The organism is Sphingomonas sp. (assembly GCF_050725575.1).
GTDB lineage: Bacteria > Pseudomonadota > Alphaproteobacteria > Sphingomonadales > Sphingomonadaceae > Sphingomonas.
On sequence record NZ_JBOHHW010000014.1, the window covers coordinates 1 to 56,188 of the forward strand.

Below are 56,188 nucleotides of genomic sequence, written 5' to 3' on the forward strand. Positions count from 1 at the left end.
TCAGGAGTGGAAACGGCCACCGCGTGAGTGGGCCGAGGCAAAGACCCAGTTCGCCGTGATCTTCGGCGAGCGGTTCGTCATCTGATGACGAGAACGGCCTCGCGCACAAAATATCGGACAGTCCCGGAAGTGGGTGGCGGACTTCACCTACATCTGGACGGCGGAAGGCTGGCTTTATGTCGCGGCCGTCATCGACCTGTTCTCCAGGCGCGTGGTCGGCTGGTCGATGAGCGACACGATGACCGCCCAGCTTGTGACCGATGCGCTGATGATGGCGATCTGGCGACGAGGAAAGCCGGATGCCCTGCTGCATCACTCGGATCAGGGCAGCCAGTATACCAGCGAGCAGTTCCAGCGGCTGATGGCCGATAACGGGGTCACACGCTCAATGAGCCGATCCGGCAACGTCTGGGATAACGCCGCGATGGAAAGCTTCTTCTCCTCGCTGAAGACCGAACGGATCGCTCGGAAAACCTATCGTACGCCTAACCAGGCAAGGGCAGAGGTGTTCGATTATATCGAGCGCTTCTACAACCCAACGCGCAGGCACTCGACCTTGGGGTATCTCAGCCCCATCGACTTCGAGAAGCAGGCTAATGTAGCCTAACCTCGTGTCCATGAGACCAGCAGCAGTTCAGTGCGGTTGAGTCAGGTTAAGCTCGAAGATCAACCCTTCGCCCCATCCGATCAATGCAAACCGGATGGCGAGTTCGCATAGAAGATGGGCAACGCGCGCGATGCCTGATCGACGTCCGATTGTCAGAATCGTCTCGGCCAGCACTGCTGCGTCTATCACGCAATCGCGCCAGAATGCGCGCGCGAGACGGGGATATATATCGGCGCGTTCCCGGATCGCGGCATGGGGAACACGCAGGATTGTCGCCGGGCTGAGCGCCGACAGCGCCGAGCTTGCCGTCGACGCGACGACCGAGTGGAGATCGACCATGTCTCCCGGAACATGAATCGCCGAGATCTGGCGCAGGCCTGTGGCGGACTGGCCGAACCGACCGACCAGGCCATCAACCACAAGGCACGCATGGTGTGTATGGTCGCCGAGCCGCACGAAATCTCGGTTTGCGCGAATGTCCTGGATATCGTGCGGCAGCGACAGGATCGCCGCACGGTCGGTATCGTCGAGCCGAGATCGAAGCTCGAGGCGGCGAATCCAGCGCGCCAAACCGTCAGTGTTCATGGCAGGCAACAACAGGCCGTGGACGTTCGAAAGGCATGATGATCACCGTGTTACGCGTGCATTCATTTCGACGCGTGCGACCAACTGGCCTTCACTATCCTGAATATGAATCTTGATTGACACGTCATCCCCCCTTTTTGCACGTCTTCGGAGAAGATATCGCCTACCGCACGCGCCGCTTCGAAGATCGCGCTGTCGGCGTCGACGAAATCCCGCCCGTCCTCGTCGGCGTCAAAACCCGCCCCATTATCGATGTGCAGAAAGAACACTGCCATTGCCGCCTCCATTACTGGGAATGGAAACGCCCTTCGTCTCTGCACGGTTGCGTTAATAACACTTGAAACAGATCGAGCATTAACCTGGTTTAACGCGATTATCCCCGATCAGTGGCGCGCGACGGCAAACGCGCACGTCAGGAAACCCGCGCTCGTGATGAGGAAGGTCCAGGTTAAGCGCTTAGTGATCGACGTCGGGCAGGTGCAAATATCCCGACGTGAAATCCGCGACACGCTGCAACCCGTGCCAGTCCGTCACCGTGACGGAGCGCTTGCTGCGCGCAATAAGCGCGGCAGCTTCCAGTGATTTGAGCGTGCGGTTGATATGGACGGCGGTCAATCCAAGGGCATCGCCCAGTTGTTCTTGCGTCATCGGCAAGTCAAATGCCTCTCGCGGTCCGATGCCCGCCGCTTCCTGGCGTATCGCCAGCTCGCACAGCATATGCGCCGTACGTGACCGTGCATCGCGCCGTCCCACATTCGCCACCCATTCGCGCATGATGGATGCTTCAAGCAGAGATTCGCGCCAGAGTGCCCGCGCAAGAGACGGATGTGCCAGAGAAACGGCCACCAGATCTTCGCGCGAAATGCACAGGACCTTTGTCATGGTCAGGGCCTGAATATTGTGATCGCTCTCGGTCAGAAGGATATTCTGCACATCGACAAAATCGCCTTCCAGGTGAATGGCGACGATCTGACGCCCGCCATTGCCAACAATCTTGTGACGATAGACAAAGCCCGAGCGCAGGAAGGAACAGTGTTTGGGGCGATCGCCTTCGCGCAGCAGATATTGGGAAGGCTCGTAGGTTCGCGTCACCAGCGACAAGGCGCGAAGCGCCATTTGCCCATCGTTCGACAAGGGCGCGCGACGGGCGATCTGGCGCTCCAGCCACTCTCGTTCCGCCGCATCGGCCATGGACTTCCTCCGGATGGCGGAAGAAGCGGGCTCACTCTGGCGGCGGGAGTGCGCTGTTCCGATGTCAATCCTTGTACCCTAACCTGCCGGGCTTCATCGGTCCCTGATTTGCGATGCCGCCTCGCTTCATAACATATGTTCGTTATGAAGAGGCTCTGCCTCTGATCAGGATCGCTTCATCAAATTGCACGATAAAGATCTGCGTTTTGGCTGGCCGACAAATTTGCAGCGCGCGCGTCAGATCGACAGTGCCGCTCTCCTTAATCTCCTCGGCGATTAATTCTCTGATGCTGCGAACGGCGTTATGCCGCGCAGACGCATCGTCTGCACACACAGCGCCGTCAGGATCGAGCACAAGCCCACTTCCCTCGAGAAGGTGATAAAAATACCGACGCATGCTCTCTCATCCATCAAGGCGGGAGCACAGATCCTCTCTCAGTCGGTGGAATGCCTGATCGACACCACCGATTTCAATTAACGAAACCTTCAATCTTATGTTCCGCCTAATAAAGCTAACTCAAGTTATTTTCACGTGTTTCGACGGTTATGGTAAAGAGCATCCGCTCATTTTCGTCGGTGACTTGCACTTCGAAGCGCTGACCATCCCAGACGAGACCCGGATTATGGCTCAAATAGCTTCCGGCGAAGACGACCGCCTGAACGCGCGCCGCTTCTATGCTGTCAAGCTCTGTACCCTCCTCGTCAGGCGAATATTCCTCATTGGCGAGGTTGAAATGAAACACTGGCATCGTCCATCTCCACTCATACCGGACCAATCGATTGACGGTAATTTCGCGCACCGGGTAATTCCTTGCTCCAGATTAAGCAGGCTCGATTATTTGGGCCGAGTTCGCAAGGTGGCCGCAGGATTGATAAAATCGCCCAGCACGATGGTTGCGGCGTGCCTCGACAAGGTACGCGCGGCATTGCGGACCTTCTCCCGCAGTGCGTCCCGATCGAACTCATCGTGGCTGGTCGGCAAGTTGCCAATAGCCGGTATTGCGATCGAGTCCGGCCTCGGCCCCCGCGCTTTCCTATGCATGAAGCGCATTGGCTCACGGCCGGATCGACAGGCCACGATTCCCCGCTTGCCGGCCTTACAGTAGATTTCGAACACCCCATCTCACAACGATCGGCTATCCCGTTTCCCCGACCGCGCGCCCGTTCAGGAACAGCTCACACCGTCGCCACGGGGTGATGGTCATTACTTGGATCGGGCGGTCTCAGACCCAGGAAAGCGAATGTGCATCGTCATCACCAGACGGATCACCTCAAGCGATGCGCTGAAATAGTGGAACGGACTGGCTGGTTTGAGTCGGCGCGGATGCCGGCACCTAACCCTCTCTTACAGCTGGTGTATTGCCTCTGACAGACCCATCTACTGCCTTCGATCGGAAGCAGACCTCAGCAGCGACAAGAGCTTCTGCTCATAGCGTCGTGCAAGATCGGTATGGATTCGATAGGAGGAGGGGCCCAAGGCTTTCTCAGCGAGTTCGCGTTCCTGGCGCGCGCGTCGCTCCCAATAGATTTGGTCGGTCTCATAAGACATGTTTCGTCCAGAACTCGGCACCTTGCCAGCCTCCAGCAACTCGCCAAATAGTTTATCGACCATGTTCATCGATCAAAACGCGAACACGCTTACGGCATGCAGGCGGAAACGATCGCCTGATGCAGCATTTGCAATGCGACGCGCAGCGTAGCGATGCGCACCGGCCCTCTGCCGATATCACCGAAGCGCTTTTCACAATGATATGTTCCAGCACCCCGCACGGCGCAAACGAAGTGGACCAGACCGGGTTCGTCTTTCGGCCCCGCCTCGCCAGCGAAGCCAGTAATCGCCAGCGCGATATCGCCTTCAGACTTTGCAAGCGCACCTTTAGCCATGGCTTCGGCAACCGGACGGCTGACGGCACCGGAACGGCGTATCTTCGCTACCGCCACGCCCAGCATCTCGCTTTTTGACCTGGCGCTATAAGTTACGAAACCACATTCGAAGGCATGACTTGCCCCCTCGACATCGGTGAGCAACGACGCGAGCAGCCCTCCGGTACAACTTTCCGCCGTTACCAGCGCAAGGTGCCGACGACACGCCATTCTCAGCACCTCGGCGGCAAGCGCATCGATATCCTCGGGAATGGCGGGCGACAGCGTCTCGGTCATTCAGGCATTACCGTTGCGTCGCCGTGTTTCCCATCCCTTCCTGGCGGCGGCGGATCGATCGCTACTCGATCTACCGGTGCCACTCATGCGCCCGCCCTTTCGCGAGGAGGCGTGGCTTTCTGCCTTGCCGCGCCCCGATCCCGATTTCTTGCCGCCACCGGACTCCTTGTTGACCGTTGCCCAAGCGCGCCGTTCGGCCTCAGGCTTAGAAACGCCGCGGTCTTCATATCCTTCCTCGATATGCTCCGCCTTGCGCTTCTGCTTGTCGGTATAGCTGCTCTTGTCACCTCTCGGCATGACCTCATCTCCTGCGGGTGTCGGCACGAACGAATGAGCAGTTCGGCGGTTCAACATGATAACCATTTCAGCTCTCGGATTTGATCCAGGTTAGCATGATTTCCGACAGCAGCCGGCAACCGGGCAGGAACCAAGTCGTTGGTAGCGCAGCCGATCGATCGATCCTCGAACGGTCCGCCACTGCGCCTTCATCTCATTTGGGAGACCCGACATGGGCTTGTTCAGCAAAGATATCGAAACCCTGAACGACTTGTTCGTCCATCAGCTTCAGGACGTCTATTATGCCGAAAAGCAGATCACCAAGGCACTGCCCAAGATGATCGAAAAAGCGACCGACCCGACGCTCAAGGCGGGTTTTCAGACGCATCTCGAAGAAACCGAAGGCCAGATCATGCGGCTTGAGCGAGTTTTCGAAATGCATGACGAGAGGCCAAAAGCGGTGGCTTGCCCGGCAATCGATGGAATCATCAAGGAGGCCAATGAAGTCGCCGGCGACATCGCCGACAAGGCAGTACTGGATGCTGCGTTGATCGCATCGGCACAGGCCGTCGAGCACTATGAGATCACGCGCTACGGTACCCTGATCGCTTGGGCGAAACAACTTGGTCGCAACGATTGCGCAGCGATCCTCAAGGAAACGCTCGACGAGGAAAAGGCGACTGACGAGAAGCTCACCAGCCTGGCAGAAACCACTTTGAACGCACGGGCAGAAAACGTGCCCGCCTGACTCGGTGGACGGGCGGCGGTGTCGCCGTCGCCCGCAATCCTCAATCGCGGGAGAAAGAAGATGTCTGCCACGCTGGTCGATCCGCAGGACAAATATCACAGTGACGGCTTCGTCGAACAGCCACAGGAATGGCCTGGACTGCAGCGAGAAATGAAGCCGGTACCTGACTGTGGCGAAGACAGCTATGTCGGAACCGGCCGGCTTGGCGGACGGCGTGCGTTGGTGACCGGCGGCGATTCCGGCATCGGTCGCGCGGCCGCGATCGCCTTCGCGCGTGAGGGCGCGAGAGTTGCGATCAACTACCATCCCCGTGAGCAAGCTGACGCCGACGATTTGAAAGAAGTGCTGGACCGCGAGGGACTCGAACTGTTGCAATTCCCCGGCGATCTTACCGATGAGGCATTTTGTCTGAAGGTCGTTGACGATGCCCGGGCGCAGCTGGGCGGCCTCGACCTGTTGGTGATCAACGCCGGTTATCAACAAGCGCAAAAATCGATCGAGGACATCAGCCACGAGCAATTCGACCGTACGATGAAAACCAATGTCTATGCGATGTTCTGGATGTCGAAGCGCGCAGCCGAGTCCATGCCGGCGGGCTCGGCAATCATCAACACCGCAAGCGTCAACAGCTTCAACCCGGTCGAGGAGCTGCTCGATTATGCCACAACCAAAGGCGCAATAGAGATTTTTACCAAGGGCCTCGCCAAGCAACTCGCGACCAAGGGCATCCGGGTCAATGCAGTCGCGCCAGGGCCGGTCTGGACGCCGTTGCAGATTTCGGGCGGCCAGCTCGAAGGCAAGATCGGTCAATTCGGTCAGGACACCCCAATCGGCCGGGCAGGACAGCCCGCCGAACTGGCCGGCCTCTATGTGACGCTTGCCGAACCGGGCAATAGCTTCACCACCGGCAGTGTGTTCGGTGCCAATGGGGGAACCGGGGTTGTCTGAGGGTTGCCTCGCCGCACATGTGGAATAGTTGAGATGGACATGTCGGAGGGCGGTATCGTCAGCAGAATCGCTCCGTGGCGATTCCTGACATTTCTCGCAGTGGCGATCGTGGCGGGCTCCTTCTGCTCTCCGCTGGGATGGCGCGATGCCATTATGCTCGGCTTTGACATCGGCGCTCTTGTTTTTATCGGATTATGTGTCCCGGTGTTCTCGCATGAAGCCGATGAAATGCGGCGAATGGCAAAGCAAAACGACGCCAACCGCGTGCTCCTGCTGGGGATGACCGCGATGGTGAGCGGCGTCATTCTGGTCACCATTACCAGCGTCCTGGTGCAACAAGGTGAACGCAATCCTCTGGAGGTCGCTCTCGTTCTGAGCACACTGTGCCTGTCCTGGCTGTTCAGCAACCTGACCTATGCTCTGCATTATGCCCATCTTTATTATCGTGCGGGTCAGCATGGACAGGACAGCGGCGGCATCGAAATGCCGCAAACCAATGAACCCGATTATTGGGATTTCCTGTATTTTTCCACGTGTCTGGGCATGACCTTCCAGACCTCAGATACGGACATCACATCCGCGCACATCCGCCGCACGGCACTCTTCCATTGCCTTGCAGCCTTCGTGTTCAATCTTGGCGTTATCGCATTCTCGATCAACGTGCTTGGCGGTGGCTCCTAGCTTTCGAAACGCTCTTCGAGCCAAGCCCTAAACCGTTCGGCGCCCGCTGATCAGGTTGAAAAGAACTACGACCACTGCAATGACCAGAAGAAGATGGATCAAACCGCCAGCGACATGAAAACCAAATCCAAGCGCCCAAAGAATCAGAAGAATGACCGCAAGAGTCCATAGCATCTTTTTCTCCCTATCGTTGCCTTCCAAAAGGCAGGATTTTCGCCGCTTTAGCAACGATTCGACAAAGCTACGGTTCCGTTTCAGGGGAAGTTTCAGTGGAAGCCGATCCTGTCCCATCTATTTTCGATTAATTGCGATTTCAAAGATCTGGTGCCTTAATCCGACGCTTTAAGCGTCAACGGTATATTGGCAGGGATCGAAGCCTCCCAGTTACCTTTCGATAAAGATACGAACGCAATCTCGGCTGAGCCGGAGATCGACAGCAGTGGCTTCTTTGGACGGTGCCTGTTTTTTGCGATGATGCGGAGCCGACAATTCATGCCTGCAACGCCGCTTGTTCGAAAATGCGCTTCTCCATCCTTCTCGTCGATTGCCGCGATGGGGTAATCGCAAAACAGGATGAAAGGACTGGCTTTGAGCTTGCGCCATGCGCCGCTGGCAAACGCGAAAGCGGCACCGGAACCGTATATTTCCTGACCCACCTGGCCAGCCGGATCCCCGGCGCCGTAAAGATCCTCCAGTGGCACGGCCAGCCGACGATCAATCTTTCCGTTGCGAGTCTCTTCCGACAGGATTTCCGGCGGCAGATGCGCTGGATAGAAACCCCAGGCGCGATCAAGGCCGTAGCGCCAATATTCTGCTGCGAGCAGTTGAACCGAATGCGGCAGGTCGTTTTGACCGGCGGTGAGATAGTGATGGAACGCCTCCCAGCTCTCGAAGCATTCGAAGATTGCCATATAGGGCCCGTCATGGAGACAGGTGGCCCCCATGAACGTGGTATAGTGCCGCGCCGCGCCGAGCTGGGACTCCCAGAATAAGGTATTGTGCAGGAAGCTCGCCAGGAACACAAAACTCTGCTCGAGGAAAAAGCGCCTTCCCGTCGCATGCCATAGGCGCAGACAGGCATTGGCACCGAACGCTGTAAGATTAGTCTGGTAGGTCAGATCGAAACGCAACTCCCGCGTCGCGTCAATCGCCTTTTCCGCCTCTCTCAGGAAGCGTTTGCGGCCGGTGAGTTCCCATGCGTCGAGCATCAGATGCGCGTAAATTCCGCCGACATCGGATTGTCCGGGATCGCCCTCCTTACGGTGTCTGACGTTGACCTTCAGCGTGCGCACATTGAACGTCACGGGCCAGCGATAGCGAAACCGGCGCGCAACCGTGATCGCGAAATCGATCCCCGCGAACAGCAGGCGTTCCGCTTCGGCATCACCGGCGCGCGCCAATTGTGCCAGATCGATGAGGGGATGGTACAGATACCAGCTGTCGACTTCGTCAGGATCCTTTTCATTATTGGCGTCGCGCGACTGGGCAACGACATTGGGCAAAAAGCGCCTGATTGCGCCGAGCTGCGGGTCGAAGAAGCGATCGACACCAGAAAGAAGCGTTTTCGCAAGCGGCCGGTAGCGCGGTTCGTCCTGGGCCAGGCGTGCCACCGGGCGCGCAACGGCAAGCTGCACCATCGAGTCAGGCACTTCGGCACCGACATAAGGTCTAAGATAGAGATGCCCATAATGCTCGACATGCGTGTTGCGCGATCGGCGCAAGCCGTGGGCGGTCTGGGCTGCGAGAGCGGGCCAATCGCGATAGGTCGTCGTCGGACGTGTGATATGGGGATAGATTCCGGCCAGCATATCAAGAAATGATATTGCCGACTGGCGAGGATCGTCGCCAAGCAGGCCACCAAAGGCAAGCAGCGCATCGGAGATCATCGTGTGCGTGCCGGCAGGCAATGGGTTGTCATCGGCCTGTTCGAACATCGGTCCGGTCGGAGGCTGATACCCCAATTGCGGCCAGCGTCCGCCGACCACGCTATCGGGACGTGTGCCGGTCGCCTCATAGTAGCCGTTCAACGCGGTAAGATTCTGGAAATAGAGCAACCCGCCCATTCCAGGTTCGTCTCGCGCAACCAGGACAATCGGCGCGTTCAGCCCGCGTTGCGCCGCTTCGACACGGCCGCGGGCCGAACAAGGATCATCATCCATGCCCAACGGGAAGAGGTCGCGCGGCCAGAAGCGCATCAGAATGTCCGCGCGAGGAACCAGAGACGTGGAGGCACGCAACAAAGGAGCATGCCGGTCGATGACCTCGATCCGCACCTCCTGCATTCCGATCGCACTCGCGCAGCTGAAGGTCAGCAAGTCCCGCCCGAGATGCTGCTCCTTGATCTGCAGCCCGCTGGCACAAAATGCCGTGCGCAGCGCATAGCCACCGATGCCTGGCCGACGTACGAACAGCCACAGCGAATCCCGTCCCAGCATCGCGTGCAACGTGGCTGTCGCAAGATCGACCTCAGCCAGCGAAACCATGTCCCTGCGCCCGATCTCAGCCTGGAGATCGAGCGCACCGACAGGAATTCCACAGCTCTTGCTTGCAGTCATCCCGGCATAGCCAGCGGGCCGAGAGCGGTTCGGGCTAGAACCCACAGCGCCGATAAATGGCAACCGGCGACTCCGGCGCGCTCCTTCATCACCTCGACCATTCTCGGCCCGCTTCGCTAGACCGTCGCTTCAACGAAGGTCGCGGTCTTGGGTCTCGGCAAACCATCCGCCTTATAGCGAGCGATCAGTTCATCCTTTCGTGCGCGAAGCTGCTCGCCGAGCGCATCCATATCGACACCGGCATGGCGCGCCTGGCTGAACATGCCCTCCATCCGCTTTTCTTCCTCCTCGACATGATGTTCGATTTGCTCGGACAACACTTTCACTTTCGCATCATAATATTCATCGCCAGGCCCGCCAGCTTCGATCTCGGCGATCAACACCTTGGCGCCATCATGCTCGACATACGCTTCCTTGATCAGGTCTTCCTCAACTCTGCCCTCGCAGGCTGGATAGAAAATCTCCTCCTCGATCTGGGCATGGACTGTCAGTTCCAGACAGATTTCCGAAGCGATCTTTTCTTTACGACTTTTTCCCGACGCGCTCTCGAACTGCGCGAACAGCTCTTCGACCTTGCGATGATCAGCCTTGAGAAGGGCGATCGCGTCCTGTTTTTCCGCTGCTTCCACAAAACCTCTCCCGATGATTGTTCTACCCGAACCGGAAGCATCGGGAATCGTTCCGCTAGAACCGGGCCGACATAATCTCGATCAATAAGAATTATTGCGGCCCAAAATCGGGCCGACGGGCCGTCGCTCACCACACGGCCCTCGGCTTATTGCTGAACCTCGCTGTACCGGGCAATAAGGTCCGAAAAGGTACCTATGCGGTCCGGCGCCGCATCGGGAACCGGAACTCGGCATCGACCGCGAGCGGATTGAACCGTCTCGAATGCGCCCCCAAAGGCTGCGCCGGCCGCTCGACCAGAACAAACGGCGCCGGCAGTCCATCGCACAGCAGGTCGGCCCAGACCTGCGCCAGCTCGCGCCGGCGCGGCATATAAGCCGCGCGGTTATAGGCACCCTCGACCTTCCCCTTGGGGACATGGGCGAGCATCAGGTCGATGATCGCGCGGTCGCCGTCCTTGCCGTTTCGCTCCACCCATTCGTTCATGATCGTCGAGAAGGCGGCACGGAACCCGTGGGGTACATGATGACCGTGATAGCCGGCGCGGTTGAGCAGATAGCCGAGCGCATTCTCGCTCATCGGCTGGTGGGGGTGGCGCGCGCTCGGGAACACCAAGGGCCCCTCCCCGGTCAGCGGCCACACCGCCTTGAGCACCGCGACGGCCTGCGGGGTCAGGGGAACCAGATGATCGCCGCCAATCTCTTCCTTGCGGTCGAGATCGCCTTTCATCCGCGCGGCCGGGATTCGCCAAAGCGGCTCGGCACCGTTCAAATCCTCGAACTCGTCCCACCGGGCGCCGCGCAGTTCGCTCGGGCGCACAGCGGTCAAGGCAAGAAAACGCAGCCCCAGCCGCGTGATGGCGCGCGCATTCTCTTCCTCGGCCGCCCTGATCATGTTCCGGAGCGGCCGAAGCTCGAGGATCGCCGGCTGGCGGCCGCGGCGCAGCGGCTTGAGCGCGGCATCGAGCCGTTCCGAAGGGTCGGTCGTCACGATGCCTTCGGCAATGGCGAAGCCGAACACCGCGGTAATGCGTTGCAGGACACGCTTCGCGGTCTCGATCGACCCTCGCGCTTCGATTTCGCGCAAGGCGGCGAGGATGAGCGGGGGCGTGAGATCGGCGATGGGAAGGCCACCGATCGCCGGAAACGCGTCGCGTTCGAGGCTGCGCATGACGTCGTTCGCGTGCCGCTTTGCCCATTGCGCACGAGCGTTCTCGTGCCATTTGCGCGCCACGACCTCGAAAGTCTGGCGGGCGGCTTCGATATTAGCCTCGATCTTCAGTTTCTTGGCGAGGCCAGGGTCGCGCCCCTCGCACAGCATGGTCCAGGCCTCGTCCCGCTTGGTCCGGGCGTCGCCGAGGGAGACGAGCGGCCAGGCGCCGAACGCCATGCTGCGCTGTTTGCCGTCATAGACGTAATTCCAGCGCCAGAGTTTCCCGCCCGCCGGCATGACGAGCAGGTACAGGCGGTTGCTGTCGGTGACCTTGTAGGGTTTGGTCCTGGGCTTGGCGTTGCGGGCCTTGGTATCGGTGAGCACGGTCGTCTCCTGAAATATACCACGTTTTTCGACCGCGCGTACCACGTTCAGATGCCCGGATTTCGCGAAACGGGCTTGGACGGGCACGAACGGCTGCGGCCGGACTGATCGGCTAAGTCTTGGTTTTCAGGAGAAAAAAGTCGATCCCGGTGGACGGGCAAGGCCCCCTGTGGAGGGGCCCGTGGCGGAGAGGGTGGGATTCGAACCCACGGTACCCGTGAGGGCACAACGGTTTTCGAGACCGTCCCAATCGACCACTCTGGCACCTCTCCGGGAGGGTATTTCATCCACATCCCCGCCCGTGAAAACGAGGATGCCGGCCGAATGAGCGCGCGCCTCTAACGCAATCATTCGGCGGGCACAAGCGCCTGCGGTCCCATTTGGAGCCGTATCTGCTTGTGCAGCGCAAAACAGTGACTAGATTGTAACCATGCCCCGTTCCCATATCCCCATGACGCCGGCCGACAGCAATGTCGCCATGCCGCCCGTCGCGCATGCCCGCTTCGCGATCGGCGATGTCGTGCGCCACCGCGTGTTCGATTTCCGCGGCGTCATCTTCGACGTCGACCCGATCTTCGCCAATAGCGAGGAATGGTATGAGGCGATCCCCGAAGACATCCGTCCGCGCAAGGACCAGCCCTTCTATCACCTGCTCGCCGAGAATATGGAGTCGAGCTATGTCGCCTATGTCAGCCAGCAGAACCTGATTCCCGACGAAAGCGACGAGCCGATCGACCATCCGGCGATCGCCGGGCTGTTCACCGACTATGCCGACGGGCGCTACACCTTGCGGCGCGAGCACCGGCACTGAGTTTCGCCGGTTTGCATCCTGCCCAGGCATAAAAAAGGGGAGCCTCGGCTCCCCTTTTTCTTTGATTTACATATGTGATCAGAACTTCACGCCGACCCGCGCATAGAGATACCGCCCGTTGAAGCCGAAGGGCGAGAAGCTCGAATAGGGAATGAAATAGTTGTTAATCTGCGCTGCGGTTCCGTTGGTCGGGTTCCGGGTGGGATAGATATCGAACAGATTGTTGGCGCCGATCGCGACTTCGAACTGACCCGGCGTAAGACGGATTTCGGCATCGGTGATCCACTTGGGTTGGAGAATGACGTCGTTCGCCACAACGGCGCCGGGCGAGAGCGTCTCGCCATAGCGGTTGGTGCGCACCGTCGCGCCGACAATACCCATCGACCAGTCCAGCCCCAGATTGATCTTGGTCCGGGGCTGCCCCTGTTCGAGGCGCAGCGTCTCCTGGCGGCCGAACAGCGTGAGGCCCGGGATGGGAGACAGGATTGAACGGCTGGTTATCTTCGTCGTGTTGTAGTTGTAACCCGCGGTCAGCGTAAATTTGCCCGCGCCAAAATCGGGTGCGCGATAGGTCGCCACCGCCTCAACGCCCTGAGTCCGGGTGTCGATGCCGTTGATGAAGAAACGCGCCGACGTGATGCTGGTAATGCCCGCGGCGGTCAGGACACTGACGACCGCCGCGCCCTGGAGGTTTTCGGTAAGCAGGATGCGGTCGTCGATCTTGATGTTGTAGTAATCAGCGGTGAGCGTGAAACCGTGACCGGGCGTGAATGTCACGCCGCCGCCGATATTAAGCGATTTTTCCGCTTTCAATGGTTGAGCGCCCAGCGCGCGGGCAACGGGATCGGCGACGGCAAAGGTGCCGATTTCGACCAGCGTGCCGTTGACGTTGTTGGTCGCGAACGACGAGAAGAATTGCTGTTGCAGCGATGGGGCGCGAAAGCCGGTCGAGATCGACCCGCGAATCGCGGCCCAGTCGACTGGCGCAAAGCGTGCCGCGAGCTTGCCGTTCGCCGTATCGCCAAAGTCGGAGAAATGTTCGTAGCGGCCGGCCGCCTGGACGCTGAACGCATCGCTCAAATCGGCATCCAGCTCGAGGTACCCCGCCACGCTGTGGCGCGACACATCGGCCGCATTGGCCGGCTTGAAGCCGGGAAAGCCCTGCGCGCCTGCGGGGGCCAGGAACGGCGGCGCCGAGAATGGCCCGGCCGCATAGCTCTGTAGCGAGCCGGGAATCACCCGATAATTCTCGTTTCGATATTCGCCGCCAAAGGCGAGGCTCAGCGATTTGATGCCGATATCGATGTCTCGCTGCAGATCCAGATTGACCGTCTGCTGCCCGAAGCGGGTGCCGCCCGCATAAATCGACCGCAAGCTGGCCGGCCCGAACGACGTGTTGTACGTGTCCTGGATCGTGAAATCGAACGCGTTATGACCATAGACATAGGAAAGGTCATAGTGGAATCCGCCAGTGTCGCCGCGCACGCCGACCGCCGCGGAATAATCTTCGACCTCGCTGGTGATCAAAGGGAGGAAACCGTCCGCATCGAACGGCACGCAAGCGCCGCTCGCCCAGTTACAGTTGCGGACGTCGGAAATCGTCGCCGGAAAAAACTGATCGGCGCCCGCCGCGCGGCGATAGAACGCACCACTCTCGCCATCACGAATGCCGTAGTTGCCGAAGATATAGAGTTCCGCATCCGGGGTCAGATCGACGCCGCCATTGACGAAGAAGTTCATGTCCTTGGTCGCCGCATCGCCATAGCGATGGTTGCGCCGATTAAAGGTCAGCTCTCGCGGATCGGGATCAAATGTACGATCTTGCGGATCGACGAAACCAACGATCGGGAAATTACGTCGCGGATCGAAGCCTGAGCGATTCGTCCCGTCACTATCGCGATATTCGCCAGTGAAATTCAGATAACCCGATTCGCCGACCGGCAAGCCGATATTGGCAGCGAAGGTGATGGTTTCGCCATCGCGGACTTTCAAATCCTTGCCGGTTTCGTTGAGCACCAATGTGCCATCGCTGGCCCGGATCACCGGTCGGCCGCCGGGGCCAGTCTGGACGCCTGTGACATCCGACACGCCACTCAAAGACGTGACATATTTTCCGTAGGTCATTTGCGCGCGCCCGCCAGGACGCTTCTTCAGCTGAATATTGATCACGCCGGCGATGGCGTCCGAGCCATATTGCGAAGCGGCGCCGTCGCGCAGCACGTCAATCCGATCGATCGCGAGTGCGGGAATCGTATTGAGATCGACCGCAGCCGAACCGCGGCCAACGGATCCGTTGAGATTCAGGAGCGCGGTGGTGTGGCGGCGCTTGCCGTTGACGAGGACCAGTGTCTGATCGGGCGACAAGCCACGCAGAGTGGCCGGGCGCACGACATCCGTGCCGTCGGTAATCGAAGGCTGAGGGAAGTTGAACGACGGGACGAGCTGATTGAGCAGCTTGTTGGTCTCGGTATAGCCCGACTGGACAAGCGCATCACCGGCGATCACGTCGATCGGCACCGCGCTCTGCGCGACGGTGCGGTCGCGAGCCCGAGTCCCAATGACGACGATCGGATCTTCATTATTATCCGGCACCACCTGGGCGGCGTCATCGACCGCGGCAGGCGCAGTCTGCGCATGGACGGGAAAGGCCAGCGCCAACGTGGAAGCCGACATCGACAGCAAGGCTATCATCGAACGACGCATCTGATTTCCCCCGATAAAACCGGACATAAGGTCCGGATCGGGAGTTTATGCGGTCATTTTCATGTCACAATGCGAAAACTGATCCAAAGACAATGAACTGGACGAGTGTTGCCGTGCGGCCACAGCCGAAAATGGGCGCTTCACGGTTGACAGGAGCGCCCTCCTCGCCTAGCTGGCCACTCTTTCCCGCGTCGGGCTTGCTCGACGTGGGTCATTATCGTTTTGAAAGTGATGTAGGCCATGTTCGCAGTCGTGCGCACGGGCGGCAAGCAGTATCGCGTCGCCGCCGGAGACAAAATCGTCGTCGAGAAGCTCGACGGTGAAGCAGGTTCGTCGATTTCGTTCAGCGACATTCTGCTCGCCGGCGAAGGCAGCGAGCTGAAGTCGGTCGAGGGGCTGACCGTCTCCGCCGAGATCATCGCGCAGGCGAAGGCCGACAAGGTCATCGTCTTCAAGAAGAAGCGCCGGCACAATTATCGCCGCAAGAACGGCCATCGCCAGCAGCACACGATCCTGAAGATCACCGCCATCGGCGCAGCCGAGAAGAAGGCGAAGGCAAAGAAGGCCGATGCGGCCCCCGAGACGGCTGGTGCGGAAGCGCCGGCAGCTCAGGCGTAAGGAGTAATTCGAGATGGCACATAAGAAAGCAGGCGGTTCATCGCGCAACGGTCGTGATTCGGCCGGCCGTCGTCTTGGCGTGAAGAAGTTCGGTGGCGAAGCAGTCGTCCCGGGCAATATTCTCGTGCGTCAGCGCGGCACCAAGTTTTACCCGGGCACCAATGTCGGCATGGGCAAGGACCATACCCTGTTCGCGCTGACCGGCGGCCGAGTGACCTTCAAGGAAGGCAAGCTCGGACGTAAATTCTGCTCGGTAGAGATTATGGCGGCCGCGGCCGAATAAACGGGCAACCGATCGGGTTGCCCAGCAGGGCGACCCGGGTTTCCGACAGGAAACCTTGAAAAGGGAGACGGGTCGCCCCGCCTCCCTTTTTTCATGCTCCCTCCCCAACCATTGTCGCTGGCACGTCATGCAGACGTGGCAGCGGCGGCGAGACGAGGAGAGTATCGATGTTCGCTCGGACCAAGAGATTGACGCTGCGGCCCGGCTGGCCGGAAGAAGCCCCCGAACTGGCTCAGGCCATTGCCCATGAAAGCGTGGCGATGAAGCTCGCCCGCGTGCCGTGGCCCTATCGCCAGGACGATGCCGCCGACTGGCTGGCACGGCCGCGCACCGCGACCGCCACGGATTTCGTGATCGTCAGTCATGAGCATGACCACCGCATCGTCGGCGCCATCGGCCTGCGCGAGGAAGAGAGCGGGCTGTCCAACCTTGGTTACTGGCTGACCCCGGACGCCTGGGGCCGCGGCTACGCGACCGAGGCCGGCCGTGCCGTGCTGCACATGGCGCGGCATGCGCTGGGGCTGAAGCGGCTGAGTTCTGGCCATTTCGTCGACAACCCGGCATCGGGCCGGGTGCTGCGCAAGCTCGGCTTCCGCGAGACCGGCCGGGAGCTGCTGTTCTGCCTCGCGCGCGGCCGCGAAGTGGCGAGCGTCAGGCTGGAGCGCGACCTGGACGAAGACGACCGAGGTGCGGACATGTGCCTGGCGGCCTGATCATCGATCAGGCCGTCACGGCCTCGCGCGGCAAGATGGCGGCGGCATAATCGCTTTCGGCGAGCGCGATCAGCTTGCGGTCGTCGTGATTCCATGGATGGAAGCCGGGCACGAAAAAGGACAGCCAGGCGCCGAGGATCTTGCGCGCCATGCCGGGGCGACCCAGCGCATACCAGATGGTGCCGCGATGCGCGCGCCAGCCGGTAATGCCGTCCTGGCGCAGCAGCTCGATCATCCCACGATAGCGACCTTCGAAGAATTTGATGGTGGCGCCGAGCATGACCAGCGTCTTGGTGATCCAGCGCCCGAGGCGCGACCAGTCCCTGGTGGCGTGGAGCCAGGTGTCATAGGCGACGCCCTTATGCTCGATCTCCTCCGCCGCATGCCAGCGCCACAGGGCGGCGGCCTGCTCGTCGCCGCCGGCCAGATGGCGCGGGTCGGCGATCAGTTCGTGCGCCAGCATCGCGGTAAAATGTTCCAGCGCCATCGTCGCGGCGAGGCTGGCGATCGGCGGACGTTTCTTGGTCAGCGCCAGCGCCTCGTCGATATGCCGTTCGAGCTTCGACACGTCATATCCCTGATCGGTCACGTGCCGATTGAACGCGACATGCTCGCGGGTATGGATCACTTCCTGTTTGATAAAGGCCTGAATCTCTGCGGCAAGACGCGGTGACGCGCCGTCGCGAAAATTGCGCACGCTATCGACGAAGAACCCCTCCCCTTTGGGAAAGGTCACTGACAAGGCATTGTAAAAGGCCGTCGCGAACGGGTCGTTGTTGAGCCACCAACGCTTGATCGTCCGGCCGCGACCGAAGCGCAGATCGCGCGGCGTGATCGTCAGATCGGCGGGAGTTGTTGCTTTCGCCACGAAAACCTCCAAACAGGAATGTCGACGGTTCAACTTACATCATTGTCAATAAGGCATATCTACACTCGTGTCAATAACTCGCAGACGCCTCAGCCCGGAAGAATCTCGTGATGCCGCGATCGAAGCGGCGCGTGCGCTGCTCGTCGAGGCCGGCCCGCAGGCGGTCACGCTCAAGGCGGTAGCGGCACGGATCGGCCGGACGCACGCCAATCTGCTGCATCATTTCGGATCGGCCGCCGACCTGCAAAAGGCATTGATCGCGCATCTCGCGGGCACGATCACCGCCCAGATCGGGGAGGCCGCAAAGCGCGCCCGCGCCAGCGACCAGAATCCGCGCGAAGTCGTCGACATGACCTTCGATGCCTTTGCGCGCGGCGCCGGCGCGATGGCGAGCTGGATGATCCTGACCGGCAACGAAGATGCGCTCGACCCGATTCTCGAGGCGATCCACCGGCTGGTCGATGATCTGGCCGAGGATCATGTCCATCCCGGCCCGTCGATCCATGAAGAGACGCTGCAGCTGGTGCTCACCGCACTTGGCGACGCGCTGCTCGGCGGACCGATGGCGAAGGCGCTGGGGCTGCCCCGGACGGCGGCGCGCGAGTTGGCGGTGAAGGCGTTGATCGCCTCACACACCGGCATTCCCGCCGTCTGATCTCGCCACGCTGGCGAATGCGCGCCTTTCAAGCTAAGGGGCGGCATGCATTTTCTCGACCAAGCAAAGATCTTCGTCCGATCGGGCGCGGGCGGCGCCGGCGCCGTTGCGTTCCGACGCGAAAAGTTCATCGAATATGGCGGCCCCAATGGCGGTAACGGCGGCAAGGGCGGCGACATCGTGTTCGAAGCGGTCGCTGGCCTGAACACGCTGATCGATTTCCGCTACACCCAGCATTTCCGCGCCCCGCGCGGGGCGGGCGGATCGGGCCAGAACATGACCGGCGCCGGCGGCGACGATATCATCATCCGCGTGCCGGTCGGTACTCAGGTCCTGTCCGAGGACAAGGAACAGGTGCTGGCCGATTTCACTGCGCCCGGCGAACGCGTCGTGTTCCTGCGCGGCGGTGACGGCGGGCGCGGCAATGCCAGCTACAAGACATCGACCAACCGCACCCCGCGCCAGCACGGCACCGGCTGGCCGGGCGATGAAATGTGGGTCTGGCTGCGGCTGAAACTGCTCGCCGATGCCGGCCTGGTCGGCATGCCGAATGCCGGCAAATCGACCTTCATCAACGCCGTCACCAATGCCCAGGCCAAGGTCGCCGCCTATGCCTTCACCACCACGCGCCCGCAGCTGGGCGTGGTGCGTCACAAGCAAAGCGAGTTCGTCGTCGCCGACATCCCCGGCCTGATCGAGGGCGCAGCGGATGGCGCCGGGATCGGCGACCGTTTTCTGGGGCATATCGAACGCTGCCAGGTGCTGCTGCATCTGGTCGATGCGAACGACAAGGACGTGGCGGAAAGCTATCGCATCGTCCGCGACGAGCTCGAAGCCTATGGCGGCGGGCTGATCGACAAGCCGGTGGTGGTCGCGCTCAACAAGATCGATACGCTCGACGACGAGCTGATCGCCGCGCTGTCGGCGGAACTCGAAGAAGCAAGCGGCGCGGAGGTGATCCCGATCTCGGGCGCTGCCGGAACCGGCCTGGACTGGGTGCTCGACCGGCTGCTGGAAGTGATCGGACCGGGCCCGGGCAAGGTTGGCGAGGACGATGAAGGCGAAGATGCGATCGAATGGTCGCCATTGTGACGATGCCGGCGCACTAGCTGTCGACGCGCCGGTGCCTGATGCCAGGGCGCAGATGACGAAGTTGCGCATTGGCGCGGACGTGGCGGCACGCTAACGCACGCCAATGTCGCTCTTCCCGCCTTCTTCCTGCCCAAGGCTGACCGTCAAGATCGGATCGGCGCTGCTGGTCGATCCCGATGGCGGCGTACGACGAGACTGGCTGGCGGGGATTGCCGCCGATATCGCCGCCCGCGTTGCCGCCGGACAGCAGATCGCGGTGGTATCGTCGGGGGCCATTGCGCTTGGCGCGCGACGGTTGAAACTGGCCAAGGGCGGCCGCGCGAGCCTTGAGGACGCACAAGCCGCCGCCGCTGTGGGACAGATTGCGCTCAGCCAGGTCTGGGCCGAGATGCTCGGCGCCGAGGGGCTGACGGCGGCGCAGATGCTGGTGACATTGGATGATCTCGAGGATCGCCGCCGCTACCTCAATGCCGCCGCCACGCTCGACCGGCTGCTGGGCCTGAAGGTCGTGCCGATCCTCAACGAAAATGACAGCGTCGCGACCGAGGAAATCCGCTTCGGCGACAACGACCGTCTCGCCGCACGGGTCGCCCAGGCGGCCGGAGCACAAGGTGTGGTGCTGCTGTCGGATATCGACGGGTTGTACGACCGCAATCCCGCCCTCCCCGGCGCTGTACACATCGCGCGCGTCGAACGCATCGATGCGGCGATCGAGGCGATGGCCGATCGTGGCTCGGCCTCGGGCATGGGGTCCGGCGGCATGGTCTCCAAGATCGCCGCCGCGCGCATCGCCAATGCGGCGGGCGCGCATCTCGCCATCGCAAACGGGCGAGCTGATCGGCCTTTGTCGAGTGACGCGCGGCACACCTTGTTCGTCGCCGAAAAGAGCGCTCCGGCGCGCAAGGCCTGGCTTGCAGGCGGACTGACCGCCAAGGGCATGATCCATATCGATGCGGGTGCGGCCAGGGCATTGACCGACGGCAAGAGCTTGCTTGCGGCTGGCGCTACGCGGGTCGAAGGCAGTTTCGCGCGCGGCGACCTGATCGCCATTTCCGGTCCCGACGGCGCGCCGTTCGCACGCGGCCTGAGCGAATATGACGCCGCGGATGCCGTTCGTATCACCGGCAAGCGCAGTGACGAACTCGGCGCGATCCTCGGCTATGCACCGCGTGCCGCGCTGGTCCATCGCAACCATATGGCGCTGCTGTGAGCGTCATCGCGATCACCGGCGGCACCGGCTTTGTCGGCGGCACGCTGATCGACCTCGCGCTCGCCGCCGGACATCAGGTGCGCGCGCTCGCCCGCCGCGACCAGCCGGCGCGGGACGGCCTGACCTGGATCGCCGGATCACTCGAGGATACCGACGCGCTGGCCGCCCTCGCGGCTGGCGCGGATGCCGTCGTCCATGTCGCTGGCGTGGTGAACGCGGCCACGCCGGACGACTTCGCCCGCGGCAATGTCGAGGGAACCGCGAACATGCTTGCCGCGGCAAGCTCACTCGGCGTCCGGCGCTTCGTGCATGTCTCCTCGCTCTCGGCGCGCGAACCGCAATTGTCCGTCTACGGCCATTCCAAGGAACGGGCCGAGGCGGCAGTTCTGGAATCGGATCTCGACTGGACGATCGTTCGCCCGCCTGCCGTCTACGGCCCCGGCGACATGGACATGCGCGACATGTTCCGCATGGCGAAGCGTGGCATCGCGCTGCTGCCGCCGCCGGGCAAGATATCGCTGATCGAGGTCAGCGACCTCGCCCGGTTGCTGCTCGCCCTGGTGTCGCACGATCCCGGCCGGATCATTCTCGAAGCCGATGATGGCGCCGAGGACGGCTGGACGCATGACGCCTTCGCACGGGCGATCGGTGCGGCGGTCGGGCAGCGCGTCCTGTCGCTGGCGCTACCCAAAGCATTGCTGTCGCTGGCGGCGCGGAGCGACCGGCTGTTTCGCGGCGACAAGGCCAGGCTGACGCTGGACCGGGTCGGCTATCTCAGCCATCCCGACTGGCGAATCGACCCTGCGCGGCGGCCGTCGCCCGACCTGTGGCAGCCGCAAATCCCCACGCCGCGGGGCCTTGCCGCGACCGCGGCATGGTATCGCGCCAACTCACTGCTATAACTCCGCCGGAAAGGCGCCGCATTTGCTTGTCACGGATAGCGCCGACCCATCACGCCCAATACGTCATGTAAGGAACATCATGAGCGACCGCAGCCAGATTTTCGACACCGTCGTCGCCCAGATCGAGCCGTTCAACAAGAAGGGCGTGGCGCTGTCGGACGCCACCACGTTCCAGGGCGATCTCGAATGGGACAGCCTGACCGTGATGGATTTCGTCGCGGCGATCGAGGATGAGTTCGAGATCATCATCACGATGAACATGCAGGCCGAGATCGAGACCGTCGGCCAGCTGGTCGATGCGGTTGCGAAGCTGAAAGCCTGATCCGATGACCGATGCCGGCCTGACCCCCGAGGCGCTGCCCGCCGAGCCGCCCGCAATCGCACCGGAACGCGACCTGATGTCGAAGTTCGACGGTCTGATCGCCGAGCGCCAGGCGCTGATCGACACCGGCGTCACCGATCCGTTCGCGATCGTGATGGAACAGGTGAAATCGCCGACCGAAGCCGTCATCAACGGCCGGGACACGATCCTGCTCGGCACCTATAATTATATGGGCATGACCTTCGACCCCGACGTGATCCAGGCGGGCAAGGATGCGCTCGACCAGTTCGGGTCGGGCACCAACGGGTCGCGCATGCTCAACGGCACGTTCCGCGACCATATGGATGTCGAGGAAGCGCTGCGCGAATTCTACGGCGTGAGCGGCGCGATCGTTTTTTCGACCGGCTATATGGCCAATCTCGGCATGATCTCGACGCTCGCCGGCAAGGGCGAATATGTCATCCTCGACGCCGACAGCCATGCATCGATCTATGACGGCTGCCAGCAGGGCAATGCCGAAATCGTCCGCTTCCGCCACAACAGCGTCGAGGATCTCGACAAGCGGCTCGGTCGCCTGCCCAAGGAGCCGGGCAAGCTGGTCGTGCTCGAAGGCGTCTATTCGATGCTCGGTGACATCGCGCCGCTGAAGGAAATGGTCGCGGTCGCCAAGAAGCACGGCGCAATGGTGCTGTCCGACGAAGCGCATTCGATGGGCTTTTACGGCCCCAATGGCCGCGGCGTGTATGAGGAACAGGGCTGCGAGGGCGATGTCGATTTCATCGTCGGCACCTTCTCCAAATCGGTCGGCACGGTCGGCGGCTTCTGCGTTTCCAATCACCCGAAGTTCGAGGCGATCCGCCTCGCCTGCCGCCCCTATATCTTCACTGCATCGCTGCCGCCGTCGGTCGTCGCCACCGCTGCCGCGTCGATCCGCAAGCTGCGATATGCCCATAACAAGCGCCAGCATCTCTGGGAAAATGCTCGTAAATTGCACGGCGGCCTGACCGCGATGGGTTTCAAGCTCGGGACCGAAAAACCCGACAGCGCAATCATCGCTGTCATCCTGGAGGATCAGGAACAGGCGGTGACGATGTGGCAGGCGCTGCTCCATGGCGGCCTGTACGTCAACATGGCGCGCCCGCCGGCGACCCCCGCCGGCACCTATCTGCTGCGCTGCTCGCTCTGTGCCGAACATACGACCGCACAGATCGACGCGATCCTCGACATGTTCAGGGCGGCCGGCCAGGCCGTGGGCGTGATCCGTTAGGAAATAACGGCGGCTTCCCACGACTCGCGTGAAAGTGTAGATTTGCACCTAATGAGTGGGATCGAGGGCGAGAACGAGGTTTCGGCGAGACCGCCGACACCCTGGCGCACCATCATGCTGGTCGTGGTGGCGCTGCTGGGTGCGGCCGTGCTTGTCGCGCTGATCGTCACCCTTGGCGAGGCGAACCGCCAGCGCGACCGGGCGATCCGCGCCCAGTCGCACAGCTATGAAGTGATGATCCTCGCGCGCACTCTGTCGGGGACGATCGCGCGGTCCGAGGCCTCGCTCGGCCGTTATGTGATCAGCGCCGACAAGTCGCTCGGGCGGCTTTATTTCGACGAATGGCAATTGGCGGGGCAGCAAATCACCCGGCTCGACCAGGTGACCAACGACAACCCCCCGCAACAGGCGCGAATCGATGCGTTGCGCCGCGCCTATAATGCGCGCGGCGCCGAATTGTCACTCACCGCGCTGAGCACCAATTACGGCCAGAATAATCAGGCGCTCGCGCGCTATTATCAGGCGCGCAAGGCGATCTCGCTGACCGAGATCAACCAGCAGCTCGACGGGATCATCGCCCAGGAGCGCCGGCTGCTCGATCGCCGCACGGGTGCGGCGATGCGTTCGGTCGATCAATCGAACGGCGTTGCCAAGGTGCTGGTGGTGTTCGGCATCATGATCGTGCTTGGCGCGATTGCGCTTGGCTGGCTGACCGTCGAGGCGCTTGGCCAGCGCGCCAGCGCCCGGGCCGAGGCCGAGGCCGAGCGCGAACGTGCACATGAACTTGAAGAGGCAGTGAACCAGGCGACCGCTGAACTCCGTCAACAGGAAGGCAAGCTCCGCCAGGTCCAGAAGATGGAAGCGGTCGGCCAGTTGACCGGCGGCATCGCGCATGATTTCAACAACATGCTGGCTGTTGTTCTGGGCGGCCTTGAACTCGCCAAGCGGCAATTGCACAAAGATCCCAGCCCGGCGGCGCTGCGTCATATCGAAAGCGCGATGGAGGGCGCGAACCGCGCCGCCGCGCTGACCCGGCAATTGCTCGCCTTTTCGCGCGAGGAATCGCTTCGCCTCGAGCCGATCGCGGCGGGCGAACTGATCACTGGCATGTCCGACCTGCTCGACCGCACGCTGGGCGACGCGATCACCGTGGCCGCGCGCGATATCGGCCGGGGCTGGCTGACGCGCGCCGATCGCCATCAGCTCGAGAACGTCATCCTCAATCTCGCGGTCAATGCGCGCGACGCGATGGAGGGCCGCGGCACGCTGACCATCGTCACGTCCGGCACGGCGCTGACCGAACACGCCGTCGGACGCTGCCCGGCGGGCGAATATGTCACGATCGCGGTGTCCGACACCGGCTGTGGCATGACGCCCGAAGTGATGGAGCGCGTATTCGAGCCCTTCTTCACCACCAAGCCGGTCGGCAAGGGCACCGGCCTGGGCCTGAGCCAGATCTTCGCCTTCGTGCGTCAGGCGGAGGGAGAAATCGGCCTGCAGTCCGAGCCCGGCAAGGGCACCACCGTGACGCTGTACCTGCCGCGCGATGCGGCCGCAGCCGTGGCGAAAGCGGAGCAAATCGCGACAGCGCCCGAGCCCACCGAGCGTCACACGCTCGATATTCTGGTGGTCGAAGACGATGAACGCGTACTCGCCGCGACGATGGGCGCGCTGGAGGAGCTCGGTCACCGCGCGATCGCCTGTGGCGACCCGCTGGCGGCGCCGGCGCTGTTGCAAAGCACCGGCCATATCGACCTGATCATGTCGGACGTGCTGATGCCCGGCCAGACCGGACCCGAGATGATCGCCGCACTCGCCCCGGATTACCGCCATGTCGCGGTGCTGTTCGTGACCGGCTTTGCCGGCGAGGCGAGCGAGGCGGAGTTTGGCGGCCATCATGTGCTGCGCAAGCCCTTTACCATGGCGGCACTCGAACGCGGCATCGTGGCGGCAATGGCGGTCGAGCGCCCGACCGCGCCGCACAGTATTGCCGCCGAATGATTTTCCGGTGACGTAGCGTCGCGGCCCCGATATAGCCGGTCGATACGGTTTCGCCCTTCTTGCCCGCCTTTACTTGAAAGCCCGTCCCCCGCCCGATGAAATCCATCGATCGCTACATGGTCCGGCTTGTCGCGGTGCCGCTGATTTCCACGCTCGTCATTTCGGCGATGCTGCTGGTGCTCGATCGCATGCTTCGCCTGTTCGACTTTGTCGCAACCGAAGGCGGGCCGGTGGCGGTGGTGTGGAAGATGCTGGCCAATCTGCTGCCCGAATATCTCGGGCTCGGCATTCCGATCGGCCTGTTGCTGGGCGTGCTGCTCGCCTTCCGCAAGCTCGCCACGACCTCCGAACTCGACGTCATGCGCGGTGTCGGCATGAGCTATTGGCGGCTGTTGCGCGTGCCCTACATGTTCGCGATCGTCCTCGCCGCGATCAACCTGGCGATCGTCGGCTTCGTCCAGCCCTATGCGCGCTATGCCTATGAAGGGTTGCGCTTCGAATTGCGCACCGGCGCGCTCGGCGCTTCGATCAAGGTTGGCGAATTCACGCATTTCAGCGACAAGATGACGGTCCGGATCGAGCGGAGCCGGGACGAGGGCCGCAAGCTTTCCGGCATCTTCGTCAAGGCCGTGACAAAAAGCGGCAGCGCCTATGCGGTGACCGCGGAAAGCGGCAAGTTCCTCGCCACCGACAATCCCGAAGAGATCGTCTTCCAGCTCAGCAACGGTGTGCTGGTCAATGAGGCGCCGGGCATCGCCACGCCGCGCGTGCTGACCTTCAGCACGCACAATCTGCCAATTCCGCTGCCCCAATATGGCAGCTTCCGCCGGCGCGGTGAACGCAACCTCGAACTGACCCTGCCCGAGCTGGCGCGGATCGGCCGCGACCCCGGATCCAATGCCGAACTCCGCGACACCAGCCGCTCGGCGTTCCATTTCCGCGTGGTCGAAGTATCGACGATGTTCCTGTTGCCGTTGCTCGCCGTGGCGCTTGGCGTGCCGCCGAAACGGTCGTCCTCAGCACTCGGCGTATTCCTGGCGATCGTGATGGTGGTGACCTATCACAAGGTGAACCAATATGCCGAGGCGATTGGCGGGCTGGGCCGGATCGATCCGCTGATCGCGCTCTGGACGCCGTTCCTGTTCTTCGCCGCGCTGGTGCTGTGGATGTTCTACACCATCGCCTATGTGCCCGACGGCCAGCCGATCGGGGCGCTCGAACGCGTCTTCTCCAAGATCGGCAAGGCGCTGGCGCGGTGGATGCCCGGGCGACGCATTCCCGAGGCGATCACGCCATGAATTTCCTGCGATTCTTCCCGTCACGCGTCGTCGCCATCTATATGGCGCGGCTGTTCGTGATCCGGACCTTCGCGATCCTCGCCGCCATGGTGCTGGTACTGCAGGCGCTCGACCTGCTCGGCCAGTCGGGCAAGATCCTCGAATATGCCGGCAATGGCGATGCCGAGGTGTGGCGCTATGTCAGCTTGCGCGCGCCGCAGATCATCGCTTTCGTGCTGCCCTTCTCGGTGTTGCTCGGCACCATCCTCACGCTGACCACGATGAACCAGAACAGCGAGATCATCGCGCTGAAGGCATCGGGCCTGTCCGCGCACCAGGTGCTCGCGCCGCTGATCATCGCCAGCTTTGCCGTGGCGGTCATTTCCTTCACCTTCAACGACCGCATCGTCTCACGCGCCACCGCCACGCTCAATCAATGGCAGAAGGTCGATTACGGGCCGCTGCCGATCGATCGCGGCGACCGCATGAACGTGTGGGTGCGCGACGGCGACGACCTGATCCAGGTCGATCAGATCAAGGGCAGAGGCGCGACCGCCCAATTGCGCGGCGTGAGGCTGTATGACCGCGAAAAAGGCAATCTGGTCGGGATCATCGAGGCGGTACGCGGCACCTTTACCGGCAAGGCCTGGCGGATCGAGGGGGCGAAACGCTTCAACGTCCAGTCCGGCAAGCTCACCAGTCTCGGCACGATCGTGGTGGCACAGGGCGTACGGCCCGATCAGTTCACGCTCGCCAGCGTCGACGCCGATGGCCTGTCCTTCGGGTCGCTGCGATCGGCGATCAGCGACCTGGCGGATGCCGGACGGCCGACCCAGGCACTGGAAGGCGCCGCGTGGCACAAATTGTCAGGGCCGCTATCGTCGGTCCTGATGCCGCTGCTCGGTGCGGTCGCGGCATTCGGCGTGGCGCGGTCGGGCAAGCTGTTCCTGCGCGCCGTGATCGGCATGATGCTTGGCTTCACCTTCTTCGTGGCGGACAATTTCGCCCTGGCGATGGGCAATCTCGGCGCCTATCCGCCCTTCCTCGCCGCCTGGGCGCCGTTCTTCCTGTTCCTGCTGATCGGCGAAGCCGTGCTGGTGCGCACCGAGGAATAGCAAGGACCGACGCTGGCCCGGAATATAGCAGGCTGTGTTCGACACTGAGAAAGAGCGTGCCGGTATAAGTCCGGCATGAGCGAACATGCCGGATCCTGTTGCAGGGTTGAATCGCTGCCGGGGACAGGGCTGCGGGGACTGGCGATGGGGAGATATGGGACACCGGTCGTGTCATATCTCCTCGCCATCATTCCGGTGAGGTGATCCCAATAATGCGCTGCCTGGGGACGGGGCCGCAAGGCTGGCGACAGGAGATATGGGACACCGGTCGTGTCCGATATCTCCCGGCCATCATCTCGATGAGATGGCCCTTATAATTTGTTATATATCAGCTACTTAGCTAAATAAAATCGCCCTCTGACGCGAGGCCTGGGGAGATTTGGGACATCGAGTCCCGTCGAGCACCGATGGAACTCCCGCGCCGATGCGCTGCTTATGAGGTCTCGATATCGCGTCGCTCAAGCGGTCTCCGCTCGGCACCAACCGATCAGATCAAACGCTCGGCGCGCTAGCGCGCACCCATGGTGCTGCGCGCGATCTTCACGACCAGGCCGGGAAGGCCGGGATAGCTCGCCTTGTGATAGGGCGACTGCGCATCCAGCGCGGCGGAGATGCGGCGATGCGCCTCGCCCAGCGCGTGATAGGGCACGCCCGGCAGCAAATGATGCAGCGCGTGATAGCGCAGGCCGACCGGCGCCCACAGCATCGGCAGCAGCGCCGGCGGCGGCACGTTGACCGTGTCGAGATATTGCGCGGTGACGGTCATCACCTCGCCCTCATTCTCCCACAGATGCGCCACCAAGGTGCGAACCTGGTTGATCACCGCGACGCTGGAGGCGACCGCGAGGAAGATCAGGAAGGCGCGCAGCGGCACGACGCCGGTCGCGACCAGCGTCAGCAGCGCGATCGCCCAGACGCTCGCCGCGGCCTCCTGCCACAGCCATTGCTTGCGCGCCGCGCCCTCGGGCGCACGACGGCGGAACGAAGGATTGATCGACAACGCCGAATAGCGCTCGACCACCAGTTTCCGCACGGCCGGGAACACCGCCGACAGCGGCGACAGGATGGCGAAGCGAAACAGCAGTGCCACCGGCGCGAGCATGGCCACCAGCACGAACAGCGGCAGGGTATAGGGCTTCATCAGCGCGAGCGGCAGATATTCGGGGTCCTCGGCGGTGCCGTAGCGCGTGCGCGCATGGTGCAGATTGTGCACGCCTTCATACATGAAGGACGGCACCAGCAGCGGGATGCCGGCCAGCGCGTTCCAGCCGAAGCGGAAGCCGGGCAGCGACGCATGCTTGAAATGAGTCAGTTCGTGAATGAAGCTTTCGGCGCGATACAGCGCGAGCACGGCGACAACGCCGGCCGCGATCGCCCAGCCGGTCGGTGCGATCAGGATCGCCGCGGCGAGTGCGCCGAAGCCGATCACGACCGAGGCAAGCAGGTCGGACCAGTAGATCCAGGGCCGCGGCGCATTGAGGTCGCGCGTGAGCTCCGCCGCGGTGCGCAGCATCGCCTTGTCGTCGGCAATATCCCGTGCACGAACGCGGGCCGCGTCAGCCGGGCGTACCGCTGGCGCGCGCCGATCGATGGTAAGCGAGGTGTCCATGGGGCCGTGCATTGCACAAAGATAGTGGCGGGATGGTGGCAATAACAGGTGCGGCCCTGTGGCAGCCTGTGCCCCTGAGCGTGTCCATGGCGGTGTCGGCATGGTGCCCGCTTGACAGAATGACGCGCAAGCGGGACTGCACTCACCTTCTGCAAAGAGGCGATCACATCTTGGCCACCCTGCCCCTCTCCATCCGCCCCGTCGCCACCAAGCGCGACCGCAAGGCGTTCATCGACATCGCTTATCGGCTCAACCGCGACGACCCCAATTGGGTCCCGCCGCTGAAATCCGAAGAGGCGGGCAAGATCGACCCGAAGAAGAATGGCTGGTTCAGCCATGCGATCGGGCAATTGTTCATCGCGACGCGCGGCGACCAGGTGGTGGGGCGCATTTCCGCGCATATCGACACGCTCGCGCTCACCTTGCCGCCCGAACAGGGCTTCGGCCCGGGCGTCGGGTGCTGGGGCATGATCGAGGCGGAGGATCACAACGCCTGGCGCGCGCTGATCGCCGCTGCCGAGGGTTGGCTCAAGGCACAGGGCATGACTCGCGCCCTGGGGCCGATCAGCCTGTCGATCTGGGAAGAGCCCGGCCTGCTGGTCGAAGGTCATGACCATCCGCCAACGGTGATGATGGGTCATCACAAGCCGCATTATCAGGCGTGGATCGAGGAAGCGGGCTATAAGGGCGTCAAGACGCTCTATACCTATGAGCTTGATATCACGAAGGAATTTCCCCCGATCGTTGGGCGCATCGTTGCCGCCGGCGAAAAGAATAGCCGCATCGTGATCCGCAAGGTCAACAAGGCGAAGTTCGCCGATGAGGCTGCGATCATCCTGGCCATTCTCAACGATGCATGGTCGGACAATTGGGGCTTCATACCGCTGACACAGCCCGAGATCGACGATGTCGGCAAGAAGCTGAAACCGATCGTATTCGCGGACCTGATCCGGATCGCCGAGGTCGACGGCGAACCCGTCGCGTTCATGATCACGCTTCCCGATCTCAACGAAGCGATCAAGCCGCTCAACGGCAACCTGCTGCCGTTCGGCTGGGCCAAGCTGCTGTTGTGGCTGCGGGCGCCGAAAGTGCGGACGATGCGCGTACCACTGATGGGTGTGGTCAAGCGGTTGCAGGCATCGCGCATGGCCAGTCAGCTGGCCCTGATGATGATTGAATATATCCGCCGCGACGCGGTGGCGAATTTCGGCGCGTCGCGAGGCGAGATTGGCTGGATCCTTGACGACAATCAGGGGATGCGATCGATCGCCGAGATCATCGAGTGCACGGTCAACAAGCGCTACGAGATTTACGAAAAGACGCTGTAGCGTCCAAACCCATCGCAGCGCCGCCTGCGGTCCGGTAGCCGGACCGCAGGCCGCATGCTTTACTGATCACCTTTAAGCGGATCAAAGCCACGATTCAGCCAGTCCGCACGAGTCAGGCAAACCTGCTTGCTAATCCGGCTGCCGGTGAATTCTTCTTCCACGCAATATTTCGTCTCTTTTTTCGCCGCCGCGGGCTGGGCCTGCTGGGCCTGAGCCGCGCTTGCAGTTTGTGGCGCACTGGACGGCGCCGGATCATTGGCGAAAACGGGTGTCGCGGTGATCAGGGCGGCGCTCGCAAGGGCCAACAGGACAGAATTAGTCATCGTCTTCCTCCGCTATGGTGCGGATCGCTACGTCCGATCCGCTACTGTGTTAGTGCATTAGTCATGCCAAACACTCACGCGGCGTAATTTCAATGACTTAGTTGATTTTCGAGCGAAAAATCGCGAAAAATAATCCTGTTGATCGGCAATTTTCACCAATCATTGGCTTTTTGTCGGCCCGCCGCAACGCTCGCGCGACGGGATCAGGGATGCGATGAATTTGATGCAATGAACTTTCTGGGGCGGTCCGCGCCCGGATCGCTAGAAGCGGCGCGAAAGTCCGAGGTAGATCTCGCCGTCGGGGCTCGCATGATTGAGCCCGATCGCACCGCCGATATCGAGCTGCAGCGCGTCGTTCGCCATCCATCCGAACGAAATGCCGGTCAGCGCCTGCGTCGTGGCACCGGACGGATCGTCATCGCGCAGGGTTTGAAACTCGATCGTCCCGGTCACAGCGGGGGTGATCGCGACGCCGAGCCCGACCGTGCCGCTATAGGCCAGATGCCGGCCCTTGCCGTCCTGGTCCACCGCCGCGTCAAGCTCGGGCGAGAATTCGAGATTGAGCGCATCGCTCAAATCATAGGTGACGGGCACGACCAGCCCGGCGCCCCAATCCCCCGCCCCGACCGGCCCGCGCCCGACCGGCAAGGTCACGAACGGGTGGATGGCGGCCGACACGCCGCTGCCGTCGGGATTGTGCAGATTCGCTTTGAAGCCAAGCAGCACGTCGCCGACCCGGTCGGCGCGATCGATCGCCGCGCTGGTCTTGTCGCGCGTGCGCACATGGCCGAATGGCGTCCAGCCGACCTGCGCCTCGACCGTATCGGTCAGGCCGATCCGTATCAGTGTGTCGCCGATCAGAACCGTATCGCTGCGCAGGCTTGAATCGTCTTCGCGAGTCCAGTCGACCAGTCCGGTTTCGATCGAGACCCGGCCCGGCGCGATCGTGCAGGCCGGTGTGCCGATCCCCGGGCGTTCGGGGCAATAATCGCGCTCTTCGGCATGAGCGATGCCGGGCAGCAAGGCGATCGACGCCGCAACGGCCAGGGCTTTCACGCCAGCCTGACCGGGCTGGGATCACCCAATTCACGCCGCAACGCAGCCCCGGCGGAGGAGCGGGCCCGGCAATAGTCAGCGTCGATCCGTTGCCGGTCGAACCCGCTATCCCGGGTCAGGCGATCGAGGATCGCGTCATCGTCCATCGTGGCGATCAGCGCGACAAGGTCCTCGGGAACCAGATCGAGTGCCGCCGCCAGCAACCGCATCGTCCGGGCACGCGCGCGAAATGCGAAATCGTCGAGCCGGGCGGTTTCGAATTCACCCTTGCGGTGGAGCATCTTTTGCAGGTCGAAGCTCACCGCTGCACCGCTCAGCGCAGCCGCGCCCAGGTCGGCGCGTGATCGCTGGCCTTTTCTCGTGCGCGATAGTCCTTGTCGACACCGGCATCGACCAGCCGGTCGGCCGCTATCGGGCTGAGCAGCAGATGATCGATCCGGAAACCCGCATCGCGCTGCCATGCGCCGGCCTGATAGTCCCAGAAGGTCCACACGCCGCCCTTGGGATGGCGCGTGCGCAGCGCATCGGTCCAGCCCTGCGCGACGAGGCGCCGGAATCCCTCGCGGCTTTCCGGCTGCATCAATGCATCGTCCTGCATCGCCCGCACCGAAAACGTGTCGTCGTCATTGGGGATGACATTATAGTCGCCCGCCAGCACCACCGGCTTCTCTTCGGCCAGCAGATCGCGCGCGCGTGCCGCGAGGCGATCGATCCAGCGCAGCTTGTAGTCGAATTTCGGCCCCGGCTGCGGATTGCCATTGGGAAGGTAGATCGACGCGATCACCACGCCGTCCACCTCAGCCTCCAGATAGCGGCTATGATCGTCCTCGGTTTCGCCGGCCAGGCCGCGCTGGCGCTCGATCGGGTCGCTGCCCCGGGCGAGCACCGCGACGCCGTTCCAGCTCTTCTGGCCGTGCCATACGGCGCCGTACCCCGCCGCGCGGATGTCCGCCTCGGGGAAGGTCTCGTCGCTCGACTTCAGTTCCTGCAGGCACACCACATCGGGCTGCTGCTCGGTGAGATATTCGACCAGGCGCGGCAGGCGCGCCTTGATGCCGTTCACATTATAGGTGACGATCTTCAACGCGGATCAGACCGAAAAGCTGGAGCCGCAGCCGCAGCCCGACGCAGCATTGGGATTTTCGACCTTGAACGCCGCACCACCAAGCGATTCGACATAATCGACCGCACAGCCGCGCACGAGATCGAGGCTGATCGGATCGACCACCAGCTTGACCGCCTCAGTCTCGGCGACGACATCGTCATCCGCGACCGCATCGGCGAGTTCGAACTTGTACTGAAAGCCGGAGCAACCGCCGCCATCAACCGCGAGGCGCAGGATGGCGGGCTTTCCCTGTCGCGCGGCAATCGCGGCGACGCGCGACGCGGCCGACGGCGTCAGGGTGATCTCGGCTTGAGCTAATGTGGCCATGGAATGGAGATAGGCGGTCGCACGGGAGACGGCAACCGGCCGATCGCTTCTTCCCTCTCCCGCAAGCGGGAAAGGGGCGGAAGAAAGCTTATTGGCCCGCAGGTCCGCCAATCGAGGCCGGGGTCATCTTGAGCGCACGATCCTGCACCGCCTGCAGATAATCGGCGGTCTGCAGGAACGGCACCGGATTGACCGCATGACCGTCGATGCGGACTTCATAGTGAAGATGGCTGCCGGTCGAGCGGCCGGTCGATCCCATCAGCGCGATCAGCTGGCCGCGCTTCACCCGGGTGTTCGCGGCAACCAGGATCTTCGACAGATGGCCGTAGCGCGTCTGGATGCCCTTGCCGTGGTTGATCTCGACCAGGTTGCCGTACCCGCCGGCGCGTTCGGCGCGGCCGATGATGCCGTCGGCGGTGGCGTAGACCGGCGTGCCGAGTGGGCCCGGGATATCGACACCGGCATGCATTGCGGCGGTGCCGCGGAACGGATCGGACCGGACGCCGTAGTTGCTGGTGAAGCTGAGATGCTCGACTGGCTGGACCGATGGGATGGCGATCACGCCCTGTTCGAGCGAATCGAGCTTCTTCCAGGTCATGAACAGCGAGCGGAATTGAACATCGGCGCGGGCTTCAGCGGTGGCCTCGGCGCTGTCGGCGGCTTCGAACGGGCCACCCATCGCCGGCATCTTCGCGCGGGCCGCAAAGCGCTCGGGCGCCATGCCGAGGCGGCGGACATGCTGGATGGTCATGGCATAGCGTTGCTCGGCGGCCTGGCGGGCCTTCACGGCGAGCGAGATCTGGCGGGCCTCGACCTGCTGCAGCGGCTTGATCACATCGGCGGCGACCTTGGCATCGGCGGGGTCGATGGCCGGTGCGGTCATCGACAGCATGCGCGGGTCGCCCTTGCCGGTCATGACCGCGGAGATCAGCGCCTGGCGCTGCTCGACGCGGGCGGCATGGGCCTCGGCGACGTTCTTGATCGCGGCCACATCGGCCTGCATCTTGGCGACGCGGGCCTGCATCTGCGCAACCTTGGCTTCGGGCGACAGGGGGGCATCGACGATGCCGCTCAGCGCCACGGCGCCGACCGCGGCCTGCGCCACGCCATAAGCCGAAAAGCACAGGGTGATGCCGGCAACCCCGGCCATCAGGGCCTGGGTGCGGCCTCCGATGCTGAACCGGCGGAGGTCACGGCCGTCGTGAAAAATCACGTCGCGAGTGGTAAAATACGTCTGGAACCGCGCGATGAGTTTCGCGGCTGACGCAACTGAATTCTTGCTCATTGAGTCCCCAGCGACCGTTTTTGAACTGTCGAAACATGTCGGCAGCTCTTTTTTTCGTCTTGATCGCAGCCCCTCCGCGTTCTTGACGAACAGGCTTCTGACTCACGTTGTCAGTATACGGCAAGAGCGCGAGCCGCTTAGCGGGGCAAACCGGCTGAGTTGCACGGCGAGTCGTTGAACACTCGCTTAATCGCGGCGAAAATTTCCATGAAACCAATGTCGCTTTGGTGCGTTGAGCGCCGAATCCCCCGACTAGATCGAAGATTCGGGCAGGCTCAATCCAGCGCCTCGACTGCCTCCAGCACCGCCGCGGCATGGCCCGGCACGCGCACCCGTCGCCACGCGCGGACAAGCACCCCCTTTGCGTCGAACAGGAAAGTCGAACGGTCGATTCCCATATAGGTCCTGCCGTACAGGCTCTTTTCGACCCAGATGCCGAATGCGTCGATCGCTGCGCGCGCGTCATCCGTGGCAAGCGGTACGGTCAGTTCATATTTGTCGATGAATTTCTGATGCTTGGCCGGCGTATCCAACGACACGCCGAGGATGTCGGCGCCGAGCGCCCTGAAGTCGGGATAGAGCTGGCTGAAGTCCTGCGCTTCGCGCGTACAGCCGGCGGTATCGTCCTTGGGGTAGAAATAGAGCACGAACGGCTTGCCGGCATAGTCGCGCAGATTGAGTCGCCCGCCGCCTGGTGTCGCTAGGTCGATATCCGGGAGTTTCGAGCCTTCAACGATCGCCATTCACGCTCTCCCCGATACCGCCTGCCAGAAATCTTCGACGTCCTGCCGCGTCCGTTCGAACGAGGCAATGGCGGCCTCCCAGCTTTCGACCCCCAGCGCGTGCGCGATCAGCGCCTGAGTTGCCGGCGCGGGCATTTCCGCCTCCGGCGCCACGAGCCGCAGCGTCACGATCATACGCGTCAGCAAGTCATGCGCCGATTTCATCGCGGCGGGCGCGAGACCGGCGGCAATCAGCCGGTCGATCGCCCGGCCGAGATGCGGATCGAACCCGGCAACATGAGTCAGCTGGGCGACATGCACGGCAAATTCGAGATCCACCAGCCCGCCCGGCAAGAGCTTTGCATCAAGCGGCCCCTGGGGCGGCTTGTGCGTCGCCATCTCGCCGCGCATCGCCAACGCATCGGTGATGATGTCGCGCTCGGGCCGATTTCCGGCCAGCACATCGTCGACCACCGCGACCACCGCGGCGCGCGCCGCCGCCGATCCGAACACTGGCCTGGCACGCGTCAGCGCCATATGCTCCCAGGTCCAGGCACTTTCCTGCTGATAGCGCGCGAAACCGTCGAGCGACACGCTGAGCGGCCCCTGCGTGCCGGAGGGGCGCAGGCGCGTATCGACCTCATAGAGCGGCCCGGAGGCAGTCGAGACCGACAGCGCCGCCGTAAGACGCTGTGCAAGCCTGTTATAATAAAGCACTGCGCCCAAAGGCTTTTCGCCATCGGATTCAGCCGAAAAATCCCCGGTGAAAAGATAGATCAGGTCAAGGTCCGACGCATGCGTCATCGCGCCGCCGCCCATCCGCCCCAGCGCCAGGACGACCAGCTCGCTGCCCGGCACGCGGCCGTGCCGAAGCGCGAATTCGGCGACGGTGGCGTGCGCCAGCGTTTCGATTGCCGCCTCCGCGACGCGCGCATAGCCCGCCGCCACGTCGAGCGGGTCGCTGGCGCCGGCCACGATCTGCGCGCCCAGGGCGAAGCGTTTTTCGCCGACGATCTTGCGGACATGATCGAGCTGCGCCTGATAATCGGCGCCCCCCTCGCCTGCCGACATTTCCGCCGCCAGCAGGTCGACGGGCCCGACCGGATCGAGCGCGGTCGCATCGATCAACCCGTCAAGCAGTTCCGCCCGCCGCCCAAGCGCTTCCGCCAGTGGCGCCGCATGGCTCAGGATGGCGCCAAGCAGCCGCGCCAGAGCCGGCCGCGCCTCGATCAGGCGCAGGAAATTGATCGCACTCGGCAGCCGCGCGAGCATCGCATCGAGCCGCAGGATCGCGGCATGGGGGTCAGGCGATGTGCCAAGCGCCTCGATAAGCCCCGGCAGCACCGCCTCCAGCGCTTCCAGTGCCGCCGGGCTGCGCAAGGCGGCATAGCTGCCGGCACGCCATTGCGCGATCCGTTGCACCGCGCCTTCGGTGTCGGCAAATCCCGCCGCCGCCAGTTGCTCGGCGAGCCGGTCGATGTCGCCGGACAGGGCGCTATTGTCCTCGGGTTCGATCGAATCATAGATCCGCGCCGTGCTCGCGACATGGGGGCGCAACAGGTCGAGCAAGGCGCCCGCATCCTCGACCCCGTGCAGCCGCGCGACACCGTCCAGCCCGGCCCCGACCGGCAGATAGTGCGTCTGCCGATCATCGACCATCTGGACGCGGTGCTCGACGGTGCGGAACAGCGTATAGGCGGCGGTCATCGCCGCCGCCTCATCGACCCCGATCCACCCGGCCTCGGCCAGCCGTGCCAGGGCGTCGCGCGTTGCCGGCGCGCGCAATGCCGGGTCGCGCCCGCCATGGATCAGCTGATGGATCTGCGCGAAGAATTCGACCTCACGGATACCGCCACGGCCACGCTTCAGGTCGAAGCCGGGTCCGAAGGCCTGGCCTTGCGCATGATGATCCCGGATGCGACGCGAAATGCCCCTGATTTCGCCGATCGCACCGAAATCGAGCGCGCGCCGCCAGACGAATGGCCGCACCGCGTCGAGGAAACGCCGGCCGAGGTCGATATCGCCCGCCGCGGCACGCGCGCGGATAAAGGCGGCGCGCTCCCAGGGCAGCGCCTGCGATTCATAATAGGAGATCGCCGCATCGACCGGCAGCGCGATCGGCGTAGCCTCGGGCGAGGGCCGCAAGCGAAGATCGACCCGCACCACATAGCCATCGCCGTCGCGCGCCTGGAGCAGCTCGACCACGCGCTTGCCGATCCGCACCGCGGCTTCCTGTGGCTCTTCGCGGGGGCGGCACGGGAGAATTTCCGGATCGAAAATCAGGATCGGGTCGATATCGGACGAGTAATTGAGCTCATGGCTGCCTTGCTTGCCGAGCGCGATCGCGGCGAAGCCGGCGGGTTTTGCATCCGGCGTTCGTTCCAGGATCGCGGTACGGATCGCGGTATCGAGCGCGCGGTCGGCAAAATCGCTCAACGCGCCGGTGACGGCGGTCAGGTCGAGCACGCCGGCCAGATCCCCCAACGCAACGATCAGTGCCAGCCGCCGCCGCTCCAGCCTGAGCCGGCGGGCAACTGGCATGGCGGGATCGTCGATCGCCACCGCATCAAGCGCCGGCAGAAGCCCGTTTTGCGCTCGTGCCGCGATCTCCGGTTCGCGGCCCATGATCATCGCCAGGAACGGCGCATCGGCCGCGGCTCGCGCTGCGGCGTCGATAATCCGGGGGTCGGGCGTCATGCTGATCATATCGTCACCATAGCCATCGGCCTGGCGGCAAAGCCTTGGCAAGCAACAAAAATCAATCTCGAGCGTTTACCAGCCATGTCGAAGCCATTAGTACCGACCTCGGGGGCAAATTCCGCAGGTGTATTCATCGTCGAACCGCCGCGTGCCAGTGATACGATTGGCCGGGCGCTGCGGTCGGCGTTCCAGCACGACGATCTGCCCGACGATCTGGCGGCGCTGCTGAAAAACCTCGATCAGGTCGAAGCGACGCCGGTCCATCACTGAGCGAGCAGAAACCGATTCATGCCAATGAATTCGGCCAATAAATTAGGCCAGTTGAACCAGGCCCGCTGACCCGGGATCACCCGCGGTCGCGGCTCAATTCTTCGACATCGCCCATGATCGTGTCGAGCGCGGTCATTCCCGCTTCGTTATTGTGCGTCCGCCGTGATGGCAGCGATCCGTCATTGAGGATCGTTTCCAGCGCAACGCGTCCGCGTGCGACGCGGCTTTTGATCGTGCCGACGGCGACGCCGCAGATCTCCGCCGCTTCTTCATAGGCAAAACCACCTGCACCGACCAGAATCAGCGCTTCACGCTGCGGCTGGGGCAGGTGCAGCAGCGCGCGCTGCATATCGCCCAGTTCGACATGCTTGTCCTGGCTTGCCGGCGCGGCAAGGATGCGGTCGGCGACGAGATCGTCCCATTCGCCCTTGAAGCGCGCCCGGCGCATCTGGCTGAGATAGAGGTTGCGCAGGATGATGAAGGTCCAGGCGCGCATATTGGTGCCGGCCTGGAAACGCTGACGCGCTGCCCATGCCTTCATCAGCGTTTCCTGCACCAGATCGTCGGCAAGATCGCGATTGCCCGACAGCGAGCGCCCAAAGGCACGCAGGTGCGGGATGACCTGCGCCAGTTCCTTTTTGAACTCGGGATCTGAAAGCGGAACGTGCTCGACCGGCTCCTGGCCGATGTCGTCGTCGTTCGCGTCGGCTTCAGTCATGCATATCCGTTTCGTATGGCTGGCGACAGACATAGGGCGAGCGCCCAGCAAAAGCCAGCACTCGCCCTTATTTCAATTGCTTGGACTCAGCGCCAAAGCAACAGAAGAGCAAAGATTATGATGACCAGCGGCAGCGAGATGCCGAGAATATAACGCGTCATCTTCGGCGTCGCGCCCGCACGGGCGTCCTGGCCATCGATATGGATTTCTTCTTGGTCGGTCATACAGGGGTTAACCCACGAAAACCGTTTTGGGTCCGTATCGTTATCCTGCCGGCGCTTTTTTGTCTTGTCCCCTCGCCCGCGGGCCCCTTGACCCGCGGGGCGTCAGTACCCGCTCAGGCGACCGGAACAGTCGCCTGATCGAAGAACAGGGCCTGGCTGATCGCTGCCTTGACCGTCGAGCGCTGGAACGGTTTGGTGATCAGGAAGGTCGGCTCAGGCCGCTCGCCGGTCAGCAGCCGTTCCGGGAACGCCGTGATGAAGATCACCGGCACCCGGAACTCCGCCAGGATGTCCTTGACGGCGTCGATGCCCGAACTGTCGTCGGCGAGCTGAATATCCGCGAGCACCAGACCGGGCCGATCCTCCATCGCCAGCGCAACAGCCTCGTCGCGGGTCACGGCAACGCCGGTCACGTCATGGCCCAGATCGCGCACGATCGCCTCGATATCCATCGCGATGATCGGCTCATCCTCGATGATCAGGACGCGGGCGCGGGTCTGCTTGTCGATTTCAGACAGTGCTTCTGCGACCAGCGTGTCGACTTCGCCGGTGTCGACCTCGATCAGATAAGCGGTGTCCTCCGGCGTGAATCCCTCCATCGCGGTCAGCAGCAGTGCCTGCCGCGACAAAGGCGTCATCCGCGCCAGCCGTGCGCGAGCGATCGATTCATAATCTTCACCGCCCGAATTTTCGGGGGTCTCATCAAAATTGGTCGAATTCCAGATTGCCTGGAAGGTCCGATAAAGGCCAAGCCGCGGATCGACGTCGCGCGGGAATTCCGCGGGCGCCGCGACAATCGCCTCCAGCGTGGCGCGAACGTAGCGGTCGCCGTGCGACTGGCTGCCGGTCAGGGCGCGGCCGTAGCGGCGCAGGAAGGGAAGATGTGGTGCAAGCTGCTGTCCAAGCGACATGGCTGTCGGGGTCTCCTGACGTGAAAGCGTCGCCCTTTTGGAAGGGGCGTATCGCCAATGCAACGCGTTTCAACGCCCGAGCGGGAATGCTGGGCTTTATTCGCATCAACAATGGAACAAACGAGACGATCTTTTGTTTCCTACTATCGTCGCGGGCTGTATGCGCGATGGATCGACCGGATTTCTCCGGCCGAATTTTTTCCGGTATGCCCGGTTTTTCACCGGATGCTCAGGGGGACGACATTGAGTTCGGGCGACGAGTCTTCGAAAATGCCGCAAGCTTCCGGAACGGCCAAGGTCCAGACCAAGGATCGCGACATGGGAGCCGCATTGCGCACCGTCTATCAAAAGACCGTGGAAGAGGATATTCCAGCCGAAATGCTCGACCTTCTGGGTAAGCTCGACTGACGCTCGCGTGATCGAACCGGCTATCGAGCGCGCTATCGCGAGCCGCTCATCATTACTCCTGTCGCAGATCCCGACCGGCGCGAAGATTTTCCTGATCCTGAGTACTGCGCTCCTGCCGTTGGCGATCATTGCCTTTTTCGCCACATTGAAGACCACCCAGAACGCCGATGCGGACGCGCGCATCCGATTGAGCGTCGCGATGTCGGAAAGCGCGCGCAAGCTGGCGATCGAACTGGTCGGCGACATGACCGCGCTGCGCGTCGCGCTCAATGCGCTCGATAACGACCCCGGCGATGCGCCGAATTGCGCGCGCGTGCAGGGTGTTTTCGCGCAACAGGCATCGGCCGGCACGCGTTTCATGATCACCGACGATATCGGACGCGTGTTGTGCGGTACCAGACTGCCGCCCGAAATGACGTTGGAGCCCGCCGCCAGCAATGCGCCGATCGCGGCTCGCCTGTTACCCGACAAGGGGCTGGTCCTGGCAATCAGGGGCGCCAAGGGCGCGGCAACGGCCAGCGCCTATTTCCCGGCCCCATTCCTGGCCGATATCGGCCGGCCCAGCGGCTTTACCCCGCCCTATGGAGCAACGCTGCTGCACGACGGCGAAGCCGTGCGGCTGGTCACCCTGCCGTCGAGCGGGCCACTGGAACGGCGCGAAACCCTGAGCCAGCAGCTCGGCGTCGGCGAACTCAGCTTGCAGATGAGCGTGCGCAGCCTGCCGATCACCTCTCCGCTGCTGATCGCGCTGCTCCTGCCGATCCTGATGTGGGCCGCCGCCGCCAGCATCAGCTGGTTCGTCGTCGATCGCCTGCTAATCCGGCCATTGCGGCAACTGCGCGCCAGCGTCGCCGCTTATGTCCCAGGGGAAGAGATCGATCCCGCCCAGGTACGCGCCCTTCCCGCGCAGGAAATCCGCGAGCTCGGCGACACCTTCCGCACCATCAGCCGCACCGTGGCCGAGCATGAGGCCGGGCTGGCCGAGGGACTGATTCGGCAAACCCGGCTGACCCGCGAAGTCCATCACCGCGTGAAAAATAATCTCCAGGTCATCGCCAGCCTGATCAATTTCCACGCTCGCGGCGCCAAATCACGCGAGGCGACCGATGCCTATGCCGGAATCCAGCGCCGAGTCGATGCGCTGGCGGTCGTCCATCGGCACCATTTCGCCGAGATGGAGGAAAATCGCGGGCTGTCGCTGCGCTCGGTAATCGGCGAACTTGCATCGAACATCCGCGCCACCGCGCCGGAGGGGCCCTCGCAGATCGGCATCGTCATCGATGTCGAGCCCTATCTGGTCAATCAGGACGTCGCGATCGCGGTTGCGTTCCTGATTACCGAGATCGTCGAACTGGCGATGAACTGCAATCCGGCGGCACAGATCAGGATTTCGGTGAAAAGCGCGGAAGCCCCGGATCGCGCGGTTCTGCGTATCAGCTCTACCGCTCTGAGTGAGGGCGACGCGCTGCGCGACAGCGTGACCGAGCGTTATAGCCGGGTGATCGAGGGATTGTCGCGCCAGCTCCGGTCGAGACTGCACCATGATCCGCTGATCGGTGTGTATGAAATCGCGATCGCGGTCACGGGGCGTGACTGAATCAAAAGATTCAAATGATTCGAATTTTTTTCGAAAATCGTGGAACCTGATTTGGGGAAGCACGTTTTGATCCTCGGATAGTGAATTTATGCCCCCCCGCTCTCGCTATCCAAGACATGGGCTCGGATGCGCCAACCTCCCCCCCCGGTGGCGCATCCGGGCCCAAATCGTCTCAGCTTTTTACAGCCCATATTGCGGCAAGGGGTCGCCGGCTGCGGAACGAAACTCGTCCGTCGATCATTGATCCGGATCGATCTTTGACCCGAACAGGGCGACATGCTTTCAATCAGGAGATACCGATGCGCAAACTCATGGGAATTGCCGTTGTCGCGGCGGCGCTGATGGTCAGCGCATGCAATACCATCGAAGGTGTCGGCCGTGACGTTTCATCCGCCGGCGACACTGTCGCGAAAACCGCCAACGGCGCCAAATAGACCGGTTCACCCGTTCGCCAGCGATGGCGTGGGGCGAAACCCTCTCCCGGTACCGGGGGAGGGTTTTTTTATCAGACGCTCTCGCTGGCGTCGGCCGTGGCGGCCTCCTTGGCGCGTTTGCGCTCAGTGAACCAGATTCCGATCAATGCGATCTCGTAGAGCAACACCAGTGGAATCGCGAGGAGCAGCTGTGACCCGATGTCAGGCGGTGTCAGCACGGCGGCGATCGCGAAGGCGGCGACAATCGCATAGCGCCGCGCGCTGACCAGTTGCTTGCGCGTCACGATCCCTGCCCGTTCGAGCAGCATCAGCAGTACCGGCAACAGAAATGATAGGCCGAACGCAAACAGGAACTGCATCACGAAATCGAGATAATTTCCAACCGAAGGCAGGGCCTCTTGCTGGATACCGCCGAGATCACCCTGGTAGGACAGCAGGAAATGCAGCGCCATCGGCACCGCGACATAATAGGCCATCGCCGCGCCCATGATGAACAGGACCGGCGTTGCGAGCAGGAAAGGCAGCAGCGCACGTTTTTCCTGGCGGTACAGGCCCGGCGCCACGAATTGCCACAACTGGTTCGCGATGACCGGGAAGGAGGCCATCATGGCGGCGAAAAAGGCGACCTTGATCTGGACGAAAAAGGCCTCGAAAATCTGCGTGTAGATGATCTTGCTTTGCCCAGCCGCAACCAGCGGGTGGACGAGAAAGGCGAAGATCGGGCGCGAGAAATAAAAGGCAACGATGAAGGTCACCACCAGCGCGGCGGCACAATAAAGCAGCCGGCGCCGTAGCTCGATCAAATGATCGAGCAAAGGCGCCCGTGTCGCATCGATTTCGCTGGCGTCGTTCACGGTTTCGGTTTGGCCCGGGAGGTTTTTTTCACAGTGGTGGAGGCCGGGGCAGCGCCCGCTTTGCTCGCTGACGCGGCAGCCGCCTTGCTCGGCGTCCGTTTTGCCTTTGGCGCGGGGCTTGGCGCCAACGCCACGTCAGCCGCCGGAGCAGGCGCCACGATCGGCATCTCGACTATTGTCGGGGGGGCATCTTCGGCGGCATCAGGCTCACTCGCAGGCATGGGCAGCATATGCTGGGCCGTCGGCGGATGCTCGCGCATGATCCGCTCATTCTCCGCCGCCCAACGCTTTTCCATGTCCTGCAGTTCGGCCTCGCGCACCATCGAATCGAAGCCCGAGCGGAATTGCCGCGCAACGCCGCGCGCCTTGCCGACCCAATAGCCAACGAACCGCATCGCCTTGGGCAGGTCCTTCGGACCAATGACGACCAGTGCGACGGCGGCAATAAGGAGCAGTTCGGTAGGCGCGACGTCGAACATTCAAAGGGGCCTGTCAGCGCAATCGCGCGGTCAATAGTTCAACGGCAGAGGGATCAACGCTCCTCGCGGAGCTTTTCGCCATCACGATCGAATGCGGGATCGGCTGCCTTTTTGGCATCGATTCGCACTGGATCGACCTTGTCGTCTTCCTCGGCCATGCCCTTCTTGAATTGCTTGATGCCCTTGGCGACGTCCCCCATCATGTTGGAGAAACGGCCGCCGCCGAGGAGCAGGATCGCGACAATCCCGAACACCAGCCAGTGAACCAGGCTGAAACTACCCATTACGTATCTCCTTGGAGGTTGGTTCCTATCTAGTCGTCCTCGTCGGAAGATTCCACCTCTAGCTGCTCGAATGCCAAATCAACCGGATCGAGCAGGCCCGCTGCCCTGAGATCGTCGATCCCGGGCAGGTCTCGTCGGCTCGACAGGCCGAAATGAACCAAAAACTCGGGTGTCGTCGCATAGAGCAAGGGCCGCCCCGGCACTTCGCGCCGACCCGCCGGGCGAACCCAGCCCGCCTCCATCAGCACGTCGATCGTCCCCTTTGAGATTTGCACGCCGCGGATCGCCTCGATCTCGGCGCGAGTCGCGGGCTCGTGATAGGCAATGATCGCCAGCGTCTCGATCCCGGCGCGGGACAGCTTGCGCGGCTCCTCGCGATCCCGGCGCAGCAGATGCGCCATGTCGGCGGCGGTCTGAAAGTGCCACCGGTCGCCGCGCCGGACCAATTCGATCCCACGCCCCGCATACAGCGCCTGCACGGTATCGAGCGCCTCGCGAACGCCGGTCGCGTCGTTCAGGTGCGCACGAATCGCCTCCGCCGTCATGGGTTCGGTCGCGGCGAACAGCACCGCTTCCACGGCACGCGTCAGATCGTCGGGCGGGTTCATGCCGGTGCCCTGATATAAAGCGGCGCAAACGGGGATTTCTGGCGCAGCTCCACCCTGCCTTGCCGCGCCAGTTCGAGCGTTGCGACAAAGCTGGAGGCAAGCGCCGATTTGCGAAAGATGCCGGTCGCGCTTTCCGGCAAGAAAGTCTCGATCACGCTCCAGTCGATCCGCTCGCCAAGCAGGCGCGACACGCGCTCCAGTGCGGCTTCCAGCGTCATCACCGGCCGGTTGGCGACGATATGCATCACTGGCCGGGTGCGGGCCGTAATGCGGCCATAGGCTGAAATCAGGTCGAAGATTTCCGCCTGCCACAATGCCTTGCGCACGGTGCGGAGCCCTTCAGGCGCGCCACGCGGGAAGACGTCGCGTCCGGTGCGGTCGCGCGCCATCAGCCTGGCGCCGCCCTCGCGCATCGCATTGAGCCGCTCGAGCCGCAATTGCAGCCGCAATGCGAGCTCTTCCGGATCGGGCTCGACCTGCGGGTCGCGCGGCAGCAACAGTGCCGATTTGAGATAGGCCAGCCACGCCGCCATCACGAGATAATCGGCCGCCAGCTCGAGCTTGATCGCCTTGGCTTCCTCGATGAAGCGCAAATACTGCTCAACGAGAGCCAGGATCGAGATTTCGCGCAGATCGACCTTTTGATGCCGTGCCAGCGCGAGCAGCAGGTCGAGCGGACCTTCCCAGCCATCCAGGTCAAGCGTGAGGGTTTCGGGATCGGTCATCAATGACGGTGTAAGCGTGAAGGCGGGCGCGACGCAATCATGGCCGGTTGAACGCTGACATCCGGCGCCGGACGGCCAGTGATGTCGATTCAACCCCGACGCAGGTCGTGACAGTGTGACGGCGGACCGGATGCCAAGCGGCATTGCGCCCCGCTCTTTGACATGACTGGAAAATACCCCGCGTTTCCGCGTCGGCTGTTTCAGCAATGACAGCGGTCAGGTCACCGCTGTTATCGCGCTGTCTCACCCCTGTTGTCGCGCTGTTCGACCGCTGTTATCGGGAACAGCGGAAAAGAGATCAAATGATTGGAAACAGACAGAAAATCCTTGCCTTGGATCCAACTTAACAGGGGTGAGTTTTTTTATTGAGTTAACAGCGCAAAACAGTGGGAAAATCCGGGTCCGATAAGAGATGCGACTCGCACTCAGGCGGCGAGGTGATTGGCCTTAAGCCACCGCCAGCAATGCGTCCCGCTTTGCGATCAGCGCCGCCAGATCTCCGTCCGCTCGCACATCGGCAATTGTCGCCATCGCCCGGTCCAGTCGTGCACGCGATACATCGGAGATGTCGCTCAGTCGTCCGGCGATGTCCTCCATCTCGTGCATCCGTCCCCAGCAATCGAGGACGATGTCGCATCCGGCGGCAATCGCCCCGGCCGCCTTGTCGCCGGCGGTCCCGGACAGCGCCTTCATGTCGATATCATCGGTCATAAGCAGACCGTCGAAACCGATCCGCTTGCGGATGATCTCCTCGATCACGATCGGCGACAGCGTGGCCGGACGCTCGGGATCCCAGGCCTGGAACACGATGTGCGAGGTCATACCCATCGGCGCGCCGGCAAGTGCCTTGAACGGTGCAAGATCGATCTCGAGTTCTTCATCCGATGCCGTGACGGTCGGCAGGTGGTAATGCGTATCGACCAACGCGCGGCCATGGCCCGGCATATGCTTGACCACGCCGACCACGCCGCCGCGCTGCAGTCCGTCGATGATCGCCCGCCCCATCGCCGCGACGCGCAACGGTTCGCTGCCCAGCGCCCGGATCGAAATCGCCTCGGTCGTGTCGGGCTGCGCGACGTCGAGCAGCGGCAGGCAATCGACGGTGATACCGACCTCCGCCAGCGTCAGCGCGATCGCCTCGGCATTGGCGCGCGCCGCTTCGATCCCGGAAATCGGGGCAGTTTCGTACAGTGCATCGAATGCCGGCCCGGCGGGAAAGGCCGGCCATTCCGGTGGCTGCATCCGCGCGACGCGCCCGCCCTCCTGATCGATCAGGATCGGCAGATCATCGCGCCCGGCCAGCGAGCGCAGTGCATCGGTCAGCGCGCGAACCTGCGCGCGGGTCTCGATATTGCGCTTGAACAAGATGTAGCCGGCCGGGTCGACTGCGCTGAAAAAAACGCGCTCGTCAGCGGTGATGGTCAGGCCCGACAGGCCGTAGATGACGGGAATCATGAGGAAAAATGGCTCCAGCGCGACGCCCGGATGGCGCGTACGTCATCCCCTATATCAAGCCGCTCCCGTTCAAGGGAGGGGCTTGGGATGCTTTTGGACCCTAGTCATGCGCGACATAGCAATCTTCACCCGCGACCTTCAGCTTGCCGCACAGACCCGACGCCTGGCCGGCGCTGCCGGCATTCACGCGCAGCCGATACACCGTCCGGCCATTGACCTCAGCCTTCTGGACCGATTTGCCGAGCGGCGCGAGATAGGTGAAACGCTTCGAGGTCTTGGCCCAGGCGGCATTGGCAGAGGCCTCGTCGGGGAAGGATCCAAGCTGCACCAAGGCGCCGCCGGACGCCCCGGCGGAAGCGGCAATCGCTGGACCGGTCGGCGCTGCCCTGAGCGCACCGCCCGATGCCGGGACCGCAGTGACCGCCTTGGCTCCGCCGGCGGTCGCGGCATCGGTTTTCGCCTTGGTGCCGGCAATCGGTGCTTCGGGAATCGCATCGACATTGATCTTAGCGTCGCCCGAGGTCGCACCATCGCTGGTCGCAATCGCGCTGTCGCCCTCGCCCTCGACCTTCAGGCCGCCGGGATCGTCGGGCTTGACCTTATATTCGCCCTCTTGCGCATTGATCAGCGCGCCGGTTCCGGCCTCGTCGAGCGTCTTCTGATAATAGAGATAGCCGAAGATCGCCGCGGCGATAATGGCAAGGCCAAGTGCGACGAACAGGACGATCCGGAGCATGCTGGGGCCGTCGTCATAATCCTCATCGACGGTTTCAAGCCAAGGCAGCCGATCTTCGTCGCGGATGTCGAATTCGTTCGACGTCGCCATCTGTCACATCTCCTGGACTGCCTGCACCCCCATGATGCTGAGTCCGTTGCGGATAACCTGCCCGATTGCCTCGGCCAAGAAAAGCCGCGCGCAGGTCAGCTCGGCATTGTCCGCAATCAGGAAACGGCGCGCGGGATCGTCCTTGCCCAGATTCCACGCCGCATGCAGGGATGCCGCCAAGTCATAGAGATAAAAGGCAATACGGTGCGGTTCACGCGCTGCAGCCGCGGTATCGACGATCCGCGGGAACTGCGCGGCGAGCTTCACCAGCGCCAGTTCCTGCGTGTCAAGTTGGGACAGGTCGACCGTGCTGCAGGTGATGCCCGCCTCCGCAACCTTCCGGCCGAGCGAGGCGATCCGCGCATGGGCATACTGCACATAGAAGACTGGATTGTCCTTCGACGCCTCGACCACCTTGGCGAAATCGAAGTCCATCTGCGCATCGGACTTGCGCGTCAGCATGGTGAAACGGACGACATCCTTGCCGACCTCGGTCACCACCTCGGCGAGCGTGACGAAATTGCCCGACCGCTTGGACATCTTGACCGGCTCGCCGGCGCGCAACAGCCGCACCATCTGCACCAGCTTGACGTCGAAGCGCGTCTTGCCGCCGGTCAGCGCCTGCACTGCTGCAACGATCCGCTTGACCGTGCCGGCATGGTCGGCGCCCCAGATGTCGATCAGCGCGTCAGCGCTCTGCGCTTTCTGGTAATGATAGGCGAGATCGGCGCCGAAATAGGTCCATTCGCCCGATGACTTGCGGATCGGACGATCCTGATCGTCACCGAATTTGGTCGAGCGGAACAGCGGCAGCACGACCGGCTCCCAGTCCTCCGGCGTCTCGCCTTTCGGCGCTTCGAGCACGCCGTCATAGATCAGGTCGCGAGCGCGCAGATCGGCCTCAGCCGCCTCGGGCTTGCCCGCTGCCTGCAGTTCCGCCTCCGACGAGAACAGATCGTGATGGATGCCAAGCAGCGCAAGATCGGCCTTGATCAGCACCAGCATCGACGCGACCGCATTCTTGCGGAACAGCGCCAGCCACTCGCCTTCGGGCGCATTGGCGTATTTGTCGCCATATTCCTGCGCCAGTGCTTGCCCGACCGGGATCAGATAGTCGCCGGGATAGAGGCCTTCCGGAATCTCGCCGACATCGACGCCGAGCGCCTCGCGGTACCGCAGGTGCACGGACCGTGCGAGCACATCGACCTGGCCGCCGGCATCATTGACATAATATTCGCGGATCACCTTGTGCCCGGCAAATTCCAACAGGCTGGCCAGCGCATCGCCGACCACCGCGCCGCGGCAATGCCCCATATGCATCGGGCCGGTCGGGTTGGCGGAGACATATTCGACATTGACGGTCACGCCCTTGCCGCGCGCCGATTTGCCGTAATCCTCGCCTTCGTCGCGAATCGCCGACAGTTCCGCCCGCCAGGTATCCTCAGTCAGCGCAAGGTTGATGAACCCCGGGCCAGCCACCGAGACCGTCTCGACTTCGTCGAGCTTGCCGAGTTCGGCAGCGATCTTCTCGGCCAGCGCGCGCGGATTGGTCGCGGCCGGCTTGGCCAGCACCATCGCGGCATTGGTGGCAAGATCGCCATGCGTCACGTCACGCGGCGGTTCGACCGTCACGGCGGCGCGGTCCAGCCCGGCGGGCAGGTCGCCCGACGCAACAAGCGTGTCGAGCGCCGCATCGAGATGCGCGGCGAAACGGGTATAGAGGGTCATGGCTGGTCCGGTCGATGTCAGAGGCGAGCGCGGCCCTTAGCGGAAGCGAGCGCGACCTTCAAATTTTGCCCCATATGGGCAATTCATGTTGCTGGAAGGGTTGGATCGGCGAGGCACAACCCCTTCTTGGTTGAGCCTACGAAATAGCGGTGCCCCGCCGACCCCCTCCCCCGGAGGGGAGGAACTTGTTACAGGCGCCCGTCAGGCGCGCAGCAGCCCCTGCACCACGGGCGTACCCGCTGTATTGGGGAAAAGCGTCATCATCGTGCGAACCGGATCGGTTTCGAAATGGCTTGCGACCGCGCCACCGATAAATGCGTCGAGTTGCATCGTCGGCTTGAGGTCGCGCCCTTCGTAAAGCGCGCGCATATCCAATCCCGGCCAATCTGAAATAACCCGCCCCCCTTTTACGCCACCACCCAAGAGCATCGCTGAACTCGCGGTGCCGTGATCGGTTCCGCCCGTTCCGTTCACCGCGACGGTTCGCCCGAATTCCGTGGCGACCAGCACCATGGTATCGGCCCAGAGTGGTCCCAGGCCAGTCTGCAATGCCGCGATCATCGCATCCAGCCCCTTGAGCTGAGCGCCCAACCGCCCGCGCTGTTGTGCATGCGTATCCCAGCCGCCGGTTTCGATCATCGCGACGCGCGCACCATCGGGGGCGGCAAGCAGCTTCGCGGCCAGTGCGCCGGTCGCGGCAGCGTTGCGGCCATTGTCGCCCGCCAGATCGCTGGTCAGCTTGCGCGTGTTCATCGCTTCGCTCCACAGCGCATGGAGCTGGCTGTCGCCCTCATACAACATGGTCACACGCTGCAGCAGGTCGTCGGACGCGTCGGGCAGGCTGGACGGCGCATAGGATGAAACCTCATGCGGTCCGCGAAGCGCCATCGGCACCGCAGATGCGACCGCGATCGCCCGGGCTTCGCCTGACGGAATCACCCCGAGCATACGGTTCATCCAGCCATCCTTGACCCGATAGGCCCCGGCGCCCCCCGTCTCGAGGACATTCTGTCCGTCGAAATGCGATCGGTCGCGATAGGGAGAGGCGATCGCATGCGCAAACAAGGCCTGTCTCTGCTGGTAGAGCCCACCGACCGTGCTCAGCGCCGGATGTAGCGCGAACAGTGAATCGAGCTTTGCGATGCCATCGAAATCCGTTGCCAGCACGCCCCGCGCGCCGGCAAAGGCAGGGTCGCCGACCGGTGCGATGGTCCCGAGACCATCCGCGGCACCGCGCTGGATGATGAAAACGAAGCGTTTGTCGGTTTCGGCCTTGGCCCAGGCCATACGCGGCACCAACAGCGCCAGCGCGCCAAGCGCACCGCTGCCGATCAGGGAACGACGGTCGATCATGGCCTATCTCCGCATGAATTCCGGGGCGACGAGCAGCAGGGCAAGCGCTTGCCCCGGGCTTTCCGCGCGCGCCAGCGCCTGGGTGGTCGCGGCACCGACGGCAGCGGGGAAAAGTCTCGGCGCCAGTATGCGCGCGTCGATCGCCCCGCCGGCCCGGGTCGCGAACCGTTCGGCCGCCTCGACCCGGCGCATCACTGCATCGGGGCCGGCCCAGCTGGCATTGATATCGTCATAACCGGCGGGTGACCCCGGCCGCCAGATCGGCTGGCCAAGCTGATTAAGCAGTCCGGTGACGACCTGCGGCTGCACGGTCTTCGCCCCCAGTGCACGCATCGCGGAGACCGACCATTCCCATGGCGATTTGAACTTGGGATTCGGCTCGGCCCAGGCTTCGGGCGCAGCAATCAGTGCGCGATAGATCGTCGGCAGATCACCATCCGATTTCAGGAACGCCGCTTCCAGCCGTGCGACCAGTGCCGGCGGCGGCGTGTCGCCAGTGAAGTGCCGCGCGAGCTTGGTTGCAATATGCTTCGCGGTCGCCGGATGCACGGCCAAGTCGGACAGCACCGCCTGCGCCTGTTGCTCGCCTTGTTGCGCATAGCTTGAGCCGATGATTGTCCGCGCGCCCGGTTCATGGATCCGCTCGGCAAAGACGAAGTCGCCCGGGATGCCATCGACCCCGACGGCGCGTGCAACCGGCCCGTTGGTCAGACCCGAGACCGTCCACCCAGTCAGAGCGCGCGCGAATTCGGTCACGTCCGTCTGGGAATAGCCGGTGCGCACGCCAAGCGTGTGCAATTCGAGTATCTCGCGCGCCAGATTCTCGTTCAACCCAAGCTTGCGGTTGGGCCGATTGGCGAAGCGGCCACCGATCGGGCTGTTCGGCCCGATCGATTCCGCTTGGTCGAGATAGAGCAGCATCGCCGGATGCCGCTCGACCGCCGCCAGCATCTCGCCGAACTTGCCCAGCACATGCGGCCGGATCGCCTCGAATTCGAGCAATCCTGACAAGCCGATCACGGTTAGCTTGTCGGCCGACACCGCGAAATGATTGGCCCAGAAATGCACCAGCCGTTCGACGAATGGTGCCGGGCCGGTCAGCGATGAAAGCGCCCGGCCACCCACCGCGGCGACATAATTGTCGCGCCCCTGGCGCCGCGCGAATTGGCGTGCTTGTTTGATAGGGTCCCCGCTGTCGTCGTCCATCTTGTCAACCGCGCTGTCGGCCCTGGCGGGATTATAGCCGGTCATCATGACCTGGCTCTGCGCGGTCATGGGCACCGTCCCATTGGCAGGAGGCACGCGACGTGGACCGGCCGTCGCCCGCAATTGACGCGCTTCGATCAGATAATCCGCCAGTTCGCCCGCAACCTGACGCCGTGCCGGCATGGCGGCGATCGCCGGTGGTCGCGCCTCATAACGATCGAGCTGGTCCAGCAGATATTTGATCGGCTGCTCCGGCACGACATCGTCAGCACGTCCGCCCAGCCCGAAGCGATTCAGTGCAATGCTTGCGTGCGACATCGCCTTTTCCCTGACAGCCCCGGAACAGCAAATACGCCGGTTTTGTCGCAAGAGTGTGCCAGCGATGATTTTTGTCGTTCGTTTCGTACAGCTTGTCGCGAAAGGTCGATAACGGGCTGTGGTCGAAGATCAGAACCCCTCGGGCAAATCGACCGGCCCGACAACTTCGCGATAGCGGGTCACGGCATAGCGATCCGTCATACCGGCGATGAAGTCGGCGATGTGCCGACTGCGCCCCGGCTCATGATCGGGCAGCCGCGAGAACCATGTCTCCGGCATCTGCAAGGGATCGGCATGATAAGCCGCGAACAGACCAGCTACCACACCATGCGCCGCATTCGCCGCCGCCAGCTGACGTGGGTGGTGGTAGAGATTATCGTACATGAAGCGTTTCAGCACGCGTTCGTCCTCGCGCATATCAGGCGAGAAGCCGACCAATTGCCCCGCAGCCCGCACATCCGCCACGGTCTCGATCCCCGCCGCCGCCAGTCGCGCCTGCGTTTCAGCGATCACGTCATTGACCATCGCCCCGATCTGGCCCCGGATCAGTTCACCCGAAAGGCGGGCTTGCGGCACATCGTCGAAGCGTCTGCACGTATCGGCCCAGCCCCGCGCGATCACCGGCACCGCCATCAACTGATCGAGGCTCAACAACCCGGCGCGAAGACCATCATCGATATCGTGATTGTCATAGGCGATGTCGTCGGCGATCGCGGCCACCTGAGCCTCCAGGGACGGCCAGCGCCGCAGGTCGAAGGGAAAGGCCGCGTCCGCTTCGGCCAGTGCCCAGCCCGGCGCGGCGATCGGCCCATTATGCTTGGCCAACCCCTCCAGCGTCTCCCAGGTCAGATTGAGCCCGTTCCAGCGCGGGTAAGGGCTGTCGATCTCCATCAAGGCACGCAGCGTGTTGCCATTATGATCGAAGCTGCCTTGCCCGGCCAAAGCCGCTTTCAAGGCATCCTCGCCGGCATGGCCGAAGGGCGGATGGCCGATATCATGCGCCAGGCACAACGCCTCGGTCAGGTCCTCGTTCAGGCCGAGCGTGCGCGCGATGGTGCGGCCGATCTGCGCGACCTCGATGCTGTGAGTCAGTCGGACACGGAAATGATCTCCGTCGGGCGACAGAAAGACCTGAGTCTTGTGGCGCAGCCGCCGAAAACTGATCGAATGGATGATCCGGTCACGGTCGCGCTGAAACGCGTCGCGCGGGCCACGCTCGGTGCTGCCCTGCTCCTTGTACAGGCGTCCCTTGCTACACGTAGGATCGGAAGCCCAGGGCGCCATGGCCCTCATAATGCCGGAATCACCCTCATGTGCCGCCCTCATTTGCCGCCGAGTCTGGTGACCTTCTGCCCCGCTTCGCTGGTGAAGGTGAAGCCGGAAATATCCGATTTCGCGATCAGGTTGACGAAGGCGCGCGCCTCATCATTGGTCCTGAACGGTCCCGCGAGCACCCGGTTGGTCAGGCGCAGCGGCGTCGTCCAGCCCGATTTACCCTTGAACGCCGCCGGCGCCTTGTCGCGCACCCGTGCCCATTCCTTGGCCAGGCTCGCTTCATTGGCGCCGCCCGCGACCTGGACCCAGATTCGCGATGGCTCGAGAAGCTTGGGATCATTCTTCTTTTTGAGTTCATCGGCCTTTTTGGCATCGGCCAGTTTCTTGTCGGCGAGCTTCTTGTCCGCCAGCTTCTTGTCGGCAAGCGCCTTGTCGTTGGCCTTCTTGTCCGCGGCCTTTTGCTCGGTGAGGGCCTTGGCCCGAATTGCCGCCTCGTCAGGTTCAGGCTTTACGACCGTCACCGGCCTGGACTCGACTCGCGCGGGCGCGGCTTCGGCGAGCTTGACCGGCGCGGCCTCGGATGCCGGTTCAGGCGCGGGTGGCGCCCTGACCAGCTCCACATCGAGTTCGGACCCGGGCACCGTGATATTGGCGATGATCTTCGCCAGGATCGAATCCTCGCCGCGCGCGGCGCCGGGAGGCTGCGGTTGGGCGGCGGGCGTCGCAGCCGCCGCGACTGGCTGAGCCGGCGGGCCCGATACGGGCTGGGACGATGGCACGGGCTGCTCGATCGGTCGTGTGGTGACTGGGACCGGCGCAGGTTGAGTCTGGGGCTGCGCTGAGGGTTGTGTCGCTGCCGGAGCTAGAGGCTGCGTCGCTGCCTGGATTGGAGGGTGCGTCGCAGGCTGGGTCGTGGGTACGCTTTCGACGACGTCGGGACCCTCATCGGTGTCCGGCCCGTTCCCGTCCAGAGCGGGCGGCAATGATTCCGTAGTTTTCGTCTCGGCCGGCATGGGCGCTTGCGTGATCGCCGGCTTGGTCACCCCGGGCGCCGGTCGGGCAATCGCGGGTATAGGCGCCTGATCGCGGCGCGGCGCGGGCACTGCTGTTATCGTCACTGGCCGAGCGGAAGCCATAGCAACTGGGGGCAGCCTGTCCCGCTCGCGTGAAGGTGTTGCCTGCGTGACCTCGGCCCGGCCCGGCATCGCCTGTACGACTTCGGCCCGGGCGACTTCGGCCCGGGCGACTTCGGCCCGGGCGACTTCGGATCGTCCCGGCAATTCCTGCACAACTTCGCGGCTGACCGGCGGGCCGACATAGGCGGGCGGCGCCGGCAATGACACGGGCGGAGTCGTCGTGGCCGTTGCAAGCCGGACGGTATCCAGGCCGCGCCTTTTGTCTTTCTTGTCCTTCTTTCGGCTGCGGCGATCATTCTTGTCGGTCGCGGCCGGCACCGGCGGTCTGATTGTGCTTGCCGCCACCACTGGCCGCCCCGGCTCGGGCTGCAGTGCCGGCATCGGCGGCACCAGCCGTGCGTCCATCGTACGCTGTGCCGACCCGCGAACTTCGCCGAAATGCACCGCGAAGGCGCGATCGACTGCGCCGAGTTGCGGCAAGCGCTGGAAAAAAGGTTGCAGTCCCTGGGCAAGACCGCCCGGCATCATGCTCGTCGCGATCCGTTCGGCGCCCGCCGCGTCGCCCGTCATGGCGAGGATAAAGGCGCGCGCGCGCCATGCCGCGCGATCGCTGCGGCGGAGCAGCGGATCGAGCTGTGCCAGTGCTTCATCGCGCCGTCCGGAAATGCCCAGCGACAGGGCGTAGCGCCGGATCGTCTCATCGACCGGCCCGTCCTTCAAGGCGAGGCGATAGTCGCGCTGCGCCCGCTCCTGCTCGCCGATCAGGTCATAGGCCATGCCGCGATCGGCGGCGAAGCGTCGCACATCGCCCCGAAACGATTCTGCTTCGGCAAAGCGCCGCAGTGCTTCACCCGGTCGGCCGCCCTGGACCAGCAACGTCCCCTGCCCCGCCTTGATCCGCGCATTACGCGGGTCGATCCGTTCGGCACGCGCAAAAAAGCCTGCCGCCGCAGTGGCATCGTCGAGTTTCAGCGTCAGTTCGCCGGCACGGATCAGCGCATCCAGATCGCCCGGATTGGCCGCCAGCAGCCGCATTTCCGACGCGAGCGCATCAGCATCCGGCGTCGGCGCCTGAACGATGGCATATTGCGCACATACAGGAGTGACGACCGCCGCCAATGAGATGGCGAGCGCAAGCATTGCGGTTTCGGAACGTCGGAGCAATCGCATCAG

General features: G+C 63.0%; 58 protein-coding genes, 1 tRNA gene and 1 pseudogene. 22 read left to right on the forward strand and 38 right to left on the reverse strand.

Features of this window, described 5'->3' with window-relative positions; genetic code table 11:
- Positions 1–121: 121 nt before the first annotated feature.
- A pseudogene (locus ACRECS_RS11590) lies at positions 122–607 on the forward strand (IS3 family transposase); the annotation flags it as partial.
- Between the two features lie 27 nt (positions 608–634).
- Here ACRECS_RS11590 and ACRECS_RS11595 read toward each other — a convergent pair.
- The 7 genes from ACRECS_RS11595 to ACRECS_RS11625 form a co-directional block, all read right to left on the reverse strand.
- Complete coding sequence (locus ACRECS_RS11595; protein ID WP_431583123.1) at positions 635–1,063, reverse strand: hypothetical protein; 429 nt, start codon at positions 1,061–1,063, stop codon at positions 635–637.
- A gap of 191 nt (positions 1,064–1,254) precedes the next feature.
- Entirely contained in the window at positions 1,255–1,467 is a 213-nt protein-coding gene (locus ACRECS_RS11600) for a DUF6894 family protein (RefSeq protein ID WP_431583124.1), read from the reverse strand.
- A gap of 181 nt (positions 1,468–1,648) precedes the next feature.
- Positions 1,649–2,383 carry a Crp/Fnr family transcriptional regulator gene (locus tag ACRECS_RS11605; protein WP_431583125.1) on the reverse strand — a complete coding sequence of 245 codons (735 nt, stop codon included), beginning with the start codon at positions 2,381–2,383 and terminating at the stop codon, positions 1,649–1,651.
- A gap of 142 nt (positions 2,384–2,525) precedes the next feature.
- Positions 2,526–2,780, reverse strand: coding sequence for a DUF6894 family protein (locus ACRECS_RS11610; protein WP_431583126.1), 255 nt, complete (start codon positions 2,778–2,780; stop codon positions 2,526–2,528).
- Between the two features lie 115 nt (positions 2,781–2,895).
- Positions 2,896–3,183 (reverse strand): DUF6894 family protein, encoded by a 288-nt coding sequence (locus tag ACRECS_RS11615; protein WP_431583127.1) that lies wholly within the window; start codon positions 3,181–3,183, stop codon positions 2,896–2,898.
- 838 nt (positions 3,184–4,021) lie between these two features.
- Positions 4,022–4,543: a CinA family protein gene (locus ACRECS_RS11620; protein WP_431583128.1), complete on the reverse strand. Its 522-nt coding sequence runs from the start codon at positions 4,541–4,543 to the stop codon at positions 4,022–4,024.
- Positions 4,544–4,840: a plasmid stabilization protein gene (locus ACRECS_RS11625; RefSeq protein WP_431583129.1), complete on the reverse strand. Its 297-nt coding sequence runs from the start codon at positions 4,838–4,840 to the stop codon at positions 4,544–4,546.
- A gap of 211 nt (positions 4,841–5,051) precedes the next feature.
- On the opposite strand from ACRECS_RS11625, the gene ACRECS_RS11630 reads away from it, so the two are divergent.
- The 3 genes from ACRECS_RS11630 to ACRECS_RS11640 are packed head-to-tail and all read left to right on the forward strand — an operon-like array spanning position 5,052 to position 7,196.
- Entirely contained in the window at positions 5,052–5,567 is a 516-nt protein-coding gene (locus tag ACRECS_RS11630) for a ferritin-like domain-containing protein (protein WP_431583130.1), read from the forward strand.
- Positions 5,568–5,627: 60 nt separating this feature from the next.
- The gene (locus ACRECS_RS11635) at positions 5,628–6,515 is read left to right on the forward strand and encodes an SDR family oxidoreductase (protein WP_431583131.1); all 888 of its coding nucleotides are present in this window, start codon (positions 5,628–5,630) and stop codon (positions 6,513–6,515) included.
- Positions 6,516–6,554: 39 nt separating this feature from the next.
- Complete coding sequence (locus ACRECS_RS11640; protein WP_431583233.1) at positions 6,555–7,196, forward strand: DUF1345 domain-containing protein; 642 nt, start codon at positions 6,555–6,557, stop codon at positions 7,194–7,196.
- Positions 7,197–7,223: 27 nt separating this feature from the next.
- On the opposite strand, the gene ACRECS_RS11645 is transcribed toward ACRECS_RS11640, so the two are convergent.
- The 5 genes from ACRECS_RS11645 to ACRECS_RS11665 form a co-directional block, all read right to left on the reverse strand.
- Entirely contained in the window at positions 7,224–7,370 is a 147-nt protein-coding gene (locus ACRECS_RS11645; protein ID WP_431583132.1) for a lmo0937 family membrane protein, read from the reverse strand.
- Between the two features lie 155 nt (positions 7,371–7,525).
- Positions 7,526–9,751, reverse strand: coding sequence for a hypothetical protein (locus tag ACRECS_RS11650; protein WP_431583133.1), 2,226 nt, complete (start codon positions 9,749–9,751; stop codon positions 7,526–7,528).
- A 116-nt stretch (positions 9,752–9,867) separates the two neighbouring features.
- Positions 9,868–10,380 (reverse strand): hemerythrin domain-containing protein, encoded by a 513-nt coding sequence (locus ACRECS_RS11655; protein WP_431583134.1) that lies wholly within the window; start codon positions 10,378–10,380, stop codon positions 9,868–9,870.
- A gap of 193 nt (positions 10,381–10,573) precedes the next feature.
- Complete coding sequence (locus ACRECS_RS11660) at positions 10,574–11,914, reverse strand: tyrosine-type recombinase/integrase (protein ID WP_431583135.1); 1,341 nt, start codon at positions 11,912–11,914, stop codon at positions 10,574–10,576.
- A 182-nt stretch (positions 11,915–12,096) separates the two neighbouring features.
- Positions 12,097–12,186, reverse strand: a tRNA-Ser gene (locus tag ACRECS_RS11665).
- Between the two features lie 158 nt (positions 12,187–12,344).
- On the opposite strand from ACRECS_RS11665, the gene hspQ reads away from it, so the two are divergent.
- Positions 12,345–12,725, forward strand: coding sequence for a heat shock protein HspQ (gene hspQ / locus ACRECS_RS11670; RefSeq protein WP_431583136.1), 381 nt, complete (start codon positions 12,345–12,347; stop codon positions 12,723–12,725).
- Positions 12,726–12,803: 78 nt separating this feature from the next.
- On the opposite strand, the gene ACRECS_RS11675 is transcribed toward hspQ, so the two are convergent.
- Entirely contained in the window at positions 12,804–15,428 is a 2,625-nt protein-coding gene (locus ACRECS_RS11675; protein ID WP_431583137.1) for a TonB-dependent receptor plug domain-containing protein, read from the reverse strand.
- A gap of 240 nt (positions 15,429–15,668) precedes the next feature.
- Between ACRECS_RS11675 and rplU the strand changes: the two genes are divergently transcribed.
- The 3 genes from rplU to ACRECS_RS11690 all read left to right on the forward strand — a co-directional run bounded on the left by rplU (position 15,669) and on the right by ACRECS_RS11690 (position 17,042).
- Complete coding sequence (gene rplU / locus ACRECS_RS11680; protein WP_431583138.1) at positions 15,669–16,046, forward strand: 50S ribosomal protein L21; 378 nt, start codon at positions 15,669–15,671, stop codon at positions 16,044–16,046.
- Positions 16,047–16,059: 13 nt separating this feature from the next.
- Complete coding sequence (gene rpmA, locus ACRECS_RS11685; protein WP_034156671.1) at positions 16,060–16,329, forward strand: 50S ribosomal protein L27; 270 nt, start codon at positions 16,060–16,062, stop codon at positions 16,327–16,329.
- Between the two features lie 167 nt (positions 16,330–16,496).
- A complete protein-coding gene (locus ACRECS_RS11690; protein ID WP_431583139.1) occupies positions 16,497–17,042 on the forward strand; it encodes a GNAT family N-acetyltransferase in 546 nt (181 codons plus the stop codon).
- Between the two features lie 7 nt (positions 17,043–17,049).
- On the opposite strand, the gene ACRECS_RS11695 is transcribed toward ACRECS_RS11690, so the two are convergent.
- Positions 17,050–17,910, reverse strand: a complete 861-nt coding sequence (locus ACRECS_RS11695; protein WP_431583140.1) for a metal-dependent hydrolase — start codon at positions 17,908–17,910, stop codon at positions 17,050–17,052.
- A 67-nt stretch (positions 17,911–17,977) separates the two neighbouring features.
- Here ACRECS_RS11695 and ACRECS_RS11700 point away from each other — a divergent pair, with 67 nt between their 5' ends.
- The 9 genes from ACRECS_RS11700 (at position 17,978) to lptG (ending at position 27,751) form a co-directional block, all read left to right on the forward strand.
- Complete coding sequence (locus ACRECS_RS11700) at positions 17,978–18,565, forward strand: TetR/AcrR family transcriptional regulator (RefSeq protein WP_431583141.1); 588 nt, start codon at positions 17,978–17,980, stop codon at positions 18,563–18,565.
- A gap of 45 nt (positions 18,566–18,610) precedes the next feature.
- On the forward strand, positions 18,611–19,657 hold the full coding sequence (obgE, locus tag ACRECS_RS11705; RefSeq protein ID WP_431583142.1) for a GTPase ObgE: 1,047 nt from the start codon (positions 18,611–18,613) through the stop codon (positions 19,655–19,657).
- Positions 19,658–19,760: 103 nt separating this feature from the next.
- A complete protein-coding gene (proB, locus tag ACRECS_RS11710; protein ID WP_431583143.1) occupies positions 19,761–20,867 on the forward strand; it encodes a glutamate 5-kinase in 1,107 nt (368 codons plus the stop codon).
- Positions 20,864–21,769 (forward strand): NAD-dependent epimerase/dehydratase family protein, encoded by a 906-nt coding sequence (locus ACRECS_RS11715; protein WP_431583144.1) that lies wholly within the window; start codon positions 20,864–20,866, stop codon positions 21,767–21,769. Before proB ends, ACRECS_RS11715 begins: the two co-directional genes overlap by 4 nt.
- Before the next feature lie 79 nt (positions 21,770–21,848).
- A complete protein-coding gene (locus ACRECS_RS11720) occupies positions 21,849–22,091 on the forward strand; it encodes an acyl carrier protein (RefSeq protein WP_431583145.1) in 243 nt (80 codons plus the stop codon).
- 4 nt (positions 22,092–22,095) lie between these two features.
- Positions 22,096–23,358, forward strand: coding sequence for a serine palmitoyltransferase (spt, locus tag ACRECS_RS11725; protein WP_431583146.1), 1,263 nt, complete (start codon positions 22,096–22,098; stop codon positions 23,356–23,358).
- A 51-nt stretch (positions 23,359–23,409) separates the two neighbouring features.
- The gene (locus ACRECS_RS11730; protein WP_431583147.1) at positions 23,410–25,359 is read left to right on the forward strand and encodes an ATP-binding protein; all 1,950 of its coding nucleotides are present in this window, start codon (positions 23,410–23,412) and stop codon (positions 25,357–25,359) included.
- A 116-nt stretch (positions 25,360–25,475) separates the two neighbouring features.
- Positions 25,476–26,657, forward strand: coding sequence for an LptF/LptG family permease (locus ACRECS_RS11735; RefSeq protein WP_431583148.1), 1,182 nt, complete (start codon positions 25,476–25,478; stop codon positions 26,655–26,657).
- Positions 26,654–27,751: an LPS export ABC transporter permease LptG gene (lptG, locus tag ACRECS_RS11740; RefSeq protein ID WP_431583149.1), complete on the forward strand. Its 1,098-nt coding sequence runs from the start codon at positions 26,654–26,656 to the stop codon at positions 27,749–27,751. Before ACRECS_RS11735 ends, lptG begins: the two co-directional genes overlap by 4 nt.
- A 508-nt stretch (positions 27,752–28,259) precedes the next feature.
- Here the strand turns inward: lptG and ACRECS_RS11745 are convergent.
- Entirely contained in the window at positions 28,260–29,360 is a 1,101-nt protein-coding gene (locus ACRECS_RS11745) for a fatty acid desaturase family protein (protein WP_431583150.1), read from the reverse strand.
- Between the two features lie 170 nt (positions 29,361–29,530).
- On the opposite strand from ACRECS_RS11745, the gene ACRECS_RS11750 reads away from it, so the two are divergent.
- Positions 29,531–30,688 carry an N-acetyltransferase gene (locus ACRECS_RS11750; RefSeq protein WP_431583151.1) on the forward strand — a complete coding sequence of 386 codons (1,158 nt, stop codon included), beginning with the start codon at positions 29,531–29,533 and terminating at the stop codon, positions 30,686–30,688.
- 59 nt (positions 30,689–30,747) lie between these two features.
- Here the strand turns inward: ACRECS_RS11750 and ACRECS_RS11755 are convergent, their stop codons facing one another.
- From ACRECS_RS11755 to ACRECS_RS11790, 8 genes are all read right to left on the reverse strand, one after another.
- Positions 30,748–31,011, reverse strand: a complete 264-nt coding sequence (locus ACRECS_RS11755; RefSeq protein WP_431583152.1) for a hypothetical protein — start codon at positions 31,009–31,011, stop codon at positions 30,748–30,750.
- Between the two features lie 261 nt (positions 31,012–31,272).
- Positions 31,273–32,067, reverse strand: coding sequence for a transporter (locus ACRECS_RS11760; RefSeq protein ID WP_431583153.1), 795 nt, complete (start codon positions 32,065–32,067; stop codon positions 31,273–31,275).
- Positions 32,064–32,369, reverse strand: coding sequence for a hypothetical protein (locus ACRECS_RS11765; RefSeq protein WP_431583154.1), 306 nt, complete (start codon positions 32,367–32,369; stop codon positions 32,064–32,066). The genes ACRECS_RS11760 and ACRECS_RS11765 overlap by 4 nt, the downstream gene beginning before the upstream one ends.
- An 11-nt stretch (positions 32,370–32,380) precedes the next feature.
- Entirely contained in the window at positions 32,381–33,151 is a 771-nt protein-coding gene (gene xth / locus ACRECS_RS11770) for an exodeoxyribonuclease III (protein ID WP_431583155.1), read from the reverse strand.
- 6 nt (positions 33,152–33,157) lie between these two features.
- A complete protein-coding gene (gene erpA / locus ACRECS_RS11775) occupies positions 33,158–33,499 on the reverse strand; it encodes an iron-sulfur cluster insertion protein ErpA (RefSeq protein ID WP_431583156.1) in 342 nt (113 codons plus the stop codon).
- Between the two features lie 88 nt (positions 33,500–33,587).
- Positions 33,588–34,784, reverse strand: coding sequence for a peptidoglycan DD-metalloendopeptidase family protein (locus ACRECS_RS11780; RefSeq protein WP_431583157.1), 1,197 nt, complete (start codon positions 34,782–34,784; stop codon positions 33,588–33,590).
- 275 nt (positions 34,785–35,059) lie between these two features.
- On the reverse strand, positions 35,060–35,527 hold the full coding sequence (locus tag ACRECS_RS11785) for a peroxiredoxin (RefSeq protein WP_431583158.1): 468 nt from the start codon (positions 35,525–35,527) through the stop codon (positions 35,060–35,062).
- Positions 35,528–38,203: a bifunctional [glutamine synthetase] adenylyltransferase/[glutamine synthetase]-adenylyl-L-tyrosine phosphorylase gene (locus ACRECS_RS11790; RefSeq protein ID WP_431583159.1), complete on the reverse strand. Its 2,676-nt coding sequence runs from the start codon at positions 38,201–38,203 to the stop codon at positions 35,528–35,530.
- 84 nt (positions 38,204–38,287) lie between these two features.
- Between ACRECS_RS11790 and ACRECS_RS11795 the strand changes: the two genes are divergently transcribed.
- Positions 38,288–38,476 (forward strand): hypothetical protein, encoded by a 189-nt coding sequence (locus ACRECS_RS11795; protein WP_431583160.1) that lies wholly within the window; start codon positions 38,288–38,290, stop codon positions 38,474–38,476.
- A 76-nt stretch (positions 38,477–38,552) separates the two neighbouring features.
- Here ACRECS_RS11795 and ACRECS_RS11800 read toward each other — a convergent pair whose 3' ends face one another.
- From ACRECS_RS11800 to ACRECS_RS11810, 3 genes are all read right to left on the reverse strand, one after another.
- Positions 38,553–39,194, reverse strand: coding sequence for a sigma-70 family RNA polymerase sigma factor (locus ACRECS_RS11800; protein WP_187762839.1), 642 nt, complete (start codon positions 39,192–39,194; stop codon positions 38,553–38,555).
- A gap of 86 nt (positions 39,195–39,280) precedes the next feature.
- Positions 39,281–39,418 carry a hypothetical protein gene (locus ACRECS_RS11805; protein ID WP_187762838.1) on the reverse strand — a complete coding sequence of 46 codons (138 nt, stop codon included), beginning with the start codon at positions 39,416–39,418 and terminating at the stop codon, positions 39,281–39,283.
- A gap of 113 nt (positions 39,419–39,531) precedes the next feature.
- The gene (locus ACRECS_RS11810) at positions 39,532–40,329 is read right to left on the reverse strand and encodes a response regulator (RefSeq protein WP_431583161.1); all 798 of its coding nucleotides are present in this window, start codon (positions 40,327–40,329) and stop codon (positions 39,532–39,534) included.
- Positions 40,330–40,386: 57 nt separating this feature from the next.
- Between ACRECS_RS11810 and ACRECS_RS11815 the strand changes: the two genes are divergently transcribed.
- The 3 genes from ACRECS_RS11815 (at position 40,387) to ACRECS_RS11825 (ending at position 42,768) form a co-directional block, all read left to right on the forward strand.
- A complete protein-coding gene (locus tag ACRECS_RS11815; protein ID WP_431583162.1) occupies positions 40,387–40,737 on the forward strand; it encodes a NepR family anti-sigma factor in 351 nt (116 codons plus the stop codon).
- 7 nt (positions 40,738–40,744) lie between these two features.
- Positions 40,745–42,334: a sensor histidine kinase gene (locus tag ACRECS_RS11820; RefSeq protein ID WP_431583163.1), complete on the forward strand. Its 1,590-nt coding sequence runs from the start codon at positions 40,745–40,747 to the stop codon at positions 42,332–42,334.
- Between the two features lie 299 nt (positions 42,335–42,633).
- A complete protein-coding gene (locus ACRECS_RS11825; protein ID WP_431583164.1) occupies positions 42,634–42,768 on the forward strand; it encodes an entericidin A/B family lipoprotein in 135 nt (44 codons plus the stop codon).
- A 71-nt stretch (positions 42,769–42,839) separates the two neighbouring features.
- Here ACRECS_RS11825 and tatC read toward each other — a convergent pair whose 3' ends face one another.
- The 12 genes from tatC to ACRECS_RS11885 all read right to left on the reverse strand — a co-directional run bounded on the left by tatC (position 42,840) and on the right by ACRECS_RS11885 (position 56,185).
- Entirely contained in the window at positions 42,840–43,622 is a 783-nt protein-coding gene (gene tatC, locus ACRECS_RS11830) for a twin-arginine translocase subunit TatC (protein WP_431583165.1), read from the reverse strand.
- Complete coding sequence (gene tatB, locus ACRECS_RS11835; protein WP_431583166.1) at positions 43,619–44,101, reverse strand: Sec-independent protein translocase protein TatB; 483 nt, start codon at positions 44,099–44,101, stop codon at positions 43,619–43,621. The genes tatC and tatB overlap by 4 nt, the downstream gene beginning before the upstream one ends.
- A 53-nt stretch (positions 44,102–44,154) precedes the next feature.
- The gene (locus tag ACRECS_RS11840; RefSeq protein ID WP_431583167.1) at positions 44,155–44,385 is read right to left on the reverse strand and encodes a twin-arginine translocase TatA/TatE family subunit; all 231 of its coding nucleotides are present in this window, start codon (positions 44,383–44,385) and stop codon (positions 44,155–44,157) included.
- A gap of 29 nt (positions 44,386–44,414) precedes the next feature.
- Entirely contained in the window at positions 44,415–44,993 is a 579-nt protein-coding gene (gene scpB / locus ACRECS_RS11845; RefSeq protein ID WP_431583168.1) for an SMC-Scp complex subunit ScpB, read from the reverse strand.
- A complete protein-coding gene (locus ACRECS_RS11850) occupies positions 44,990–45,718 on the reverse strand; it encodes a segregation and condensation protein A (RefSeq protein ID WP_431583169.1) in 729 nt (242 codons plus the stop codon). The genes scpB and ACRECS_RS11850 overlap by 4 nt, the downstream gene beginning before the upstream one ends.
- Positions 45,719–46,165: 447 nt before the next feature.
- On the reverse strand, positions 46,166–47,173 hold the full coding sequence (locus ACRECS_RS11855) for a glycoside hydrolase family 3 N-terminal domain-containing protein (RefSeq protein ID WP_431583170.1): 1,008 nt from the start codon (positions 47,171–47,173) through the stop codon (positions 46,166–46,168).
- Between the two features lie 100 nt (positions 47,174–47,273).
- Positions 47,274–47,999, reverse strand: a complete 726-nt coding sequence (locus ACRECS_RS11860; protein ID WP_431583171.1) for an SPOR domain-containing protein — start codon at positions 47,997–47,999, stop codon at positions 47,274–47,276.
- 3 nt (positions 48,000–48,002) lie between these two features.
- Positions 48,003–49,727 (reverse strand): arginine--tRNA ligase, encoded by a 1,725-nt coding sequence (argS, locus tag ACRECS_RS11865; protein WP_431583172.1) that lies wholly within the window; start codon positions 49,725–49,727, stop codon positions 48,003–48,005.
- Between the two features lie 201 nt (positions 49,728–49,928).
- A complete protein-coding gene (locus ACRECS_RS11870; RefSeq protein WP_431583173.1) occupies positions 49,929–51,080 on the reverse strand; it encodes a DUF1501 domain-containing protein in 1,152 nt (383 codons plus the stop codon).
- Between the two features lie 3 nt (positions 51,081–51,083).
- On the reverse strand, positions 51,084–52,604 hold the full coding sequence (locus ACRECS_RS11875) for a DUF1800 domain-containing protein (protein ID WP_431583174.1): 1,521 nt from the start codon (positions 52,602–52,604) through the stop codon (positions 51,084–51,086).
- A 129-nt stretch (positions 52,605–52,733) separates the two neighbouring features.
- Entirely contained in the window at positions 52,734–53,897 is a 1,164-nt protein-coding gene (locus ACRECS_RS11880; protein ID WP_431583175.1) for a deoxyguanosinetriphosphate triphosphohydrolase, read from the reverse strand.
- Positions 53,898–53,926: 29 nt separating this feature from the next.
- Complete coding sequence (locus ACRECS_RS11885) at positions 53,927–56,185, reverse strand: tetratricopeptide repeat protein (RefSeq protein ID WP_431583176.1); 2,259 nt, start codon at positions 56,183–56,185, stop codon at positions 53,927–53,929.
- Between the last annotated feature and the right edge of the window lie 3 nt (positions 56,186–56,188).

What these genes read in the sequence shown, in the direction of transcription:
- hspQ (WP_431583136.1), top strand. Translation starts at nt 12,345, where the DNA reads ATGCCCCGTTCCCATATCCCCATGACGCCGGCCGACAGCAATGTCGCC.
- scpB (WP_431583168.1), bottom strand. Translation starts at nt 44,993, where the DNA reads ATGAACCCGCCCGACGATCTGACGCGTGCCGTGGAAGCGGTGCTGTTC.
- ACRECS_RS11870 (WP_431583173.1), bottom strand. Translation starts at nt 51,080, where the DNA reads ATGATCGACCGTCGTTCCCTGATCGGCAGCGGTGCGCTTGGCGCGCTG.
- ACRECS_RS11600 (WP_431583124.1), bottom strand. Translation starts at nt 1,467, where the DNA reads ATGGCAGTGTTCTTTCTGCACATCGATAATGGGGCGGGTTTTGACGCC.
- obgE (WP_431583142.1), top strand. Translation starts at nt 18,611, where the DNA reads ATGCATTTTCTCGACCAAGCAAAGATCTTCGTCCGATCGGGCGCGGGC.
- ACRECS_RS11720 (WP_431583145.1), top strand. Translation starts at nt 21,849, where the DNA reads ATGAGCGACCGCAGCCAGATTTTCGACACCGTCGTCGCCCAGATCGAG.
- ACRECS_RS11860 (WP_431583171.1), bottom strand. Translation starts at nt 47,999, where the DNA reads ATGGCGACGTCGAACGAATTCGACATCCGCGACGAAGATCGGCTGCCT.
- ACRECS_RS11635 (WP_431583131.1), top strand. Translation starts at nt 5,628, where the DNA reads ATGTCTGCCACGCTGGTCGATCCGCAGGACAAATATCACAGTGACGGC.
- ACRECS_RS11735 (WP_431583148.1), top strand. Translation starts at nt 25,476, where the DNA reads ATGGTCCGGCTTGTCGCGGTGCCGCTGATTTCCACGCTCGTCATTTCG.
- tatB (WP_431583166.1), bottom strand. Translation starts at nt 44,101, where the DNA reads ATGTTCGACGTCGCGCCTACCGAACTGCTCCTTATTGCCGCCGTCGCA.
- ACRECS_RS11880 (WP_431583175.1), bottom strand. Translation starts at nt 53,897, where the DNA reads ATGAGGGCCATGGCGCCCTGGGCTTCCGATCCTACGTGTAGCAAGGGA.
- argS (WP_431583172.1), bottom strand. Translation starts at nt 49,727, where the DNA reads ATGACCCTCTATACCCGTTTCGCCGCGCATCTCGATGCGGCGCTCGAC.
- ACRECS_RS11840 (WP_431583167.1), bottom strand. Translation starts at nt 44,385, where the DNA reads ATGGGTAGTTTCAGCCTGGTTCACTGGCTGGTGTTCGGGATTGTCGCG.
- rpmA (WP_034156671.1), top strand. Translation starts at nt 16,060, where the DNA reads ATGGCACATAAGAAAGCAGGCGGTTCATCGCGCAACGGTCGTGATTCG.
- ACRECS_RS11675 (WP_431583137.1), bottom strand. Translation starts at nt 15,428, where the DNA reads ATGCGTCGTTCGATGATAGCCTTGCTGTCGATGTCGGCTTCCACGTTG.
- ACRECS_RS11855 (WP_431583170.1), bottom strand. Translation starts at nt 47,173, where the DNA reads ATGATTCCCGTCATCTACGGCCTGTCGGGCCTGACCATCACCGCTGAC.
- ACRECS_RS11850 (WP_431583169.1), bottom strand. Translation starts at nt 45,718, where the DNA reads ATGACCGATCCCGAAACCCTCACGCTTGACCTGGATGGCTGGGAAGGT.
- ACRECS_RS11785 (WP_431583158.1), bottom strand. Translation starts at nt 35,527, where the DNA reads ATGGCGATCGTTGAAGGCTCGAAACTCCCGGATATCGACCTAGCGACA.
- ACRECS_RS11640 (WP_431583233.1), top strand. Translation starts at nt 6,555, where the DNA reads ATGTCGGAGGGCGGTATCGTCAGCAGAATCGCTCCGTGGCGATTCCTG.
- ACRECS_RS11645 (WP_431583132.1), bottom strand. Translation starts at nt 7,370, where the DNA reads ATGCTATGGACTCTTGCGGTCATTCTTCTGATTCTTTGGGCGCTTGGA.
- ACRECS_RS11755 (WP_431583152.1), bottom strand. Translation starts at nt 31,011, where the DNA reads ATGACTAATTCTGTCCTGTTGGCCCTTGCGAGCGCCGCCCTGATCACC.
- ACRECS_RS11690 (WP_431583139.1), top strand. Translation starts at nt 16,497, where the DNA reads ATGTTCGCTCGGACCAAGAGATTGACGCTGCGGCCCGGCTGGCCGGAA.
- ACRECS_RS11885 (WP_431583176.1), bottom strand. Translation starts at nt 56,185, where the DNA reads ATGCGATTGCTCCGACGTTCCGAAACCGCAATGCTTGCGCTCGCCATC.
- spt (WP_431583146.1), top strand. Translation starts at nt 22,096, where the DNA reads ATGACCGATGCCGGCCTGACCCCCGAGGCGCTGCCCGCCGAGCCGCCC.
- ACRECS_RS11730 (WP_431583147.1), top strand. Translation starts at nt 23,410, where the DNA reads ATGAGTGGGATCGAGGGCGAGAACGAGGTTTCGGCGAGACCGCCGACA.
- erpA (WP_431583156.1), bottom strand. Translation starts at nt 33,499, where the DNA reads ATGGCCACATTAGCTCAAGCCGAGATCACCCTGACGCCGTCGGCCGCG.
- rplU (WP_431583138.1), top strand. Translation starts at nt 15,669, where the DNA reads ATGTTCGCAGTCGTGCGCACGGGCGGCAAGCAGTATCGCGTCGCCGCC.
- ACRECS_RS11790 (WP_431583159.1), bottom strand. Translation starts at nt 38,203, where the DNA reads ATGACGCCCGACCCCCGGATTATCGACGCCGCAGCGCGAGCCGCGGCC.
- ACRECS_RS11650 (WP_431583133.1), bottom strand. Translation starts at nt 9,751, where the DNA reads ATGACTGCAAGCAAGAGCTGTGGAATTCCTGTCGGTGCGCTCGATCTC.
- proB (WP_431583143.1), top strand. Translation starts at nt 19,761, where the DNA reads ATGTCGCTCTTCCCGCCTTCTTCCTGCCCAAGGCTGACCGTCAAGATC.
- ACRECS_RS11815 (WP_431583162.1), top strand. Translation starts at nt 40,387, where the DNA reads ATGCAACGCGTTTCAACGCCCGAGCGGGAATGCTGGGCTTTATTCGCA.
- ACRECS_RS11800 (WP_187762839.1), bottom strand. Translation starts at nt 39,194, where the DNA reads ATGACTGAAGCCGACGCGAACGACGACGACATCGGCCAGGAGCCGGTC.
- ACRECS_RS11795 (WP_431583160.1), top strand. Translation starts at nt 38,288, where the DNA reads ATGTCGAAGCCATTAGTACCGACCTCGGGGGCAAATTCCGCAGGTGTA.
- ACRECS_RS11625 (WP_431583129.1), bottom strand. Translation starts at nt 4,840, where the DNA reads ATGCCGAGAGGTGACAAGAGCAGCTATACCGACAAGCAGAAGCGCAAG.
- ACRECS_RS11605 (WP_431583125.1), bottom strand. Translation starts at nt 2,383, where the DNA reads ATGGCCGATGCGGCGGAACGAGAGTGGCTGGAGCGCCAGATCGCCCGT.
- ACRECS_RS11875 (WP_431583174.1), bottom strand. Translation starts at nt 52,604, where the DNA reads ATGTCGCACGCAAGCATTGCACTGAATCGCTTCGGGCTGGGCGGACGT.
- ACRECS_RS11810 (WP_431583161.1), bottom strand. Translation starts at nt 40,329, where the DNA reads ATGTCGCTTGGACAGCAGCTTGCACCACATCTTCCCTTCCTGCGCCGC.
- lptG (WP_431583149.1), top strand. Translation starts at nt 26,654, where the DNA reads ATGAATTTCCTGCGATTCTTCCCGTCACGCGTCGTCGCCATCTATATG.
- ACRECS_RS11610 (WP_431583126.1), bottom strand. Translation starts at nt 2,780, where the DNA reads ATGCGTCGGTATTTTTATCACCTTCTCGAGGGAAGTGGGCTTGTGCTC.
- ACRECS_RS11620 (WP_431583128.1), bottom strand. Translation starts at nt 4,543, where the DNA reads ATGACCGAGACGCTGTCGCCCGCCATTCCCGAGGATATCGATGCGCTT.
- ACRECS_RS11780 (WP_431583157.1), bottom strand. Translation starts at nt 34,784, where the DNA reads ATGAGCAAGAATTCAGTTGCGTCAGCCGCGAAACTCATCGCGCGGTTC.
- ACRECS_RS11825 (WP_431583164.1), top strand. Translation starts at nt 42,634, where the DNA reads ATGCGCAAACTCATGGGAATTGCCGTTGTCGCGGCGGCGCTGATGGTC.
- ACRECS_RS11630 (WP_431583130.1), top strand. Translation starts at nt 5,052, where the DNA reads ATGGGCTTGTTCAGCAAAGATATCGAAACCCTGAACGACTTGTTCGTC.
- ACRECS_RS11805 (WP_187762838.1), bottom strand. Translation starts at nt 39,418, where the DNA reads ATGACCGACCAAGAAGAAATCCATATCGATGGCCAGGACGCCCGTGCG.
- ACRECS_RS11745 (WP_431583150.1), bottom strand. Translation starts at nt 29,360, where the DNA reads ATGGACACCTCGCTTACCATCGATCGGCGCGCGCCAGCGGTACGCCCG.